General features: G+C 59.7%; 61 protein-coding genes, 1 tRNA gene and 1 pseudogene (1 of these 63 only partly in view). 28 read left to right on the top strand and 35 right to left on the bottom strand.

What is annotated here, in order from left to right; translation table 11 throughout:
- Window positions 1-166: the 5' portion of a 4-hydroxy-tetrahydrodipicolinate synthase gene (gene dapA / locus KGB20_RS16915; RefSeq protein ID WP_057716017.1), read on the bottom strand. 713 nt of this gene lie to the left of the window's left edge; 166 of the gene's 879 nt are visible here — the first part of the coding sequence; its start codon is at window positions 164-166; the stop codon falls past the left edge of the window.
- Window positions 167-493: 327 nt separating this feature from the next.
- Between dapA and KGB20_RS16910 the strand changes: the two genes are divergently transcribed.
- Both KGB20_RS16910 and KGB20_RS16905 read left to right on the top strand, forming a co-directional pair.
- Window positions 494-1,054 carry a glycine cleavage system protein R gene (locus KGB20_RS16910; protein ID WP_007979776.1) on the top strand — a complete coding sequence of 187 codons (561 nt, stop codon included), beginning with the start codon at window positions 494-496 and terminating at the stop codon, window positions 1,052-1,054.
- Window positions 1,055-1,064: 10 nt separating this feature from the next.
- Window positions 1,065-1,538, top strand: a complete 474-nt coding sequence (locus tag KGB20_RS16905) for a peroxiredoxin (RefSeq protein ID WP_154861745.1) — start codon at window positions 1,065-1,067, stop codon at window positions 1,536-1,538.
- Between the two features lie 143 nt (window positions 1,539-1,681).
- Here KGB20_RS16905 and KGB20_RS16900 read toward each other — a convergent pair whose 3' ends face one another.
- Both KGB20_RS16900 and KGB20_RS16895 read right to left on the bottom strand, forming a co-directional pair.
- A complete protein-coding gene (locus KGB20_RS16900; protein ID WP_057716019.1) occupies window positions 1,682-2,752 on the bottom strand; it encodes an AI-2E family transporter in 1,071 nt (356 codons plus the stop codon).
- Between the two features lie 31 nt (window positions 2,753-2,783).
- Window positions 2,784-3,023: a sulfurtransferase TusA family protein gene (locus KGB20_RS16895; protein WP_007979782.1), complete on the bottom strand. Its 240-nt coding sequence runs from the start codon at window positions 3,021-3,023 to the stop codon at window positions 2,784-2,786.
- Window positions 3,024-3,121: 98 nt separating this feature from the next.
- Between KGB20_RS16895 and KGB20_RS16890 the strand changes: the two genes are divergently transcribed.
- Window positions 3,122-4,555, top strand: a complete 1,434-nt coding sequence (locus KGB20_RS16890) for a M48 family metalloprotease (protein WP_150814285.1) — start codon at window positions 3,122-3,124, stop codon at window positions 4,553-4,555.
- Window positions 4,556-4,631: 76 nt separating this feature from the next.
- Here the strand turns inward: KGB20_RS16890 and KGB20_RS16885 are convergent, their stop codons facing one another.
- The 4 genes from KGB20_RS16885 to rpoE form a co-directional block, all read right to left on the bottom strand.
- Complete coding sequence (locus tag KGB20_RS16885; protein ID WP_090453675.1) at window positions 4,632-6,056, bottom strand: DegQ family serine endoprotease; 1,425 nt, start codon at window positions 6,054-6,056, stop codon at window positions 4,632-4,634.
- A 178-nt stretch (window positions 6,057-6,234) separates the two neighbouring features.
- Window positions 6,235-7,194, bottom strand: a complete 960-nt coding sequence (locus tag KGB20_RS16880; RefSeq protein WP_057716022.1) for a MucB/RseB C-terminal domain-containing protein — start codon at window positions 7,192-7,194, stop codon at window positions 6,235-6,237.
- An 8-nt stretch (window positions 7,195-7,202) separates the two neighbouring features.
- The gene (locus KGB20_RS16875) at window positions 7,203-7,790 is read right to left on the bottom strand and encodes a sigma-E factor negative regulatory protein (RefSeq protein WP_057716023.1); all 588 of its coding nucleotides are present in this window, start codon (window positions 7,788-7,790) and stop codon (window positions 7,203-7,205) included.
- A 31-nt stretch (window positions 7,791-7,821) separates the two neighbouring features.
- Window positions 7,822-8,403 carry an RNA polymerase sigma factor RpoE gene (gene rpoE, locus KGB20_RS16870; protein ID WP_003172477.1) on the bottom strand — a complete coding sequence of 194 codons (582 nt, stop codon included), beginning with the start codon at window positions 8,401-8,403 and terminating at the stop codon, window positions 7,822-7,824.
- 552 nt (window positions 8,404-8,955) lie between these two features.
- On the opposite strand from rpoE, the gene nadB reads away from it, so the two are divergent.
- Complete coding sequence (nadB, locus tag KGB20_RS16865) at window positions 8,956-10,572, top strand: L-aspartate oxidase (RefSeq protein ID WP_057716024.1); 1,617 nt, start codon at window positions 8,956-8,958, stop codon at window positions 10,570-10,572.
- Here the strand turns inward: nadB and KGB20_RS16860 are convergent.
- Together KGB20_RS16860 and KGB20_RS16855 are read right to left on the bottom strand one after the other, a co-directional pair.
- Window positions 10,541-10,993 (bottom strand): protein YgfX, encoded by a 453-nt coding sequence (locus KGB20_RS16860; protein ID WP_154947593.1) that lies wholly within the window; start codon window positions 10,991-10,993, stop codon window positions 10,541-10,543. The two genes, nadB and KGB20_RS16860, sit on opposite strands and share 32 nt — an antisense overlap.
- Entirely contained in the window at window positions 10,977-11,231 is a 255-nt protein-coding gene (locus tag KGB20_RS16855; RefSeq protein WP_057716026.1) for a succinate dehydrogenase assembly factor 2, read from the bottom strand. Before KGB20_RS16855 ends, KGB20_RS16860 begins: the two co-directional genes overlap by 17 nt.
- Before the next feature lie 149 nt (window positions 11,232-11,380).
- Between KGB20_RS16855 and KGB20_RS16850 the strand changes: the two genes are divergently transcribed.
- Window positions 11,381-12,322, top strand: coding sequence for a YgfZ/GcvT domain-containing protein (locus KGB20_RS16850; protein ID WP_150814283.1), 942 nt, complete (start codon window positions 11,381-11,383; stop codon window positions 12,320-12,322).
- 34 nt (window positions 12,323-12,356) lie between these two features.
- The gene (locus KGB20_RS16845) at window positions 12,357-13,178 is read left to right on the top strand and encodes an HDOD domain-containing protein (protein WP_057716028.1); all 822 of its coding nucleotides are present in this window, start codon (window positions 12,357-12,359) and stop codon (window positions 13,176-13,178) included.
- Window positions 13,179-13,292: 114 nt separating this feature from the next.
- Here KGB20_RS16845 and KGB20_RS16840 read toward each other — a convergent pair whose 3' ends face one another.
- Window positions 13,293-14,681 carry a sensor histidine kinase gene (locus tag KGB20_RS16840; RefSeq protein ID WP_150814282.1) on the bottom strand — a complete coding sequence of 463 codons (1,389 nt, stop codon included), beginning with the start codon at window positions 14,679-14,681 and terminating at the stop codon, window positions 13,293-13,295.
- Window positions 14,674-15,345 (bottom strand): response regulator, encoded by a 672-nt coding sequence (locus tag KGB20_RS16835; RefSeq protein WP_007979804.1) that lies wholly within the window; start codon window positions 15,343-15,345, stop codon window positions 14,674-14,676. Before KGB20_RS16835 ends, KGB20_RS16840 begins: the two co-directional genes overlap by 8 nt.
- A gap of 237 nt (window positions 15,346-15,582) precedes the next feature.
- On the opposite strand from KGB20_RS16835, the gene KGB20_RS16830 reads away from it, so the two are divergent.
- The 5 genes from KGB20_RS16830 to KGB20_RS16810 are packed head-to-tail and all read left to right on the top strand — an operon-like array spanning window position 15,583 to window position 20,955.
- Entirely contained in the window at window positions 15,583-16,872 is a 1,290-nt protein-coding gene (locus KGB20_RS16830) for an OprD family porin (RefSeq protein ID WP_154947595.1), read from the top strand.
- Window positions 16,873-16,911: 39 nt separating this feature from the next.
- Window positions 16,912-17,889 (top strand): Bug family tripartite tricarboxylate transporter substrate binding protein, encoded by a 978-nt coding sequence (locus KGB20_RS16825; protein ID WP_154947596.1) that lies wholly within the window; start codon window positions 16,912-16,914, stop codon window positions 17,887-17,889.
- Between the two features lie 58 nt (window positions 17,890-17,947).
- Complete coding sequence (locus KGB20_RS16820; protein ID WP_057716032.1) at window positions 17,948-18,406, top strand: tripartite tricarboxylate transporter TctB family protein; 459 nt, start codon at window positions 17,948-17,950, stop codon at window positions 18,404-18,406.
- A gap of 1 nt (window position 18,407) precedes the next feature.
- A complete protein-coding gene (locus KGB20_RS16815) occupies window positions 18,408-19,922 on the top strand; it encodes a tripartite tricarboxylate transporter permease (protein ID WP_150814280.1) in 1,515 nt (504 codons plus the stop codon).
- The gene (locus KGB20_RS16810) at window positions 19,915-20,955 is read left to right on the top strand and encodes an AbrB family transcriptional regulator (protein WP_150814279.1); all 1,041 of its coding nucleotides are present in this window, start codon (window positions 19,915-19,917) and stop codon (window positions 20,953-20,955) included. The genes KGB20_RS16815 and KGB20_RS16810 overlap by 8 nt, the downstream gene beginning before the upstream one ends.
- Window positions 20,956-21,043: 88 nt before the next feature.
- On the opposite strand, the gene ung is transcribed toward KGB20_RS16810, so the two are convergent.
- Entirely contained in the window at window positions 21,044-21,736 is a 693-nt protein-coding gene (gene ung / locus KGB20_RS16805) for a uracil-DNA glycosylase (protein ID WP_154947597.1), read from the bottom strand.
- A gap of 132 nt (window positions 21,737-21,868) precedes the next feature.
- On the opposite strand from ung, the gene KGB20_RS16800 reads away from it, so the two are divergent.
- Entirely contained in the window at window positions 21,869-22,981 is a 1,113-nt protein-coding gene (locus KGB20_RS16800; RefSeq protein ID WP_154947598.1) for an enoyl-CoA hydratase/isomerase family protein, read from the top strand.
- Window positions 22,982-23,140: 159 nt separating this feature from the next.
- On the opposite strand, the gene KGB20_RS16795 is transcribed toward KGB20_RS16800, so the two are convergent.
- Complete coding sequence (locus KGB20_RS16795; protein ID WP_079246795.1) at window positions 23,141-23,593, bottom strand: hypothetical protein; 453 nt, start codon at window positions 23,591-23,593, stop codon at window positions 23,141-23,143.
- A 167-nt stretch (window positions 23,594-23,760) separates the two neighbouring features.
- The gene (locus KGB20_RS16790) at window positions 23,761-24,009 is read right to left on the bottom strand and encodes a hypothetical protein (protein ID WP_150727543.1); all 249 of its coding nucleotides are present in this window, start codon (window positions 24,007-24,009) and stop codon (window positions 23,761-23,763) included.
- Between the two features lie 287 nt (window positions 24,010-24,296).
- On the opposite strand from KGB20_RS16790, the gene KGB20_RS16785 reads away from it, so the two are divergent.
- From KGB20_RS16785 to KGB20_RS16750, 8 genes and pseudogenes are all read left to right on the top strand, one after another.
- Window positions 24,297-25,790, top strand: coding sequence for a sensor domain-containing diguanylate cyclase (locus KGB20_RS16785; protein ID WP_154947600.1), 1,494 nt, complete (start codon window positions 24,297-24,299; stop codon window positions 25,788-25,790).
- Window positions 25,777-25,995, top strand: coding sequence for a cysteine-rich CWC family protein (locus tag KGB20_RS16780; RefSeq protein ID WP_154947601.1), 219 nt, complete (start codon window positions 25,777-25,779; stop codon window positions 25,993-25,995). Before KGB20_RS16785 ends, KGB20_RS16780 begins: the two co-directional genes overlap by 14 nt.
- Window positions 25,996-26,029: 34 nt before the next feature.
- Window positions 26,030-26,722, top strand: coding sequence for a pseudouridine synthase (locus tag KGB20_RS16775; protein ID WP_154947602.1), 693 nt, complete (start codon window positions 26,030-26,032; stop codon window positions 26,720-26,722).
- A 313-nt stretch (window positions 26,723-27,035) separates the two neighbouring features.
- Complete coding sequence (locus tag KGB20_RS16770) at window positions 27,036-27,920, top strand: alpha/beta fold hydrolase (RefSeq protein WP_057716040.1); 885 nt, start codon at window positions 27,036-27,038, stop codon at window positions 27,918-27,920.
- 181 nt (window positions 27,921-28,101) lie between these two features.
- Window positions 28,102-28,175: transfer RNA gene (locus KGB20_RS16765), tRNA-Gly, on the top strand.
- A 321-nt stretch (window positions 28,176-28,496) separates the two neighbouring features.
- Complete coding sequence (locus KGB20_RS16760) at window positions 28,497-30,017, top strand: Fic family protein (protein ID WP_154947603.1); 1,521 nt, start codon at window positions 28,497-28,499, stop codon at window positions 30,015-30,017.
- A gap of 557 nt (window positions 30,018-30,574) precedes the next feature.
- Window positions 30,575-30,844 carry a short-chain dehydrogenase gene (locus KGB20_RS16755; RefSeq protein WP_095966257.1) on the top strand — a complete coding sequence of 90 codons (270 nt, stop codon included), beginning with the start codon at window positions 30,575-30,577 and terminating at the stop codon, window positions 30,842-30,844.
- 77 nt (window positions 30,845-30,921) lie between these two features.
- Window positions 30,922-31,176, top strand: a pseudogene (locus KGB20_RS16750) (type II toxin-antitoxin system HicB family antitoxin); the annotation flags it as partial.
- 370 nt (window positions 31,177-31,546) lie between these two features.
- Here KGB20_RS16750 and tam read toward each other — a convergent pair.
- The 5 genes from tam to KGB20_RS16725 form a co-directional block, all read right to left on the bottom strand.
- Complete coding sequence (tam, locus tag KGB20_RS16745; protein ID WP_154947604.1) at window positions 31,547-32,317, bottom strand: trans-aconitate 2-methyltransferase; 771 nt, start codon at window positions 32,315-32,317, stop codon at window positions 31,547-31,549.
- Window positions 32,318-32,530: 213 nt separating this feature from the next.
- Window positions 32,531-33,034: a DUF4142 domain-containing protein gene (locus KGB20_RS16740; RefSeq protein ID WP_154861758.1), complete on the bottom strand. Its 504-nt coding sequence runs from the start codon at window positions 33,032-33,034 to the stop codon at window positions 32,531-32,533.
- Between the two features lie 72 nt (window positions 33,035-33,106).
- Window positions 33,107-33,265, bottom strand: a complete 159-nt coding sequence (locus tag KGB20_RS16735) for a KGG domain-containing protein (RefSeq protein ID WP_007976786.1) — start codon at window positions 33,263-33,265, stop codon at window positions 33,107-33,109.
- A gap of 118 nt (window positions 33,266-33,383) precedes the next feature.
- On the bottom strand, window positions 33,384-34,730 hold the full coding sequence (locus KGB20_RS16730) for a bifunctional diguanylate cyclase/phosphodiesterase (protein WP_154947605.1): 1,347 nt from the start codon (window positions 34,728-34,730) through the stop codon (window positions 33,384-33,386).
- 79 nt (window positions 34,731-34,809) lie between these two features.
- Complete coding sequence (locus tag KGB20_RS16725) at window positions 34,810-35,448, bottom strand: LysE family translocator (RefSeq protein ID WP_150814266.1); 639 nt, start codon at window positions 35,446-35,448, stop codon at window positions 34,810-34,812.
- 153 nt (window positions 35,449-35,601) lie between these two features.
- Here KGB20_RS16725 and KGB20_RS16720 point away from each other — a divergent pair, with 153 nt between their 5' ends.
- Together KGB20_RS16720 and KGB20_RS16715 are read left to right on the top strand one after the other, a co-directional pair.
- Window positions 35,602-35,841, top strand: a complete 240-nt coding sequence (locus KGB20_RS16720; protein WP_154947606.1) for a CopG family ribbon-helix-helix protein — start codon at window positions 35,602-35,604, stop codon at window positions 35,839-35,841.
- On the top strand, window positions 35,831-36,115 hold the full coding sequence (locus tag KGB20_RS16715; RefSeq protein WP_090453616.1) for a type II toxin-antitoxin system RelE/ParE family toxin: 285 nt from the start codon (window positions 35,831-35,833) through the stop codon (window positions 36,113-36,115). The genes KGB20_RS16720 and KGB20_RS16715 overlap by 11 nt, the downstream gene beginning before the upstream one ends.
- A gap of 19 nt (window positions 36,116-36,134) precedes the next feature.
- Here KGB20_RS16715 and KGB20_RS16710 read toward each other — a convergent pair whose 3' ends face one another.
- The gene (locus tag KGB20_RS16710) at window positions 36,135-37,043 is read right to left on the bottom strand and encodes a LysR family transcriptional regulator (protein ID WP_154861766.1); all 909 of its coding nucleotides are present in this window, start codon (window positions 37,041-37,043) and stop codon (window positions 36,135-36,137) included.
- Window positions 37,044-37,120: 77 nt separating this feature from the next.
- Between KGB20_RS16710 and KGB20_RS16705 the strand changes: the two genes are divergently transcribed.
- Window positions 37,121-37,609: a DMT family transporter gene (locus KGB20_RS16705; protein WP_150814264.1), complete on the top strand. Its 489-nt coding sequence runs from the start codon at window positions 37,121-37,123 to the stop codon at window positions 37,607-37,609.
- 118 nt (window positions 37,610-37,727) lie between these two features.
- Here KGB20_RS16705 and KGB20_RS16700 read toward each other — a convergent pair whose 3' ends face one another.
- From KGB20_RS16700 to KGB20_RS16685, 4 genes are all read right to left on the bottom strand, one after another.
- Window positions 37,728-39,059 (bottom strand): MFS transporter, encoded by a 1,332-nt coding sequence (locus tag KGB20_RS16700; RefSeq protein ID WP_154861768.1) that lies wholly within the window; start codon window positions 39,057-39,059, stop codon window positions 37,728-37,730.
- A gap of 173 nt (window positions 39,060-39,232) precedes the next feature.
- The gene (locus KGB20_RS16695; RefSeq protein ID WP_154861772.1) at window positions 39,233-40,159 is read right to left on the bottom strand and encodes a hydroxymethylglutaryl-CoA lyase; all 927 of its coding nucleotides are present in this window, start codon (window positions 40,157-40,159) and stop codon (window positions 39,233-39,235) included.
- Window positions 40,156-41,349 carry a CaiB/BaiF CoA transferase family protein gene (locus KGB20_RS16690; RefSeq protein WP_154861774.1) on the bottom strand — a complete coding sequence of 398 codons (1,194 nt, stop codon included), beginning with the start codon at window positions 41,347-41,349 and terminating at the stop codon, window positions 40,156-40,158. The genes KGB20_RS16695 and KGB20_RS16690 overlap by 4 nt, the downstream gene beginning before the upstream one ends.
- 225 nt (window positions 41,350-41,574) lie before the next feature.
- Window positions 41,575-42,483 (bottom strand): LysR family transcriptional regulator, encoded by a 909-nt coding sequence (locus tag KGB20_RS16685; protein WP_154946604.1) that lies wholly within the window; start codon window positions 42,481-42,483, stop codon window positions 41,575-41,577.
- 131 nt (window positions 42,484-42,614) lie between these two features.
- Between KGB20_RS16685 and KGB20_RS16680 the strand changes: the two genes are divergently transcribed.
- Window positions 42,615-43,634 carry a DUF4917 family protein gene (locus tag KGB20_RS16680; RefSeq protein ID WP_223473771.1) on the top strand — a complete coding sequence of 340 codons (1,020 nt, stop codon included), beginning with the start codon at window positions 42,615-42,617 and terminating at the stop codon, window positions 43,632-43,634.
- Window positions 43,635-43,751: 117 nt separating this feature from the next.
- Here KGB20_RS16680 and KGB20_RS16675 read toward each other — a convergent pair whose 3' ends face one another.
- Complete coding sequence (locus KGB20_RS16675; RefSeq protein ID WP_057716658.1) at window positions 43,752-44,294, bottom strand: helix-turn-helix domain-containing protein; 543 nt, start codon at window positions 44,292-44,294, stop codon at window positions 43,752-43,754.
- A 159-nt stretch (window positions 44,295-44,453) separates the two neighbouring features.
- Between KGB20_RS16675 and KGB20_RS16670 the strand changes: the two genes are divergently transcribed.
- Window positions 44,454-45,236, top strand: a complete 783-nt coding sequence (locus tag KGB20_RS16670) for an aldolase (RefSeq protein WP_154861779.1) — start codon at window positions 44,454-44,456, stop codon at window positions 45,234-45,236.
- A gap of 26 nt (window positions 45,237-45,262) precedes the next feature.
- On the top strand, window positions 45,263-46,150 hold the full coding sequence (locus KGB20_RS16665) for a dihydrodipicolinate synthase family protein (protein WP_154946606.1): 888 nt from the start codon (window positions 45,263-45,265) through the stop codon (window positions 46,148-46,150).
- 132 nt (window positions 46,151-46,282) lie between these two features.
- On the opposite strand, the gene KGB20_RS16660 is transcribed toward KGB20_RS16665, so the two are convergent.
- From KGB20_RS16660 to KGB20_RS16650, 3 genes are all read right to left on the bottom strand, one after another.
- Complete coding sequence (locus KGB20_RS16660; RefSeq protein WP_150814255.1) at window positions 46,283-46,627, bottom strand: YegP family protein; 345 nt, start codon at window positions 46,625-46,627, stop codon at window positions 46,283-46,285.
- A 172-nt stretch (window positions 46,628-46,799) separates the two neighbouring features.
- Window positions 46,800-47,105, bottom strand: coding sequence for a ribbon-helix-helix domain-containing protein (locus KGB20_RS16655; RefSeq protein WP_150814253.1), 306 nt, complete (start codon window positions 47,103-47,105; stop codon window positions 46,800-46,802).
- A gap of 14 nt (window positions 47,106-47,119) precedes the next feature.
- On the bottom strand, window positions 47,120-47,701 hold the full coding sequence (locus KGB20_RS16650) for a DJ-1/PfpI family protein (protein ID WP_008051822.1): 582 nt from the start codon (window positions 47,699-47,701) through the stop codon (window positions 47,120-47,122).
- Between the two features lie 271 nt (window positions 47,702-47,972).
- Between KGB20_RS16650 and KGB20_RS16645 the strand changes: the two genes are divergently transcribed.
- Window positions 47,973-48,950, top strand: coding sequence for a DMT family transporter (locus tag KGB20_RS16645; RefSeq protein ID WP_102672086.1), 978 nt, complete (start codon window positions 47,973-47,975; stop codon window positions 48,948-48,950).
- Here the strand turns inward: KGB20_RS16645 and KGB20_RS16640 are convergent.
- The 3 genes from KGB20_RS16640 to KGB20_RS16630 form a co-directional block, all read right to left on the bottom strand.
- On the bottom strand, window positions 48,941-50,155 hold the full coding sequence (locus KGB20_RS16640) for a class I SAM-dependent methyltransferase (RefSeq protein ID WP_154946607.1): 1,215 nt from the start codon (window positions 50,153-50,155) through the stop codon (window positions 48,941-48,943). The two genes, KGB20_RS16645 and KGB20_RS16640, sit on opposite strands and share 10 nt — an antisense overlap.
- Before the next feature lie 132 nt (window positions 50,156-50,287).
- Window positions 50,288-50,650, bottom strand: coding sequence for a hypothetical protein (locus KGB20_RS16635; protein ID WP_057716059.1), 363 nt, complete (start codon window positions 50,648-50,650; stop codon window positions 50,288-50,290).
- A gap of 2 nt (window positions 50,651-50,652) precedes the next feature.
- Window positions 50,653-50,931, bottom strand: a complete 279-nt coding sequence (locus KGB20_RS16630; RefSeq protein WP_090453593.1) for an ogr/Delta-like zinc finger family protein — start codon at window positions 50,929-50,931, stop codon at window positions 50,653-50,655.
- A gap of 300 nt (window positions 50,932-51,231) precedes the next feature.
- Between KGB20_RS16630 and KGB20_RS16625 the strand changes: the two genes are divergently transcribed.
- Window positions 51,232-51,660, top strand: coding sequence for a helix-turn-helix domain-containing protein (locus KGB20_RS16625; RefSeq protein ID WP_102672093.1), 429 nt, complete (start codon window positions 51,232-51,234; stop codon window positions 51,658-51,660).
- A gap of 16 nt (window positions 51,661-51,676) precedes the next feature.
- On the opposite strand, the gene KGB20_RS16620 is transcribed toward KGB20_RS16625, so the two are convergent.
- The 4 genes from KGB20_RS16620 to KGB20_RS16605 form a co-directional block, all read right to left on the bottom strand.
- On the bottom strand, window positions 51,677-51,958 hold the full coding sequence (locus tag KGB20_RS16620; protein ID WP_154861783.1) for a phage holin family protein: 282 nt from the start codon (window positions 51,956-51,958) through the stop codon (window positions 51,677-51,679).
- Window positions 51,955-52,314, bottom strand: coding sequence for a putative holin (locus tag KGB20_RS16615; RefSeq protein WP_057716063.1), 360 nt, complete (start codon window positions 52,312-52,314; stop codon window positions 51,955-51,957). Before KGB20_RS16615 ends, KGB20_RS16620 begins: the two co-directional genes overlap by 4 nt.
- The gene (locus tag KGB20_RS16610; RefSeq protein ID WP_057716064.1) at window positions 52,301-52,603 is read right to left on the bottom strand and encodes a helix-turn-helix domain-containing protein; all 303 of its coding nucleotides are present in this window, start codon (window positions 52,601-52,603) and stop codon (window positions 52,301-52,303) included. The genes KGB20_RS16615 and KGB20_RS16610 overlap by 14 nt, the downstream gene beginning before the upstream one ends.
- Window positions 52,604-52,734: 131 nt before the next feature.
- Window positions 52,735-53,352, bottom strand: a complete 618-nt coding sequence (locus tag KGB20_RS16605; RefSeq protein ID WP_057716065.1) for a TPM domain-containing protein — start codon at window positions 53,350-53,352, stop codon at window positions 52,735-52,737.
- Between the last annotated feature and the right edge of the window lie 39 nt (window positions 53,353-53,391).

Below are 53,391 nucleotides of genomic sequence, written 5' to 3'. Positions count from 1 at the left end.
GCTCGTTGACGTCGAGGGTTGCCGACTCGCCGGTGGTGCCGACGGCGACAATGGCATGGGTGCCGTTTTCAAGGTGGAAGTCCACGAGTTTGCTGAGGCTGTCCCAGTCAAGACGCCCCTGTGCATCCATGGGTGTGACCAGTGCCACCATACTGCCCGCAATCATGAAACCGCTCCTGCCGGAAAAAGAGAGCCGTAATGGTACTGGCGCCAAGATGCTTGCACAAGCGAAGTACTGTGCTGCCGCCATTCCCCTTGGCGCCGGTTTTCGCTACCCTTCAGACTTTGATCGGTACAGACAAGCTCGCGCGCCGGGTTTCAGCCTCCATTTACGGCATCACAAGCCCTGATCCAGCGTTGCCGCCTCTCGCTCCCGCCCTGCCGGAGCACGTCGCGACCTGCCGCTTGGGGGTTTCTGAATTCGCATCCGCAGGCTCGCCCCGGCAAAACGCCCTCTGGACGTACCGACCGCTCATCGCTTTAGGAATGCTGCATGTCCACCCCCACAGTTCGCGAACAATTCCTTGTTATCAGTGCCCTCGGCGCCAACCCCATGGAGCTGACCAACGTCCTGTGCCGCGCCAGCCATGAAAACCGCTGCGCCGTTGTCACCTCTCGCCTGACCCGCCATGGCGAATGCAGTGCCCTGGTGCTGGAAATCTCCGGTAGCTGGGATGCCCTGGCACGCCTGGAAGGCAGCCTGCCGGTATTGGCCAAGCGGCATGCGTTCACGGTCAACGTGGTGCGCAGCGCGGCCCTGGAAAACCGCCCTCAGGCCCTGCCGTACGTCGCTTATGTCAGCTCGGCCTACCGCTCGGACATCATCAACGAGCTGTGCCAGTTCTTCATGGACCACAATGTCGAGCTGGAAAACCTGACCTGCGACACTTATCAGGCTCCGCAGACCGGCGGCACCATGCTCAACGCCACGTTTACCGTGACCTTGCCGGCCGGCGTGCAAATCAGCTGGCTGCGCGATCAGTTCCTGGATTTTGCCGACGCGCTGAACCTCGATGCCCTGATCGAACCCTGGCGCCCACAGAACCCAATGTAAGGAAGCTTTCATGGCCGTTGCCATCGACCAACCGGTTGCCGATTTCCAAGCCCCCGCCACCAGCGGGCAAACCGTCAGCCTCGCCGGCCTGAAAGGCAAGCAGGTAGTGATCTACTTCTACCCCAAGGACAGCACACCGGGCTGCACGACCGAGGGGCAGGGCTTTCGTGATCAATACGCTGCGTTCAAGGCCGCCAATACCGAAGTGTTCGGCGTGTCTCGCGACAGCCTCAAATCCCACGAGAACTTCAAGTGCAAACAGGAATTCCCCTTTGAGCTGATCAGCGACAAGGACGAAGCCATCTGCCAACTGTTCGACGTGATCAAGCTGAAAAAGCTCTACGGCAAGGAATACATGGGCGTGGATCGCAGCACGTTCCTGATCGACAAGGATGGCGTACTGCGTCAGGAATGGCGCGGCGTGAAGGTGCCGGGGCATGTTGATGCGGTTCTGGCGGCTGCTCAGGCACTGAACAAGGCCTGATTCTATCGACGCCTGTGAAGGCGCTTTCGCGAGCAAGCCCGCTCCCACATTAGACGGTGTTTTTCTGAACAACTCGGTCAACTGTGGGAGCGAGCTTGCTCGCGAAGGGGCCATCAGCCCCACTGAACGATCAAACCTGCCCCTTAAAGCAGCGGCGCCACCTCCGGCTCCTTGCGCGGCCAGGCATCCAGCACGGCCTTGAACAGCGTCGCCAGGGGAATCGCGAAGAACACCCCCCAGAACCCCCACAACCCGCCAAACAACAGCACTGCGCAGATGATTGCCACCGGGTGCAGGTTGACCGCCTCCGAGAACAACAATGGCACCAGCACGTTGCCATCCAGCGTCTGAATGATCCCGTAGACCGCCATCAAGTATATGAACTGATCGCTCCAGCCCCACTGGAACAGCGCAATCAGAAACACGGGCACGGTCACCACCACGGCGCCGACATAAGGCACCACCACCGAAATCCCAACCAGCAGTGCCAGCAGCGCCGCGTAATTGAGTTCCAGGACAACAAAGGCGATGTAGGTCACGCCACCGCAAATGAAGATTTCGATGACCTTGCCGCGAATGTAATTGGCGATCTGCCGGTTCATTTCATGGGCGACCCGGGTGATCAATGCCCGCTCACGGGGCAGGTAACCGCGCACCCACTGGCCGATCATGGCCCGATCCTTGAGGAAGAAGAACACCAGGATCGGCACCAGCACCAGGTAGATCATGATGTTCACCAGCAATGGCAGGCTCGACAGCGAGAACGTCAGTGCCCACTGACCAAACTTGCCGATTTCGCCCCGTGCCGCTTCGATGGCCTGCAGTACCTGCTCATCGGACACCAGATGCGGATAGCGTTCGGGCAGCAGCAGCAACAGCGACTGCCACTTGGCGAGCATGCCGGGCAACTCGTTGAACAGGGTGATCAGTTGATGCCAGAGCAATGGCACGACAACCACGATAAACACCAGCAACAGCCCCATGAACAACGCAAAGACCAGCCCCACCGCGACCCCGCCCGGCACCCGCAGGCGCTCGAGGGTCACCACCAGCCCCTGCATCAGGTACGCCAGCACCATCCCGGCGAGCACCGGCGCCAGCATACCGCCCAGGGTCAGCACGGCGGTGAACGCCAGAAACAGCAGGACAGCCAGCACCACCGCTTCTTCATCGGAGAAATAGCGCTGAATCCAGTCGCGCAACACTTTGAACATCAATAATCCTTAGGAGTAAACGCAGCCGATTTCAGGCTTTTTTCAACCAATAGCGGTAAACACCCGCCTCATCTTCTTCACGAAGCAGGGTATGACCGGCCAATCGGGCAAAGGTGCGAAAGTCGCGTTGCGAACCCGCATCGGTGGCGATGACCTTGAGCACCGCGCCACTGGCCAGCCGGTTGAGCTCCATCTTGGCCTTGAGCAACGGCAACGGGCAATTCAGGCCGCTGGCATCCAGTTCAACGTCATGCTCTACAGCGTCGGTCATTGCATCACTCCGGGTCAGGTGGTTGTGTTGCCTAGAATATCTGGTCGCAACGCCGGTGTCCGGCTACAGTAAGGTCTTTGTCGACTAAGGCTTTGTGCATGACTTTTTTGCGCCCCACCCTGCTGACGCTCGCTTGCCTGCTCGCCTCACCGGGCTTTGCCGACGACCTGCCGTCACTCGGCGACGCCAGTTCTGCCATTGTCTCACCGCAACAGGAATACCAGCTCGGTCGCGCCTGGCTGGCAATGTTGCGCAGTCAGGTTTCACAGCTCAACGATCCGCAGCTCAAGAATTACGTGGAATCCAGCGTTTACCGACTGGTCGAGACCAGCCAGGTCACTGACCGACGCCTGGAATTCATCCTGATCAACAGCCCGCAGCTCAACGCCTTTGCAGCGCCGGGCGGGATCGTCGGGGTGAACGGAGGTTTGTTCCTCAACGCCCAGACCGAGGGCGAATACGCTTCGGTACTGGCGCACGAATTGGCTCACTTGTCGCAGCGCCACTTTGCCCGGGGCGTCGAAGCGCAGCAACGCATGCAAGTACCGATGATGGCTGCATTGCTGGCGGGTATCGTGCTGGCAGCCGCCGGTGGCGGTGACGCCGGGATCGCGGCCATTGCCGGCACACAGGCCGCAGCCATCCAGGAACAGCGGCGATTCTCCCGCCAGAACGAGCAGGAAGCCGACCGTATCGGCATCCTCAATCTGGAAAAGGCCGGTTACGATCCCCGCTCGATGCCAACCATGTTCGAACGGCTGGGGCGTCAGTACCGCTACGATGCCAAGCCACCGGAATTTCTGCTGACCCACCCGGTCACTGAATCGCGTATCGCCGACACCCGCAACCGCGCCGAACAGTTTCCAAAGGGCGGTATCGAAGACAGCATGCGCTACCAACTGATCCGCGCACGCGTACAGCTGATCTATGAAGAAACCCCGGGGCTTGGTGCCAAGCGCTTCCGCGCCCAGCTCGACGAGAACCCGAAAAACGACGTGGCACGCTACGGCCTGGCGATCGCCCAGATCAAGGGCGGCCATCTGAACGAAGCACGGGAAAACCTCAAGCAGTTGCTGGCCAAGTCACCCAACGAAATCATCTACAACCTGGCTCAGGTCGATCTGGATATCACCAATAATCGCCTGGCGGATGCCCAGTCCCGGGTTGACCGGTTGATGGGCCAATACTCTGGCAACTACCCGCTGAACCAGATCCGCGTCGACCTGCTGCTCAAGCAAAACCGTACTGCGGATGCGGAGAAAGCCCTCGAAAGCCTGCTCAAGTCCCGCCCGGATGATCCGGACGTGTGGTATCAGGTTGCCGAGACGCGCGGCCTGTCGGGCAATATCATCGGCCTGCATCAGGCTCGCGCCGAATACTTTGCGCTGGTCGGTGACTACAAACAGGCCATTCAGCAACTGGACTTCGCCAAACGCAGGGCTGGCAGCAACTTCCCGCTGTCTTCGCGGATCGACGCGCGACAACGCGAGCTGATGGAACAAGAGCGCATGATCAAGGACATGATGGGCTGACGCCCCGGCGACAAAAGGTCCGGACACAAAAAAACCGCCTCTTTCGAGGCGGTTTTTTATGCAACCAACAACCGGGTTATTCGGCCAGCTTGAAGGTGATGAAGCTCGCACGCCCCTGACGCAGTACCCGCATCGACACCGAACGGTTCTTTGGCAGCGCCTTGGCGATGTCCGCGAACTCCTTGGTGGAACCGATGGCCTGGTTGTTCAGATGGGTGATCACATCACCCGGCTGCAAGCCGATCATGGCAGCAGGGCCGTCCTGTACTTCCTTGATCAGCACACCACCCTTGAGGTCGTAGGTTTTCTTCTGCTCGTCAGTCAGCTCGACCACGGAAACACCCAGGCGATTACTGCTGCGCTCAATGCTGGATTTTGGCAGCGCATCCAGCTCCTTGCCTTCTTCCGGAATCGCGCCGACCGTCAATTCGACATTCTTGCGCTTGCCGTCACGAATCACTTCCAGATCGGCCTTGTTGCCAGCCTTCAACGCGCCAACCAGATGCGGCAGGTCGGCCGACATGACGATTGGCTGACCGTTCATGCTCAGGATCACGTCGCCAACTTGCAGGCCGCCCTTGGCAGCCGGACCATCGTCCTGGATCTGGGCGACCAGCGCACCGGCCGGCTTCTCCAGGCCGAACGACTCGGCCAGATCCTTGCTCACTTCCTGAATCACGACGCCCAGCCAGCCACGGCTGACCTTGCCACCGGATTTCAGCTGATTGGAAACATCCATGGCCACGTCGATCGGGATTGCAAACGACACGCCCATGAAGCCACCGGAGCGGGTATAGATCTGCGAGTTGATCCCGACCACCTCACCGTTGAGGTTGAACAGCGGACCGCCGGAGTTACCCGGGTTGATCGGCACGTCGGTCTGGATGAACGGCACATAGTTTTCGTTCGGCAAGCTGCGACCGACGGCGCTGACGATGCCTTGTGTCACCGTGTGGTCAAAGCCGAATGGCGAACCGATCGCGACAACCCATTGGCCAGCCTTCAGGTCCTGGGATTTACCGAGCTTGAGCACTGGCAGATCCTTGCCTTCGATTTTCAGCAGCGCCACGTCGGAACGTGGATCGGTACCGATCAGCTTGGCTTTCATTTCGCTGCGATCGGCCAGGCGGACGAGGATTTCGTCAGCATCGGCGATCACGTGATTATTGGTCAGGATATAGCCATCGGAAGAGATGATGAAACCCGAACCCAGGGAGGTTGCCTCGCGCTGACGGTCACGAGGTGAGCGCGATTGTGGCGGCATGCCCCGTTCGAAGAATTCGCGCAGCATCGGTGGCAAGCCTTCGAGGTCGGGCATTTGCTGGTTGACTTTGCGATCCGGCAGCTTTTGCGTGGTACTGATGTTCACGACCGCAGGCGAAGCCTGTTCGACCAGTTGCGTAAAATCAGGCAATTCGACCGCTTGGGCGGTGACCGCCTGACCGAGCACCAGCACGGTGGCAATAATGGAAAGGTAGGACTTCAAGCGTGGTATCGACATACGGCTCCCGTTACGACGAGCATGGTTAAGCGATATGGAGCAAGGAACACCGGGAACAATACGCCGGTATTTTTGTTCCGGGAACAACAAACAAGGCCAGAGCCGAGGGGCTCTGACCTATAAAAAATTTACGGGATTTTTGCAAACTGAAATGCTCACGAAACATTTCAAATTCAGCTCACTGCTTGGTTGCAGCGGCGTCGGTGCGCATCGAAAGCGCTATCCGTTCAGCAGTACCGACCGGTATCTCGCCAACAACAGTCACCATCATGTCGCCCTGTGCCGTGGCCAAGCGCCGGGAAACCGCAACGGTCGGTCCCAACTGAGTACGGGTGTCGGTGACTGTTGCGCCATTCAACGGCTCGAGGAATACCGAAAAGCGCGTCAGGCCATCGTCATACATCAGGCTATTGACCTGGGTCTTGGTCTGCGGATCCTTGCGAGCGGTGCTGCTGGTCAGCTCGAAGCCGGGCGGCAACCAGTCGGAACGCCAGACCTGGGCAGCCTTGACGGCAGAGGCCTTGTCACTTTCGAGATTGACTGGCTTGCAATCATTACTGGCCTGCAGGTCTTGTTCGGAAGGGACGTCAGCGGTATCCATTTGCGTGAACTGGAAGCGCTCCAACAACCGCCCCTTGTCGTCCAGTAGCAAGGACTTCAGAGGCAGGCCGGTTTCCTTGTCCAGATGCAGTTCAAAACCATAGCGGTGCTGATCACGGGGTGTCAGCGATACGATCACCGCCGAACGCCCGGCGACACGCGACTTGCCGATGACGGCCAGGTCATACCAATTCTTGAGCTTTTGAGGATCGAGTGCACGGGCGGCGGAGTTCGGGGAGTCCCCAAGCCCTGCTATCAGTGTGCCGCTGACGCATTGGGTTTGCCCATCAATGCGAACGACTTCCTGAGCGGAACCGTCGAGCTGGATCAAACGCTCGCGGACCTTTCCATCCTGGACGCGGTGCCAGATGTTATGGGTAGAAAAACTACCGTTACGCTCGTAGACGAAAGTACCCTGAAAGCTTTGCTGTTGCTCTGCCTGGCCCAGGCGGGTCAACCAGTCCTGGGCTTCACCGGCTTGGGCTGGAACGATGAACCAGCCGCTGAGCAGAAGCGAAAGTAGAGGTATGGCGCGCATGATCCTCCTTAACGGTTTTCCAGACTTGCGGCACGAGCGTAAGGCAGAGCGCTCTCAGTGCCTTTCAATGCAGCCTGTTGTGCGTGTTGGCGCAAGTAACCTGGCAGACGCTGATCGTGCCAGCCTGGCTGACCTTGCAGTACGCCGTTGGCCATTGGGCCAGTAGCATCCGAACTCTCATTGTAGCCTGCCAAAACGGCTGGGCCTTTTACTTGTGGAGCAGCCAGTCCGGGTTGAGCGGATTGCTGGGCCAGTTCGACACCGGCGATCTCATCCTGGTTGTACAGACGCACACCGGCCAGCACCGCCAGGGTCACCGAGGCAGCGACCGCCAGACGACCCAGGCTGCGCCATGGACCACGGGAAGCTTTTGCCGGTACGGCTTCGTCAGCCAGGGCAGCAGAAACAGCCGCGGCGATGTCCAGGCGTGGAAGCAGCAGATCCTTGTGCATCACTGCCCGAGCGATCTGATAACGAGCCCAGGTTTCACGGGTTTCTACATCGTCACAGGCATTCAATACCCGACGCAATTCCAATTCGTCCGCTTCGTTATCCATCACTGCGGACAGCGATTCCTGCAGGGCTTCACGACTCATGGCGTTCCTCTCTTGGCTGTCGCCGCTGTCTTTAGTTTTCCTGCAACAACGGCTGCAGGGCTTTGTCGATGGCCTCCCGGGCGCGGAAAATCCGGGAGCGCACGGTGCCTACCGGACATTGCATGACACTCGCAATGTCCTCGTAACTCAGACCATCAAACTCACGTAAAGTTAAAGCCGTACGCAAATCTTCCGGCAGTTGCTGAATGGTTCGATGGACGGTGCCTTCGATCTCATCCCGCAGCAAAGCCCGCTCTGGCGACTCGAGATCCTTGAGGCCATGATCGCCATCGTAGAACTCTGCATCCTCGGAACTGACATCGCTATCCGGCGGCCGACGGCCGCGTGAAACCAGATAGTTTTTCGCCGTGTTGATGGCGATGCGGTAAAGCCACGTATAAAACGCGCTGTCTCCGCGAAAATTTCCTAGTGCACGGTATGCCTTGATAAAGGCTTCTTGTGCCACATCCTGGGCTTCATGGGTGTCGTGCACGAAACGCACGATCAACCCGAGAATTTTGTGCTGGTATTTCAGCACTAGCAGATCGAAAGCACGCTTGTCGCCGCGCTGAACGCGTTCGACCAGTTGCTGATCCTCTTCCTGGGTTAGCATGAACACTCCTCGATGAGCTCGGAGGAGGCTTGCAGAAGTAAACCACCAGACTTGCAAACATAGACTCGGGCTTTTCGCAAAAGTTCTCCCCCTCCAGGCAAGTTTCCTGCGGGCTCTGATTTGGCACGCACGAAAAGCGCAGCACGAGTTGACCCGGCTGCGCGGATAATCTTGTCATCGGATTCTTCAGCAAGGATCGAACTGCAATCCGGCACTGAAGCCGACACTGTCCCTTGTTTCAGGCAACCGTCTATTGATCTTGGCCCTTTGGCAAAAGTTCCAATTATTTATAGCCGTACCAACCCGACATTGTGCAACCGTGAAGGGAAAAAGACTGTTAAATCGGCGATACAGTCATTCTCGCGCCCAACGGGCAGAAAAACATCCGACGAAGCGACCGATGTTTTGCGTCACGGTAGTTTCACAATGCCATGCTAGCTCGGGTATTGTGCCGCTCCCCCCCTCTATATACTAGTGGGCAGTGCGGCTGCATTGACTCGAAAGTCCAGCTGCGCCACCCCCGACCCGGGTCGCTTTGAGCGGAATCCTGAAATGAGCCAACAGTTTCAACACGATGTTCTGGTAATTGGCAGCGGTGCTGCCGGCTTGAGCCTTGCGCTGACCTTGCCCGGTCATTTGCGCATTGCCGTTCTGAGCAAGGGCAACCTCGCCAATGGCTCGACTTTCTGGGCCCAGGGCGGCGTTGCGGCCGTTCTCGATGACACCGATACCGTTGAGTCCCATGTGGATGACACCCTCAATGCCGGCGGCGGCCTGTGTCATGAGGACGCCGTGCGCTTTACCGTCGAGCACAGCAGGGAAGCGATTCAATGGCTGATCGACCAGGGCGTGCCCTTTACCCGCGATGAACAGTCGAGTAACGAAGATGGCGGGTTCGAGTTCCACCTCACCCGCGAGGGCGGTCACAGCCATCGGCGCATCATCCACGCAGCCGATGCCACCGGCGCTGCCATTTTCACCACCCTGCTCGACCAGGCCCGGAAACGACCGAACATCGAACTGCTGGAGCAGCGGGTTGCGGTTGACCTGATTACCGAGAAACGCCTGGGACTCGAAGGTGATCGCTGCCTCGGCGCCTATGTGCTCAATCGCGGCACCGGCGAAGTCGATACCTACGGCGCCCGCTTTGTGATCCTCGCCTCCGGTGGTGCGGCCAAGGTTTACCTCTACACCAGTAACCCTGACGGCGCCTGCGGCGATGGCATCGCCATGGCCTGGCGCTCGGGCTGCCGGGTGGCGAACCTGGAATTCAACCAGTTCCACCCTACTTGCCTGTATCACCCGCAAGCCAAGAGCTTCCTGGTCACCGAAGCCCTGCGAGGCGAAGGTGCCCACCTGAAGCTACCCAACGGCGAGCGCTTCATGCAGCGCTTCGATCCACGGGCCGAATTGGCCCCACGAGACATCGTCGCCCGGGCCATCGACCATGAAATGAAGCGCCTGGGCATCGACTGCGTCTATCTGGACATCAGCCACAAACCCGAAGCCTTCATCAAGACGCACTTCCCGACGGTGTACGAACGCTGCCTGGAATTTTCCATCGACATCACCAAACAACCGATCCCGGTGGTCCCGGCGGCGCACTACACCTGCGGCGGCGTGATGGTCGATCAACAGGGTCGCACCGATGTGCCCGGGCTGTACGCCATCGGCGAAACCAGTTTCACCGGCCTGCACGGCGCCAACCGCATGGCCAGCAACTCGCTGCTGGAATGTTTCGTCTATGCCCGCTCGGCGGCCGCGGACATTCTCGAACAGTTGCCCCGGGTTCCGATGCCAACGCCCCTTCCCGCCTGGGATGCGAGCCAGGTCACCGATTCCGATGAAGACGTGATCATTGCGCACAACTGGGATGAGCTGCGGCGGTTCATGTGGGACTACGTTGGCATCGTGCGCACCAACAAGCGCCTGCAACGGGCGCAACATCGCGTGCAGCTGTTGCTGGATGAAATCGACGAGTTCTACAGCAACTACAAGGTCAGCCGGGACTTGATCGAGCTGCGCAACCTGGCCCAGGTTGCCGAGCTGATGATTCTGTCAGCCATGGAGCGCAAGGAAAGCCGTGGCCTGCATTACACCCTCGACTACCCGGACATGTTGCCGGTCGCGCTGGACACTATTCTGGTGCCGCCCACCTACGTCGGCTGAACTTGAGCCGCACCCGCAGGCGTCGGTGCACATCCGCCGCCTGCGCATCCCGGGGTACGCAAATGGCCCTGACCCGGCGCTCGCCACGCAGACGGAAACGCAGTACCACCACCAACGGCAGCGCCAGGCTGTCCGGCCTCAGTTGTACGGCCTGCCAACCCCTTGCCCGACTCCACAACTGCCAGCCATCGGCATCGCGCCGCAAGCCGCAAAAGGCCTGCGGGTGCGTCAGCAGGATTTGCCGGGGCAACAGCCAGGCTCCGTGAACCACGCACAGCACGACGCCGAGCAAGCTGGCCCAGACCGGAATCGACAGTAAAAACAACGAACCCAACGCGAACAGCTGGGCCAGAAGATAGGCCGCCAGCAACTGCCGTGAGGCATGCCAGCGGCATTCGAACCCATTACTTGGGCTGGACACGATCCAGGATCATGCGAACCATGCGTTGCAGCTCAGGATCTTCCGATTCGCTGCGTTCCATGAACCAGCCGAACATGTCCTGATCTTCACATTCGAGCAACCTGACATAGCAGGCGCGATCAACCTCGTTGAGGTGCCGATAAACCTCTTTCACAAACGGCACCAGCAACACATCAAGCTCAAGCATGCCGCGGCGGCTGTGCCAATAGAGGCGGTTCAGTTCAACATCTTCGACCATGGAGCGCTCCTCAAATAGGCCGCAAGTATACAGGCCCGCGCCCCGTCGAACAGTCGGCTTTGGTCGGCCACCGTCGAGCCTTTGTTAACTACCCATTTCGAAGGCGGCCCCTTATGATGTCCATCAGACTTTTTACCCTGCGATGACCCATGGCCGATTCTGCTTTTTTCTGCACCCTTTCTCATGAAGGTGTTCTCGCGGTCCGCGGCGCGGACGCCAGCAAATTCCTGCAAGGCCAACTGACCTGCAACCTCAACTACCTGAGCGATTCCCGGGCCAGCCTCGGTGCCCGCTGCACGCAAAAAGGCCGGATGCAATCGAGTTTCCGCATCCTGCTCGAGGGTGACGGCGTGGTCCTGGCCATGGCCACCGAATTGCTCGAACCGCAACTGGCGGACCTGAAAAAATACGCGGTATTTTCCAAGTCGAAACTGACCGACGAAAGTGCCGCCTGGGTCCGCTTCGGCGTCGACCATGGCGACGCCGCACTGGTCAGCCTCGGTCTGGACCTGCCGGCAGAAGCCGACAGCGTCGTGCGCAACGATGGACTGATCGCCATCCGCGTCTCGCCTGATCGTGCCGAACTGTGGGTTGCCGCCGGTCAAGCCGATGCGGTCAAAGGCAAGCTTTCGGCTGTGCTGAGCGAAGGCGATCTGAATCAATGGCTGCTGGGCCAGGTCCGCGCCGGAATCGGCCAGGTCATGCCCGGCACCCGCGAGTTGTTCATCCCCCAGATGCTCAACCTGCAAGCGGTCGGTGGCGTGAGTTTCAAGAAAGGTTGCTACACCGGGCAGGAAATCGTCGCGCGGATGCAGTACCTGGGCAAACTCAAGCGCCGCCTGTATCGCCTGCAACTGGCTGCCGGCGAACTGCCTGAGCCGGGTACCCCGCTGTTTTCCCCGACCCACGGCAGCGCCATCGGCGAAGTGGTGCTGGCGGCCCGCGCCGGACAGAACATTGAACTCCTGGCTGTGTTGCAAGCCGAAGCAGCAGAAAGTGGAGACATCCACTTGGGCGCGCTCGAAGGGCCGTCCTTGCAGCTGCTCGACCTGCCTTATGAACTGGACCGCGACCGCGAAATCCAGCAATAACGGCAGTACTTGGCGCGACACCTAGAGAGACTAAATGAGCAAGCTGGCGGAAAAGGTCCAACAGGATTTGGTTGAGGCCATCAATAACGATGACCTGGTTCTGCCAACGTTACCGGAAGTGGCCCTGCAGATTCGCAAGGCCGCGGAAAACCCGGAAGTCAGCGTCAGTACCCTGAGCAAAGTGATCGGCCGTGATACCGCGCTGTCGGCACGCCTGATCAAAGTGGTCAACAGCCCACTGTTGCGCGCGACCCAGGAAGTGACCGATCTGCATACCGCGATCACCCGCCTGGGCATCAACTACAGCTGTAACCTGGCGATCGGCCTGGTCATGGAGCAGATTTTCCATGCCCGCTCCGATGTGGTGGAACAGAAAATGCGCGATGTCTGGCGTAAAAGCCTGGAAATCGCCGGCGTCAGCTACGCCTTGTGCCGCAGTTGCACCCGACTAAAGCCCGATCAGGCGGCCCTTGGCGGCCTGGTGCACCAGATCGGCGTGCTGCCGATCCTGACCTACGCCGAAGATCACTACGAGCTGCTGTCCGACCCGGTCAGCCTCAACCATGTGATCGACCGGATTCATCCGCTAATCGGCGAAAAACTGCTCAGGGTCTGGGAATTTCCCGACATGCTGGTGCAAGTGCCGCGGCTATACCTGAACTTCAAGCGCCAGTCTGCGCAGGTCGACTATGTGGATCTGGTACAGGTGGCCAGCCTGTATTGCCTGCAGGACACCGATCACCCGCTCGCCAGTACCGATGCGTTGAACGTACCGGCCTACAAGGCACTTGGAATCGATTTTGACGACAAGGCGATGTGCGCCGACCTGGAAGAAACGCGCACGATGTTTTACTGATCAAAGACCGCGTTGCCCCCTTCGCGAGCAAGCCCGCTCCCACATTGAACCGAGTCGCCGCTGATCAAATGTGGGAGCGGGCTTGCTCGCGAAGGGGCCTGAACAGACGCGGCATCAATCCCCCGCAACAAAACTCACCCGCACCTTCAACCCCGCCCGCTCGCCATCGTGCAGGCTGATCTGGGCCAGATGCGCGCGGCAGATCTCACCGACAATCGCCAACCCCAATCCGGAACCGGCCACTTGCTGATTGCGGCGATAAAAGCGCTCGAATACCCGATCGCGTTCTTCAAGAGGTATGCCGGGGCCATCATCTTCGACTTCCAGCACGGCGGGCGCCGAGACCCGCAGAATCACGTTGCCACCCGGCGGCGTGTGGGCCAGTGCGTTATCCACCAGATTGCTCAGCAGCTCGTTCAATAACGTCGGCTCGCCCCGCAGCCAGACCGGCTCATCCGCCTCCAGCGCCAGCGCGATACCACGCTTGTGGGCCAACGGCGCCATGGCCATGCCCAGCTCCCGTGCCAACTGACTCAGGTCGAGTAACTGCGCGCCGCCCTCGGCAATCGCCCGTGCGCCATTTTCGACCCGCGCCAGGGAAAGCAACTGATTGGCCAGATGAGTCAATCGATCAGTGCTCTGGGCGGCATTCTCCAGGGTGCTGCGCCAGACATCGGGCTCAGCCGAGCGCTGGCCCAGCTCCAGGCGCGCCTTGAGTGCCGCCAGCGGAGTGCGCAGTTCGTGGGCGGCATCGGCGATGAATTGCGCCTGCTTCTCGAACTGGCCACGCAAGCGCTCGGTAAAGTGATTGAGTGCGCGCACCAGCGGCCACAATTCGCGCTGCACTTCCACCAAAGGCAAGGGGCGCAGATCGTCCGGCTGGCGCTCTTCCACCGCCGTGCGCAAGCGCTCCAGCGGGCGCAACGCAGCACTCACCGCGAACCACACCAGCATCAACGCACCGATTGCCAGCATGCCCAGGCGCAGCAAAGTATCCGCCGCCAGACTGCGGGCCATGCTGACGCGCGCCTCATCGGTTTCCGCCACGCGAATTTCCGCCATGCCGTTCATGTTCGGCTCGCTCACGGGCTTGAGCAGGCTCACCACGCGCACGTTCTGCCCACGGTACTGGGCGTTGTAGAAACGTGCGAGCGCCGGATAGTCATCGGTGCGCGGCGTTCCCGGCGGTGGCGCGGGCAGGTTTTCGTAACCGGAAATCAGCTTCTGATTGATGTCGTTGACCAGGTAGAAAATTCGCCCGGCACTGTCGTAGGCAAAGGTATCGAGGGCCACGTAGGGCACGTCGGCACTCAGGGTGCCGTCGCGCTGGGAGACGCCCGCAGCGATGGTTCGCGCCGACGCCAGCAGGGTCCGGTCATAGGCCGTATCGGCAGCTTCGCGTCCGTTCCAGTAGGCGCTCAAACCACTGGCCAGCATCAACACCACCAGCAGCAGCGCCAGGTTCCACAGCAACCTCCAGCGCAGGCTGCTGGGCTTATGCATCGCGGCTTTCCAGCAAGTAACCGAGGCCGCGGAAGGTCACGATGGCGACCGGCTGACCGTCGAGTTTCTTGCGCAGGCGGTGCACGTAGATTTCGATGGCATCGGGGCTGGCTTCTTCGTCGAGGCCGAACACTTGCGACGCCAGCTGCTCCTTGCTCATCACCCGACCGGGGCGCGCGATCAGGGCTTCGAGCACGGCCTGTTCGCGGGAGGTCAGGGTCAGCAATTCTTCCCCGAGGGTGAAACGCCGGGTTTCCAGGTCGTAGGCCAGCACACCGCAACGCTGAATGCGCTCACCGCCCAGCACGCTGCGGCGCAACAAGGCTTTGACCCGGGCTTCGAGTTCGGTCAGTTCGAACGGCTTGGCCAGGTAGTCGTCGGCGCCGAGGTTGAGGCCGTGGACCCGGTCCTTGACGTCGCTGCGGGCGGTCAGCATCAACACCGGCAGGTTCTTGCCCCGCGCCCGCAAACGCGCCAGCACTTCGAAACCATCCATGCGCGGCAAGCCGACGTCGAGGATCGCCATGGCGTATTCCTCGCTGCCCAGCGCCAGGTCGGCTGCCACGCCATCGTGCAAAACGTCCACGGTCAGCCCGGTGCTCTTGAGCGCCTGGGCGACACTTTCGGCGAGCTGCAAATGGTCTTCGACGAGCAGAACACGCATGGATCTTTACCTCATTCCGGGATGGTCGACGCCATTCTCTGGCGCGAAGTTTACAGCCGCAACCGCCGCTGTGAAGCCCGAAAACCGTGAAAGTCAGCTGAAAGGTTAGCGAAAGGTTAGCCCGTTACAGTCCAGCCACGGACAGTTTCGACTGCCGTCGCTGCAGCCACACAGCGATACGAAAAACGCCTCGAAGCGTTTTCGACAAATAAGAACAATAAACGGAGTAAGTCATCCATGCAGTCCCTGCAGACCCAGGCTATCGCGCCTGCCCGCCTCTCCCGTTTCAGCCACACTGCGCTTGCCAGCGCTGCCGCCCTTGCCGGCTTTTCACCGTTGAGCCAGGCCGCATTCTTCGAAGACAGCTCGGCCACTTTCGAAACCCGCAACATGTACTTCAATCGCGACTTTCGCGACGGCACCAGCGCCCAACAGTCCAAGCGTGACGAGTGGGCCCAGGGGTTCATGCTCAATCTGAAATCAGGCTACACCGACGGCACCGTGGGGTTCGGTGTCGATGCGCTGGGCATGATGGGGGTCAAGCTCGATTCGAGCCCGGACCGTACCGGTACCGGCCTGCTGCCGACCGACGATGGGCGCGCCGTCGACGAATACTCCAAGCTCGGCCTGACCGGCAAAATGAAAATCTCCGCCAGCGAGCTGAAAGTCGGCACCCTGATCCCGGAACTGCCGATCCTCAAGCCCAATGACGGGCGCATCCTGCCGCAGACCTTCGAGGGCGGCATGCTGACCTCCAAAGAGCTCAAGAACCTGACCTTCACCGGCGGGCGTCTGGATAAAGCCAAGGACCGTGACAGCACCGACTTCGAGGACATTGCCCTCAACAACAAGAACGGCCGTTTCGCTGGCACCGTGGCCGGCAAGCACTTTGATTTTGGCGGCCTGGACTACAAGCTCACCGACAAGATCACCGGCAGCTACCACTTCGCGCAACTCGATGAAGTCTACAACCAGCATTTCCTCGGCTTGATCGCTTCGCAGCCATTCGGCCCCGGCACCTTTGCCACCGACCTGCGGTTTGCCATCAGTGATGACCAGGGCGAGGCCCGTGGCGGCAAGATCGACAACAAGTCCCTCAACGGCCTGGTGAGTTACGCCTTGAGTGGCCACAAGTTCAGCGCGGGCTACCAGCACATGTCCGGCGACAGTGCATTCCCGTATGTGGATGGCGCCGACCCGTACCTGGTGAACTTCGTGCAGATCAACGACTTTGCCGGCGCCGAAGAACGCTCCTGGCAAGCCCGTTATGACTTCGACTTCGTCACCCTCGGCGTCCCCGGTCTGACCTTCATGAGCCGTTACGTGAGCGGTGACAACATCAAGCTCAAGAACGGTGACGAAGGCAAAGAGTGGGAACGCAACTCCGAGATTAAATATGTTGTACAAAGCGGCGCGCTCAAGGATGTCGCCGTGCGCCTGCGCAATGCCACCTACCGCTCCAACTACTCTGCTCGCGATGCCGATGAAGTGCGTCTGCTGGTGAGCTATAGCGTTGCCCTTTGGTAATTCAGTGCGTCCATAACAACAACTCCCAAGGAGACTTGAATGAACCTGTCAATGCGTAAAATTGCCCTCGCGGCCAGCGTACTGCTGTTTACCGGCCATGCGCTTGCCGAACCCAAACGCCCGGAATGCATCGCCCCGGCCTCGCCCGGCGGTGGTTTCGACCTGACCTGCAAACTGGCGCAAAGCGCGCTGATCAACGAAAAACTGCTGACCAAACCGATGCGCGTGACCTACATGCCCGGCGGCGTTGGCGCAGTGGCCTACAACGCAGTGGTCGCCCAACGTCCGGCCGATGCCGGCACCCTGGTGGCCTGGTCCAGTGGTTCGCTGCTGAACCTGGCCCAGGGCAAGTTCGGCCGTTTCGATGAAAACAACGTGCGCTGGCTCGCCGCTGTCGGCACCAGCTACGGCGCCATCGCGGTGAAAAGCGATTCGCCCTACAAGACCCTGGACGATCTGGTACAGGCGCTGAAGAAAGATCCGAGCAAAGTGGTGATCGGTTCCGGCGGCACCGTCGGCAGCCAGGACTGGATGCAGACCGCCCTCATCGCCAAGGCCGCCGGGATCAACCCCCGTGACCTGCGTTACGTTGCCCTCGAAGGTGGCGGCGAGATTGCTACCGCCCTGCTTGGCGGCCACATCCAGGTCGGCAGCACCGACATCTCCGACTCCATGCCGCACATCCAGAGCGGCGACATGCGCCTGCTGGCGGTGTTCTCCGACAAGCGCCTGGACGAGCCGGAAATGAAGGACATTCCGACAGCCCGCGAGCAAGGCTACGACATCGTCTGGCCGGTGGTTCGCGGCTTCTACCTCGGGCCAAAAGTCAGCGATGAAGACTATGCCTGGTGGAAGGACTCCTTCGACAAGCTGCTGGCCTCCCCCGAGTTCGCCAAGCTGCGCGACCAGCGTGAACTGTTCCCGTTCGCCATGACCGGCCCGGAACTGGACACCTACGTGAAGAAGCAGGTTGCGGACTACAAAGTGCTGGCCAAAGAGTTCGGCCTGATCCAGTGATCGCCTCTGTCTAGCGGCCGCGGCTCCGTTTGGCGGAGTCGCGGCACAGGAGTTCCCCATGCTCTTACAACGCATTTTTGCTTCGGTGCTGTTGCTGGCCTGCCTCAGCCTGGTGGCGATGGCCTGGCCCTACCAGGCACCTTTTTCCTACGAACCGATCGGCCCGCGAGCCTTCCCCCTGCTGATGCTGGGACTGATGGGCCTGGCGCTGGTGTACATGGTGTATCGCCCTTCGCCGATCAAGCACACCGATGAAGAGCCACCGCTGGATCGCGAAACCCTGACCAAAATTGGTGTTTGCGTACTGTTGCTGCTGGTCTTCGCCGGGCTGTTCGAACCGCTGGGCTTCATTCTCAGCAGCATGCTGGTTGGCATACCGATGGCTCGCCTGTACGGCGGACGCTGGCTGCCGGGCGCGATAATCATCAGTCTGATGAGCGTCGGTCTGTACCTGCTGTTCGACAAAGTCATGGACGTGCCACTGCCTCTGGGCCTGCTCGACGTTCTGGAGAACTGATATGGATACGCTTGGTTATTTGAGTCACGGCTTCGGCGTCGCACTAACCCCTTACAACCTGGTGACCGCCCTCAGCGGCACGCTGATCGGCACCGTCGTCGGCCTGCTGCCGGGGCTGGGGCCGATCAACGGCGTGGCATTGCTGATCCCGATTGCGTTCGCACTGGGCCTGCCGCCGGAGTCGGCATTGATCCTGCTGGCGGCGGTGTATCTGGGTTGCGAATACGGCGGCCGGATCAGTTCGATCCTGCTGAACATTCCCGGCGAAGCCTCCACCGTGATGACGACCCTCGACGGCTACCCGATGGCCCGTCAAGGCCTGGCCGGTGTTGCCCTGTCGCTGTCGGCCTGGAGTTCGTTCATCGGCGCTTTCATTGCCACCTGCGGGATGGTGGTGTTCGCGCCGATGCTGGCGAAATGGGCGATTGCCTTCGGCCCGGCGGAATACTTCGTGCTGATGGTGTTTGCGATTGTCTGTCTCGGCGGCATGGCCGGCGACCGCCCGCTCAAGACCTTCATCGCCGCGCTGATCGGGCTGTTTCTGTCGACGGTCGGCATTGACGCCAACAGCGGTGTGTACCGCTTCACCGGCGATAACATCCACCTCACCGACGGCATTCAATTCGTAGTGCTGGTGCTGGGCCTGTTCTCCATCAGTGAAATCCTGTTGCTGCTGGAAAAAACCCACCGTGGCCAGGAAGCCTTCCAGGCGACCGGGCGCATGCTGTTCAACTTCAAGGAAGCCGCTTCGGTGTTCTGGGTGAACATGCGTTGTGGCGTGCTCGGTTTCATCATGGGCGTACTGCCCGGCGCAGGTGCAACGCTGGCCAGTGCGGTGGCCTACATGACCGAGAAACGCATTGCCGGCCCAAGCGGCAAATTCGGCCAGGGCGACAAACGCGGCCTCGCTGCCCCGGAAACCGCCATCGGTGCCGAAGCCTGCGGTGCGTTGGTGCCGATGCTGACCCTCGGTGTTCCCGGCTCGGGCACCACGGCGGTGATGATCGGTGCGCTGTCGCTGTACAACATCACGCCCGGCCCCCTGCTGTTCCAACAGCAACCGGACATCGTCTGGGGCCTGATAGCGTCATTGTTTATCGCCAACATCATGCTGGTGATCCTCAATATCCCGATGATCCGCATCTTCACCAAAATCCTCGCCGTGCCGAACTGGGCGCTGGTGCCGATGATTGCGATCATCACCGCTATCGGCGTGTACGCGGTGCATGCCACCACCTTCGACCTGTTCCTGATGATCGGTATCGGCATCTTCGGCTACATCCTGCGCAAGCTCGACTTCCCGCTGTCGCCGGTGCTGCTGGGTTTCATCCTTGGCGGCTTGATGGAGCAGAACCTGCGTCGAGCGTTGTCGATCTCCAACGGTTCGCTGGACATCCTCTGGTCGAGCGGTATCACCGTCGGTGTCTGGGGGTTGATCGTGGTCATGTTGCTGGTGCCGATTGTGCGGATCTGGCGTAAACGCTCAGTGGCGCAACGCGTTGTCGCCGATGTCTGATCGGTCCCCCTTCAAACTCTGGTGGGGAACCCCGCTGGTCGGCCTGCTGGGCGGTTATCTCGCCAGCCAGGTCGGCTGGCCTTTGCCGTGGATGGTCGGCTCGTTGCTGGCGATCATCCTCGTGCGCTGCCTGACACCCTGGCAATTGGCCGAAATCCCTGGCGGACGCAAGTGCGGCCAGTGGATCGTCGGTATCGGCATCGGCCTGCACTTCACCCCGGTGGTGATGGAGCAGGTGCTGAGTCATTTCGGTTTGATTTTCTTTGGTGCGTTGGTCACCAGCCTGTCCGCCGTGGTCGGCGTGTGGCTGATGCGCCGTACCGGAGAAGATCGCGCCACGGCGTTCTTTTCCAGCATGCCCGGCGGTTCCGGGGAGATGGTCAACCTCGGCGCCCGCAATGGTGCGGTACTCAGCCGTGTGGCGGCGGGGCAGAGTTTGCGGGTGTTGGTCGTGGTGCTGTGCGTGCCGGCAGCCTTCAAGTATTTGTTGGGCGACGGTGCGCCGATTTCCCACGCTGGCAGCATCGATTGGCGCTGGCTGGCGGTATTGTTTCCCGCTGGCGCGTTGGCGGCCTGGATCTGGGAGCGCCTGCGTCAACCCAACCCCTGGCTGTTCGGGCCGTTGCTGGTCAGTGCGGCCGTCAGCATCGGCTGGGACCTGCACATCGGCTTGCCCGACGGCGGTAGCCAGATTGGCCAATGGTTGATCGGCAGCGGTCTGGGCTGTCACTTCAACCGGCAGTTTTTCCGGCGTGCGCCGTCGTTCATGGGGCGCACCCTGATCGGCACGGTGTTGACCATGCTGATCGCCACGGCGGCGGCATTGGGTTTGAGTGCGCTGACCCATCTGGATCTGCGCTCACTGACCTTGGGCATGATGCCCGGCGGGATTGCCGAGATGAGCCTGACAGCGGAAACCCTGCAACTGTCGGTGCCGCTGGTGACGGCGATGCAGGTGATGCGGCTGTTGTTTGTGTTGTTTCTGGCGGAGCCGTTGTTCAAGTACTGGAACCGGGGTCCGGATTCAGTCTGATAGACCGAGTTGCCTTCATCGCGAGCAAGCTCGCTCCCACAGGGTTCGCGTGATCCTTGCTCGCGATGGGGCCCTCTTGCTCAGCCCATCAAACCGGCGGCAACCGCCACTCGATCGGCGTCTCGCCATTCTGCTCCAGAAACTTGTTGGTCCGGCTGAAGTGCCCGCAACCGAGAAAGCCGCGATAGGCCGACAGCGGTGACGGATGCACCGAGGTCAACACCAGATGCTTGGTCGCATCGATCAGCTTCTGCTTGCTCTGGGCATGGGCGCCCCACAGCATGAACACCAGGTGCGGTTGCTGCTGGCTGACCACTTCAATGACCCGATCGGTGAAAAACTGCCAGCCCTTGTCCTTGTGCGCATTGGCGTTGGCACGCTCGACGGTCATGGTGGTGTTGAGCATCAGCACGCCCTGATCGGCCCAGCTTTGCAAGTAGCCATGGTTGGGAATGTCGATGTTCAGGTCGCGTTTGAGCTCTTTGTAAATGTTCACCAGCGACGGCGGCGCCGGCACGCCCGGTTGCACCGAGAAGCACAAGCCATGGGCCTGGCCCGGGCCGTGATAAGGGTCCTGCCCGAGGATCACTACCTTGACCTTGTCCAGCGGCGTGGAATTGAGCGCGTTGAAAATCATCGGCCCCGGCGGATAGATCTCCTTACCGGCCGCCCGCTCCTGTTGCAGGAAGTTTCGCAACTCTGTCATGTAGGGCTGGTCGAATTCGGCACGCAGTGCCTCCTTCCAGCCCGGTTCGAGTTTGATACGGTCGTCAGCAGTCATGGTTACATCCGGAAAAAACAATGGGGCGAACCCTAGGAAAGCGCATCACGCTTGTCAATTGATCTGACGCAGATCCGGCACTTTCCCACACAGCGATCATACTTAACCCTCAAATTCCCGATCGAGGTCACGATGAATCTGCACTTCGAAGAACTCACCGGCACCGACGGCGCGCGCATCGGCATCGCCAGCCTGGATGCCGAAAAGTCCCTGAACGCCCTGTCCCTGCCGATGATCAACGCCCTGCGCGACCGAATGGGGGCCTGGGCCAAGGATCCGCAGATCGTCTGCGTTCTATTGCGCGGCAACGGTGCCAAGGCCTTTTGCGCCGGCGGCGAAGTGCGCAGCCTGGTGGAAGCCTGTCGCGTCCATCCGGGCGAAGTACCGCCACTGGCCGCGCAGTTCTTTGCGGCGGAATATCGCCTGGATTTCAAACTTCATACCTACCCGAAACCGCTGATCTGCTGGGGCCACGGCTATGTGCTCGGCGGTGGCATGGGACTGTTGCAAGGGGCAGGCATCCGCATCGTCACACCGAGCAGCCGCTTGGCCATGCCGGAGATCAGCATCGGCCTGTACCCGGACGTTGGCGCCAGTTGGTTTCTGTCGCGCCTGCCCGGCAAGCTCGGGTTGTTCCTGGGCCTGACCGGTGCGCACATGAACGGCCGCGATGCCATTGACCTGGACCTGGCCGATCGTTTCCTGCTCGATGAGCAGCAGCCGCAATTGATCGAAGGCCTGTTGCAATTGAACTGGCAGGAACAGACACCCATGCAGCTCAACAGCCTGCTCAAGGCCTTGCAGCAGGAAGCCGTGGCGCAGATGCCCGAAGCCCAGTGGCTGCCGCGCCGCCAGCAGATCGACGAACTGCTGGATGTCAGCGACGTGCGTTGCGCATGGAAGGCCATCAGCGCCTTGCGCGATCACACCGACCTGTTGCTGAGTCGCGCAGCCAGGACCCTGAGCGAAGGCGCTCCGCTGACCGCTCGTCTGGTGTGGGAGCAGATCATTCGTGCCCGACACCTGTCATTGGCCGAAGTCTTCCAGATGGAATACACCCTGAGCCTCAACTGCTGTCGGCATCCGGAATTCAGCGAAGGCGTACGTGCCCGGTTGATCGACAAGGATCAGAAACCGCATTGGCACTGGCCGGACATCAACAACGTGCCGGACGCGGTGGTAGAGGCGCATTTTCACAAGGCGTGGGAAGGTCGGCATCCGCTGGCGGATTTGTCCGAATACTGAAAACTGCACACAACACTGTGGGAGCGGCGGTGCGACGATTCGACTTGCTCGCGAAAGCGTCATCTCAGCAACATTGATGTTGACTGACACTCCGCCTTCGCGAGCAAGTCGAATCGTCGCACCGCCGCTCCCACATTCAGAGTTGTGTTTTGTACAAAGCTATCGGTGGCCGCCCCGCCCGCTGCGATAGCCTCGACCGTTACCGCGATAGTCGTTGTTCCAGTTCCCGCGGTTACGGCCGTCCCAGCCATGGTTCTGATGCGTGCGGTAGTCGCCACGCGACGGCTGATAGTAACGAGGGGCCGACTGGTAATGGCGCGATGGTTGATACATCCGCGGCTGCGAGTAATAGCGCGACGGTTGATAGATCCGTGGCTGTGAGTAATAGCGCGGTGTCGGCTGGTAATACCGCGCTGGCGGCACGTAGTACCGGGGCGGCGGTGTGTAGTAACCGCCACCATTGGAGTAGTAGGAACTCCCCCCGGCGTAATAGGTTGGCGATGGCGAGGTATAGACCTCGGAACTGTAGTAACTGCCTCCTTCATCGTAATAAGGCACGCACCCACCAAGGGACAATCCCAACACAGCTAGCAGAAGAATTCGACAGAGCATGGCGGCCTCCTGGACCGCGGGTAAGCCACACCAGCGACGCTGGCAGGCGACAGACAAATGTTCGGTGACTGTCGAAAGATCAGACACCGAATTCGGAATCTGGTGCGTCCTTGAAACAAGTGGAAACATCTGGCCGATGAAAGGTTTTTCATCCATTCGCGCCCTGATTAACGGTGGCCACCTCGATGTCCACCGCCATGATGTCCGCCGCCGTGGCCACGGTAGTAACCATGCCCACCGTAGTAATAGGAGCGATAACCACCGTAATAACGCGGACCGTAGTAACCGTAGTAATAGGGCGAGTAGTAGCCGGGGTAGTAATAAGGTCCCCCGTAGACGTCGGCAGGACCGGCGTAGTAGTAGCAGCCAGACAATCCAAGACCCAGTACTGCACCTAACAATAATCGACGCAACATGGCGGCCTCCGTAAAGACCTGTAACAGCAGTCGGCACGCTCCGACTTACACCTGTTTTGACTGGCAATCCCCTGCCAAGTGCGACGTTGCACCCACCGTCTGATCAGCGGCGGACAGGTTCCAATGCGGTGCACACGAGCACCATCAAAGTGCCGCCTCATTCACGCTGGCGGCGGGCGTAACCCTTCGTGGAATGTGGGAACGACCATTCGCGGCACACATGGAGCAGTTATTTCCCCGCAGTGCCATTAGAATGCAACCATCGGATGACTGCCAATGGAACTGCCATGCCGCTTCGCTCGCCGCTGTACTCTCAACGTTCGTTGGTGCTCACGCTGGTCGCATTGCTGGGCGCAGGTTTCCTCGCCACCTCCTTCCTCAGTTACTACGCCTCCCGGGCCTCGATCCGCGACAACATCGTCAACACCGAACTGCCGCTGACGTCGGATACGGTCTACTCGGAAATCCAGAAAGACCTTGTCAGGCCGATCCTGATTTCCTCGATGATGGCTCGCGACACCTTCATGCGCGACTGGGTGGTCAATGGTGAAAAGGATTCCGACCAGATGACCCGTTACCTCAACGAGGTCATGACCCACTACGGCGCCTACACCGCGTTTTTCGTCTCCAACACCAGCCTGACCTACTACCACGCCAAGGGTGTGCTCAAGCAGGTCAAGGCCACCGAGCCCCGCGATGCCTGGTACTTCCGTGTGCGGGACATGAAGGATCCGTACGAGATCAACGTCGACCCGGACCTCGCCAACAAGGACAACCTGACCTTCTTCATCAACTACAAGGTCTACGACTACGACAGCCGATTCATCGGCGCGGCCGGGGTTGGCCTGACCGTCGACGCCGTGATCAAGCTGATCGACAAGTACCAGCAGCGTTATCAACGCAGTGTGTATTTCGTCGACAACTTCGGGCGCCTGGTGCTCACCGGCGCCGAAGGGGGGCCGCAGGGCGCGCACATCGGGCAGAAACTCAGTGAACTCGACAGCATGAAAGACCTGGTCAGCCGGCTGCCCAAACCCCACAGCGGCAGCTATGAATACTCCGTGCAGGGCCAGGGGCATTTCCTCAACGTGCGGTTTATCCCGGAGCTGAACTGGTACCTGTTCGTCGACAAACGCGAAGACAGCGCCCTCGGTGAAATCCGCCAGTCGCTGTACCTCAACCTGCTGATCTGCCTGCTGGTCACCTTGATCGTGCTGGCCCTGCTCAACCGGGTGATCAAACGCTATCAGGACAAGATCCAGGCCCAGGCCATCCTCGACAGCCTGACCGAACTGCCCAACCGTCGTGGCTTCGACCTGCTGGCCGCGCAGGCCATGCACGAAGCCCGGCGCGAGCCCAAGCCGCTGACCGCTTTGCTGCTGGACCTGGACCACTTCAAGGCGCTGAACGACACCTACGGCCACCTGGCCGGCGACCAGGTACTGATCGGTTTCGCCCGGGATCTGGAAAGTTGCCTGCGGCACTCCGACATCGTCTGCCGCTGGGGTGGTGAAGAGTTCATCGTGCTGCTCAAGGACACCGACGGTAAGACCGGCCTGATGATTGCCGAGAAAATTCGCCAGCACGTGGAACAACAGCGCTATGCCTACAACAGTAAGGCCTTGCATGTGACCGTCAGCATCGGCCTCACCACCCAGCAGCCCGATGACACCTTGCACAGCCTGCTGTCACGGGCGGATCATGCGATGTATCGGGCCAAGCAAACTGGCCGTAACCGAACCTGCGTGGAAAAACCTCACTTCAGCTATGAACCAGCCTGACTTCTGCCCGGCCTGCGGTGCACCCAACGACTGCACCCTGGCCGACCCGCGAACCGCCGACCGCGCCTGCTGGTGCTACGGCGTCAGCATCGACCCGGCTGTGCTCCAGGCGCTGCCGGTGGAACTGCGCGACGCCTCGTGCCTGTGCCCGCGCTGCGCTGAGGTCGAGGCGCAGTTGCAAGCAGCGTCCGGGTCGATCAAGTAAGATGCGCGCCCCTGTCCTTACCGATCCTTAAGTCATGCGTGTCGACCGTTTCCTCAGCAACCTGCCGTGCTTCAACCGTAAGCAGGTACGCCTGTTGCTGGTGGAAAAACGCGTCAGGGTTGACGGAAAAGTCGTCAGCGACCCGCACAGCGAAGTCCGCGAATTCAGCCGCGTCGAAGTCGACAACGAGCTGCTGCAAGCCGGTAAACCCCTGCGCCATTTCATGTTGCACAAGCCCGCCGGATGCGTCAGCGCCACCCGGGATCCGCAGCACCCGACCGTGCTCGATTTGATCCATGAACCGGACAAGGACGAACTGCACATCGCCGGACGCCTGGACTTCAACACCACCGGCCTGATGCTGATCACCAACGACGGCAGCTGGTCGCGGCGCCTGACCCAACCGCAGACCAAACTGCCCAAGGTCTATTACGTCGAAACCGAGCAGGACATCGGCCCCGAATACGCGATCAAATTCAACGAAGGGCTGTACTTCGCCTTCGAAGACCTCACCACGCAACCCGCCGGGCTAGAGCTGCTCGGGCCAAAATGCGCACGCCTGAGCATCGTCGAGGGCCGCTATCACCAGGTCAAGCGCATGTTCGGCCACTTCGACAACAAGGTGATGCGCCTGCATCGCGAACGCATGGGGTCGCTGGTACTCGACGACACCTTGAAACCGGGCGAATACCGCCCGCTGACCGACAAAGAGATCGGATCGATCTAAGCGCGCGACCGCTCAGCAGAAAGTTGTCGAACAATTTACCAACGGCACTTGCGCAATGATGTGACCCCTGCTTGAATCAGGACGTCGGCCGAAATGTGACCGACGAGTCACCCCATACTTCTAAGAAACTTTTTGCCGGTAGGAACCCAAGGGTTCCGGCCTCATCCGGCAGACTGCCCGCCAATAACAATACCCGTCGACCGGACTGCAATGGATCGACATGGGCCTCTCAAATTCCAGGCGTATGCCTACCTGTCACAAAGCTCGTGCAATCTCATTTGCGCGCATACCCGCTTGCCAGGAGTCTTATGACATGAGGCCAGAAATCGCTGTGCTGGATATACAGGGTCAGTATCGGGTTTACACGGAGTTCTATCGCGCGGACGCCGCAGAGAAGACCATTATCTTGGTCAACGGCTCGATGGCCACGACTGCGTCGTTTGCACAAACCGTGAAAAACCTCCATCCGCAGTTCAACGTCGTCTGCTACGACCAGCCCTACGCGGGCCGGTCAAAAGCCCACAACCTGCATGAAAAAATGCTCACCAAGGAAATCGAAGGACAGATCCTGCTTGAGCTGATCGACCACTTCGCCGCCGAGCACGTGCTGTCGTTTTCCTGGGGCGGTGCCGCGACCATGATGGCATTGTCGCAACGGCCACGGCGCATCGAAAAAGCCGTGATCAGCTCGTTCTCCCCGGTGATCAACGCGCACATGCTCGACTACCTCGAGCGCGGCGTCGAACACCTCGGCAACCTGGATCGCGACCGGGTCGGGCACCTGGTGAACGACACCATCGGCAAACACCTGCCGTCGTTGTTCAAGCGCTTTAACTATCGCCACGTCAGCTCCCTGGCCGAACATGAGTACGGGCAGATGCACTTCCACATCAGCGACGTGCTGCACAGCGATCGCCAGTGCTACCTGCACGCGGCGAAGAAAATCGACGTGCCGGTGCTGTTCCTCAACGGCGAATGGGACGAATACACCGCCGCCGACGACGCCCGGTTGTTCGCCGGCCACGTGCAACACAGCACGTTCAGCACCATTCAGGCCACCGGCCACTTTCTCGACATGGAGCACAAGGCCGCCTGCCGAGACAGCCGCAACGCACTGATGGGCTTCCTGAAACCAGCGCAACTCGAAAGCCGACCGCGTTACCACAACGCCCAGGAACACCATGCATTGGCAGGCTGAAGTAGCGTCATCGCGAGCGAGCCCCGCCCTGCTGCGTTAAACGTATTCTGCAGGCGCGAGGCTTGCCCGCGATCGACCGTCATGCGGTCCGGGCTTTTTTGTCACATCTGCGTTAAACCCGCTCCACGTAAAGAAAAACTTCAAATCCGCAGCCGTATCTGGTACAAAGTCAGCGCTCTGAGCGGGTGTCGTATAATGGCATTACTCCAGCTTCCCAAGCTGATAACGAGGGTTCGATTCCCTTCACCCGCTCCAATCGAATTTTGATCTCACGTCAGGGTTGTTTTGACGGGGGATGCAGAGACAGAAAAAACCGGCCTTGATGGCCGGTTTTTTTGTGTCCGGGATTTGGTGGATTTTGCTTCTTCAGTCATTCCGCCATTTTCCCTGATCGATTAGCAAGTGCCCTTGGGCGATAGCGTCTATCCTGAGACCTGTTAGCGTTTTTTTCGAAAAGCACGGATTTGTTATCAAATTCAATCCGACATTAGTGTTTTTACCGTTTCGAAATTAGCGTTTTCGCATAAGATCAAGGTTCTGTTAGCGTTTTTCTTGTCCCAGTAAAGGATTTCGTCAATGCAAGTCGGTTTCAAGACCCTCGCGACCCGTTACGACATCGCACTGGCACAGCCTCTGCGCGTCGAATCCATGATCGGCACTGTACGTGTCAATCGCGAAACTGACGGCAATGTGGAGAACCGATACCCGACAAGCTATCGGCCCGCAGACGATTTCGCAGGACATTTCGAATTCGGCCTCAAGTACGAAGAGATCCACCTCGAGTTCTTCGCCCGCCTGTTTGCAGCCATAGGCCCGCTGCCTGTCGAAGAGTGGTGTCGACGGGAGCCTTTCGGTCAATACGCCCGCCGCACGGGGTTCCTCTACGAATGGCTGACAGGCGAACGCCTGGATGTGCCTGACGTGACCAATGGCGGCTATGTTGATGTACTTTCGCCCCAAGATTATCTGACTCGTCGCGAAGCTCTGCGAACTCGTCGTTGGCGCATCAACAACAACCTGCCGGGGACGGCTGAGTTCTGCCCCTTGGTTCGTCGTACGGTGCCAGTGCAGGAAGCTCTGCAATTCAATCTGCGCGAAGCATTGGGTGAATTGGATCAGGCCTTTGGTGCCGACATCCTGATGCGTACGGCCAGTTGGCTGACGTTCAAGGAATCGCGCGCGAGTTTTCTCATCGAAAAGGAAGCCGGCCAGGCGGATCGCATCCAGCGGTTTGCCCATGTCATTGCCCAGCACTGCGGTCATATCAAAGACCCGTTGAGCAACGACAGCCTGCATTCCCTGCAAGCTGGCATTCTTGGACATGACGCCATCGGACTGGGCTTGCGGCGCTCTCCCGTATTTGTGGGGCAAGCCACGATGCGCGAGGACATCGTGCATTACATTGCCCCCCATTTCGCAGACCTCGCTCAGCTCTTGGCAGGCCTCAACGAGTTTGAGGTCGCAACCCGTGGCGCTGAGTCAGTGGCACGTGCCGCAGTGTTGGCATTTGGCTTCGTGTACATCCATCCCATGCGCGACGGAAATGGCCGGATTCACCGTTTCCTGATCAACGACACCCTGGTTCGGGACAAGGCTGTGCCCGACGGCGTGATATTGCCGGTCTCTGCCACAATCACAAGCTCGATCGACTTCAGGGCCGGCTACGATCGTACGCTCGAAGTATTCTCGCGACCGTTCATGCGACGTTACGCGACGGCCCATCGGTTCGGCGAACTCGTGACCTACGAAGACGGTACTCGCAGCAACTTCATCTTCGATGAATATGAGGACGCGCGTTTTGCCTGGCGCTATCCCGATCTGACCGAACACGTCCTGTACACCGCACGCGTTGTCGAGCACACGATTAAAAAGGAAATGGCGGATGAAGCCAGAGTACTGGTGATCTTTCAGCGAGCGCAGGAACAGTTGAAAGAGGTATTGGAAATGCCAGACCAGGACGCGAATCGCATCATTCGCTCTATCAAGGAGAATGGCTGGACGGTGTCGGGCAAGCTGAAGAAAGGGTATCCGCAACTTGAAGATGAGCGCGTGGCAGAGCGCGTTGTGGAGGCTGTGCGTTCTGCGTTTGAGGATTGAGAGATGGGAGGTGGATTAAGTAAAAAAAGGCACTTTTAGCCGTTTTTTGTACCCGGAATTTGGTCGAATCATGACCGATCCAGCTCTACGTTGATAAACAAATCCGTCACCTTTTCCCGGGGATGTAGAGACAGAAAAAACCGGCCCAAGTGGCCGGTTTTTTTTTGCGCGGGATTTGGTGATGCGCCTGCCAACGCTAATGTTAAGGCCCCGTTTTTAAAGGCCAAACGGAGATCAACGTTAGAAAAAGCAACGTCCTACACGACACTGGGAAATGTCCGTAGACTTGCGCATTGCTGTGCCTTTGTCATGAGACCTATAGTCCGACCGCGTCCAAATGGCGTATCGGGTTTGGCGACTCGATGACAAAGCATAGGAACCTCCGAGCAATCTCGGAGCGTTTCTGAACGCACTTGGCTACCTGTTTATGGTGGCTGTGCGTGGGAGACCTTTGGGTCTACCGGTTTGCCTTGTCCCGGTTCGCCAACCTGCGTACAGCTACCACCTTTTGTTTGGCGACACTGAGTGGTAGTTCACTTCAATTCAAGGAATCACTCATGAATGAATATATGGCTTTAACCAGTAACGCCGACGACCTCCCCTCCCTCTTCGTCAACACCACCCAACCCCTGCATTCCCTGCTCAGCACCGCCAGTTACAGAATTCGAGCCGTCACTCAGCTCCTTGAAAACCTCGCGATGCGTGGCGACCTGACCTCCGACACCGTGGTCCTCAGCGACTTCGCATTGCTCTGCTGCGTGCCATTGCGCGATGGATGCGATGTGCTTGATGTAATCGCTCGACGCATGGATGCAGAACCCTCCTGACAGTCCACCCGGCGCCTTTCGGGGGCGCCCTTTGGGGTTCATAACCTCACCCGCTGTGTTCACGGAGGACCATGAACATGTTTTACCCGATTGCGATTTTCATGGACGACGACGAACATGCGTGGGGTGTTGAAGTCCCGGATGTGCCAGGTTGTTTTAGCGCCGGTGAAGATCTGGAAGATGCAATAGCCATGGTTCAACAAGCCATTGAGGGGTATTTCGAGATGCTCGCCGAGAACGGTGCACCCTTCCCCTCAGCCAGCAGCGTTACCCTGCACACATCTAATCCAAAGTACGCTGGCTGTACGTGGGCACTGGTGGAAATCGACGTGATCGAGTAACTGATTGGAGCCCCTGATATGACTCAAAACAGTGGGTTGGTGTTCAGCGCTGAATGTGACCCTGCCACCTGGACGCTCATATCTTTTGCGTATAGATCACCGCAAGCGAGTAAAGAAGCCGTAGCGCTGCGTTGAGCCCAGCAACAGTTCCCTTATTCTCCCGGCTCATCCTTCGCCTGGAGATCAACATGCACAATTCAGAGTTGGGAATCATGATCATTTCATTGATCGGGTTGTTCGGCTTTGCCTCCTTTGCCTTTGAGTACTTGAGTGCCCGGCGCTCAAAAAAGAACAAGCCACAGTGATTTTTCAAGATCGAAAAAAGGGGCAGATGACACTCATCAACTGTCCCTGTTTTGCTTCAGCGGGTCGCGACGATAAACAGTCGCGGGAATGGCAACAGCACCGAACCATCGGCCATGGCCGGGTACGCCCGCTCGATAGCAGTCTGATATTGCTTCAGATACTGCGCCCGTTCCGCCTCGTCTAACGGATCGAGAAACGGTCGCAAGCCACTGCCCTTGAACCACTCCACCACCCCAGACGCACCACCCGCGAGCGGATGATGGTAAGTGGTGCGCCATACATCGACGCGGGTGCAACAGGCTTTCAAAATCGAATAGTAGCCACTGGCATCGGCCATTTCGGTCCTCTGCCCGGCGGCACCTGCCAGCTTGCCGACCCATGGGCCATCAGCGGCGACTTCACGCATCAAGCGGTGCGAGTGTTCATTCAGGTTGTCAGGCATCTGGACGGCCAGTCTGCCACCCGGCGCCAGTTTGCTCACCAGCGACGGTAGCAACGTGGCGTGATCAGGTACCCACTGCAACACCGCGTTGGCGAAAATCACATCGAACGGGCCACTGTCATTCCAGGTGTCGATGTCGGCGATGTCGAACTGCACCTGCGGCAAGCGCTTGCGCGCGGCGTCGATCATGTCGCTGGAACTGTCCAGCCCGCGCACCGTGGCATCGGCAAAGCGCTCCACCAGCAACTCGGTGGAGTTGCCGGGCCCACAACCGATATCGATGACCAAGCGCACGTCCCCGGCGGGGACAGCCGCCAGCAGGTCACGGGCGGGACGGGTGCGTTCATCTTCAAAAGCGACGTACTGTTTGGCGGACCAACTCATTGCGTTCTCCTGTCGGTGCGTTGTCCTCGGGACGCTACGATACCGCGGCGAGCACCGCTAAAGGTTTCAGAAAACAACCTTTTCGATCACGTCGAATGTTTGACCTCAATGGCCTGAACCCAACGCATAATCCCAAGCCGCATCCGGACCAGTACTGAACAGAAAAACGGCGCGTGACTGAAGCCCCGCGCCGTTTGTGTTCAAACCTTCAGGTCAACGACTGGCTTGCAACGCCTTGGCCATTTCCAGGTGATTTTGCAATTTAGGCAGGGTTTCTTCGGCGAACGCCTTGATTTGCGGCACGTCGGTGGTCTGCGCCTCTTGTTGCAGCTGTTCGATGGCTTCCTGCGTGGTCTTCACCTGACTGGCGGTATAGGCCTCGTCGTAGGTCGCCCCATCCAGGACTTGTGGCATCAGGGTTTTGGCCTTTTCGACAATCTCTTCCCGGGGGGCGACCGGTATATCCAGTTGTTTGGCGATTTTCGCCAGGTGCTGGTTCGCCTTGGTGCGGTCGTTGATGACGATAATGGTGTAGTCCTTGACCTCTTTGGACTCGGCTTTCTGGTGCGCCAGGCGACTTGCTTCAATATCGGCAATACCTTTTGCCGAGGCCTCGTCGATGAACTCGGCAGTCGACTGGGCAAAGACGCCGCTGGCAAACAGGCCCAGTAACGTGGCAAGACTGGTATTACATAATCGGGTGGCCATCCGGTTCATGGTCGCGCCCTCCTCTTCAAATTCAAACGGGAGCTTTCGCCCCCGCTTCTCAATCAAAACCACCATCATCCATTACTTGGATTTCTGTCCGGGCTTGCGGCCCATGTCGGGTTTCGCAGGCTCTTTGTCGACAGTCGTCGTGGTGGTTTTCCCACCCTTGCGACCGGCTTCAGAGGCCTTCGTTCGATCATTGGCGAAGTTCCCCGAGTTCGAGTTTCTTGAATTAGGCATGATTCTCTTCCTCTTGGTGGTAGTCGCGGCGGGCTGTAGCCCGCATAGAATCTGAATTTGCGCGCCCAAAAAGGTTTAGAAAATTACGTGGATGCCACGACGAACGGTGCGCGGTTTTTCAGACCAGTCGCAGGTGATGCTCGCGTTTGGCGCAGTACATCGCCTCGTCGGCATGCCGGAACAATTGCTTCTCTTCGGTGCCGTGATCGGGGTATCGGGCGACGCCGATGCTGGGCTGGATATTCAGGCTGTGCCCGTCCAGGCGCAGGGGCTGACCCAGGACCTGACGGACTTTCTCGACCACAAGGTCGGTATCGTCCGCCGCGTGAATGCTGTGCAGCAACACCACGAATTCATCGCCGCCGATGCGGGCCACGGTGTCGATTTCCCGCACGCAGCCCTTGAGCCTGTTGGCCACCGCTTGCAACAGCATGTCGCCGACCGCGTGCCCATGGGTGTCGTTGACTTGCTTGAAGCGGTCAAGGTCGACGTACAGCAGCGCCATGCGCCCGCCGCCCTCCCGGGCCACTTGCAGTGACGCCTTGAGCCGTTCGCGCAGCAGCTCGCGGTTGGGTAACTGGGTCAGTTGGTCGTACTGGGCCATGTGTTGCAGGCGGGCGTGCAATTGCTTGCGCTCGATGGCGGTGGCGACCTGGGCGCAGACGTATTGCAGCAGCTCCTTGTCTTGCTCGGTGTAGCGTTCGCCGCCCGGAATGCTTTTGACGATCAGCGCGCCGATGGTGCCGTTTTGCGAATTCAGCGGCACACCCAGCCAACAGGGTGCGTTCTGTTCGGTCTGCAGCATTTCGAAGCCGGCAAGAGGTGGGCACTGGCCCGGAGTCAACAGGATCGGCTGCCCCGTGCAGATCACCTCGACACACAGGCGCCCGGTCATGGTTCCGGGCTGTTCGGGCTGTGGCTCGTGGTCATCGACGTGATAGGGGAAGTTCAGCTGTGCGCAGTGCTGGTCGTACAGCGCCACGGAAAAACTCAATGCCGGCAGCCATTCGCCGATGATCATGTGGATGCGCTTGAACAACGCCAGCAGATCCTCTGCCGCATGGGCCGCTTCGGAAATCGCATACAACGCTGCCTGCCGGGACTCGGCCTGCTTACGCTCGGTGATGTCACGAGCAACGGCGATGCGCAGTTGATCGTCCTCGGACCAGCGTGCCGACCAGAGGATGTGCACCACACTGCCATCCTTGCGCAGGTAGCGGTTTTCGAAGTTGAGCTTGGGCTCACCGCCCATGATTTCCCGGGCCGCGTCGAGGGTGCGCTGGCGATCGCCCGGGTGCACCATGTCGATCATCGCCTCGCCGATCATCTCATCGGCGCTGTAGCCAAAAATGCGTTCGCATGCCGCGCTGACAAAGACGAAGCGGCCCTGCTTATCCACCGCACAGACGGCGTCCAGCAACAGATCGATATAACTCGCCAGCGGCGCGGAATTCCGGTTTTCCATGGTTCAGCGTGGGTGCCCCGATAATGCAGCGCTCTTCAATCATCCCTGCCCCGTCAGCCTTGCATCCCTGTGATTACATTCAAGCCTTTTCCGGCATCAGCCCCGGCAACGCATGGACCAGCGCATTGATGGCGAAACCGATGAACATTACCCCGCACAACCGGGTGATTGCCAGTTCATGACGCTGGTACAAGGTGCGCACTCGCCGTGCACCGACGATGCCGATGAGAATAGCGTAGGCGAGCAACCCGCCGACGAAACTCAGGGCGATCAGTATCGGCAGCATTGACCAGTTGAGCAGTTCCGCGCGACTCGACAGCAATGCCGTGAACGTCGCCACCGCCACCGGATAGGCCTTGGGATTGGTCAGGCCAAACAGGATGCCGTGCCAGAACGGCTGCCGCGCCGGGCCCTGCGGCGCATCACCGCTGCTACGCCGGGCGCGCACCGCACGCCAGCCGAGCCAGAACAGGTACAGGCCGCTGAGCACACCGAGCACGTCAAACGCCGTACTGCCGATCTCCCGCGCACCGACAATCGCGATCAGCGCCGTGCTGCACCAGACCACATCACCGAGCAAATGCCCGCACAGAAACCCCGCCCCGGCCCGTCGCCCATGGGCCGCGCCAATACCGAATACCGCCAGCACACCCGGTCCCGGGGTGATGCCGTAGATAAAACCCGAGGCAAGCACGGCCATTAGCAACGATGGGGTCATGGGGAGTCCTTTTGAACGGCTTGGTGAATGGTGGCCAGTCTATATCAGGTCATTGCCTGTCGACTGAAACATCTCGACAGACGAACGGGCTGGCCCCGCTTCACTGATGACGGTGTAGTATGTTGTATTACAAACCACTACATCGAGACCACCATGTCAGTTATGTCCCTGCGCATACCAGACGAAATCGCCGATACTCTCGCGAGTCTTTCCAAAGCAACGGGCCGCAGCAAATCATTTCTGGCCGTGGATGCGCTGCGTGAGTACCTGGCCCGTGAAGCGTGGCAAATCGAGGAAATTCAGAAAGCCTTGAAAGAAGCCGATGATGGTGACTTCGCGACACAAGAAGAAGTGAACGCAATTGCAGACAAGTGGACGGCGAATGCGCGTTGAGTGGTTGCGTACGGCGTTAAAGAATCTGGATGACGAAGCCGCGTACATTGCCATCGAGAATCCAAAAGCTGCAGCAGATTTTGTCCAGGCAATTCTCGCCAGTGTCGATCACCTTGCCCGATTTCCAGCGACGGGCCGTGAAGGACGCCTACCCGGTACCCGGGAATGGGTCATGCCTGATCGCCCCTATTTGATTCCCTACCGGGTTCGCCAAGGTCGGCTTCAGGTACTACGGATTTTTCATACGCGTCGCCTGCCACCTTCCAATTGGTAAAGGCCATTTGGAAAAGCCTCTAGCGTTCGATCCCCTCCCCAATCCTGCGATTCAACCAGTTCAACGCCTGATCCCCACCCCGCCGTTTATGCCACGCCAACACAAAGGTGAACGACGGAATGTGAAACGGCGGTGGCACGACAACCAATGAAGACTGATCGATATCGCGCAAGCCGCGCGACGCGACGGTGAGGATCAGGTCGGTGCCGCTGATGAGCTCCGGGGCCACGCTCCAGTGCGGCAGGCTGACAGCCACACGACGACGTTCGCGCAATGCAGTCAATGCACGCTCGATTTCCGGGGTGCCGCTGCCGCGCATTTCCAGCAGGACGTGAGGCCGAGCCAGGTAAGTGGGCAGGTCGAGGCCACCATCGGCGGGCAGGCTGTTGCGGTCCACCAGGCAGGCATAGTGCTCTTCGAACAGGGGCGTGCTGCGCAACTCATGGGGCATTTCCGGGAATACACCGGCGGCGACATCAATGTCACCGTTGAGCACCCCTTCGAGCATGCTTTCGCGGCTTCCATGGCTGATTTGCAGGTCGATGCCCGGCGCTTCGCGGCGCAACGTTCGGATCAGTCCCGGCAAGACAATGGCGGCGCCGTAGTCGGACATCGCCAGACGGAAGGTGCGCTGGGTGGTCGCGGGATCGAAGGCGTTCGGCGCCAGCAGCGCTTGCACCTGGGCCAGGGCTGCGGCCAGCGGTACCACGAGTTCCAGCGCTCGCGGAGTCGGCACAAGACCGGCACCGGCGCGCACCAGCAGCGGATCGCCGAGCAGGTCACGCAAGCGCGCCAGCGCATGGCTGACCGCTGGCTGGCTCAAGTGCAGACGCTCGGCCGCCCGGGTCACGTGTTGCTCGCTGAGCAAGGCGTCGAGGATCACCAGCAAGTTGAGGTCGATACGGCGAAGATTATTCATCTGCTGCATGTTCTGGATAACAAAACGGAATTTAAATCTGCGCGACGAATACCCTAGAGTCCAGCAAAACCTGTTGGAGATCGATCATGAGTACGTTGCATTGGGCCGGTCTGATTGGACTGGCGATGATCGCCGGGGCGGTGGTGCCGTTTCAGAGCGCGATCAACGTCAATCTCGGGCGCGGGTTGGGCCATCCGCTGTGGGCGACACTCGCCTCGTTGCTGGTGAGCGTCGTGGTGCTGTTGCCGATCATCGTTGCGATGCGCTTGCCGTTGCCATCACTGGCATTCATCAGCAAGGCGCCGCTCTGGATGTGGGCCGGTGGTGCTTTTGGGGTGATATTCATTTCCCTGGCATTGGTGCTGCTGCCCAAGCTGGGGGCCGCGGGGTTCATGGCATTGGCGCTGGCGGGGCAAGTGGTGGGGTCGTTGTTGCTGGATCACTTCGGCTGGTTCGGGTTGGTGGAGCGGCAGATCAACCTGCCCAAGCTGGTGGGAGTGATGTTGTTGATGGCCGGGGTGGTGTTGATCCAGTTTTTTGATGCGCCGGCCAAAGGGTTGGTGACGGCGGGTTGATGGGATAACCGACGATGCGAAGGTGTTCTCCTGGCCGCCTTCGCGAGCAAGCCCGCTCCCACAGGGAGGTACGCGGTTCCTGTGGGAGCGGGCTTGCTCGCGAAAGCGGTCTATGGCATCAGGCCTTGTCGAGTGTGCGCAACTTCTGCGGCAACCCCCACAACAACAGCGCCACGGCGATCAGCGCACATACACCAATGACATACAGCGCCGGCGTGGTGCTGCCGGTCAGGTCCTTGATTCGGCCGACCATCACCGGGCTGACGATGCCGCCGAACTGGCCCAGGGTGTTGATCACCGCAATCCCGCCGGCCGCGCCCGCGCCGGCACCGGCCAGCAGTTTCGGCGGCAGGGTCCAGAAGCTCGGGATGGAGGCGATGATCCCGGCACCGAGCAGGCCCAACGCGACAATCAGGAAGGTCGTGTGACTGGCGAAGATCCCCGCACAGAAGAACCCGACCGCACCGACCGCCACCAGACCGGCGACAAACTTGCGCCGCTCGCCAGTAGCATCGGACAGCCGTCCGATCACCACCATGCTGATGGCGCCGCAGATGTACGGGATGGCCGTCAGCAAGCCGATCATCACCGGACTCTCGGTACCTGCGCTGCGGATCAGTTGCGGCGCCCAGAAATTCAAGCCGTAGGACGCCACCTGAATCAGGAAATAGATCAGCCCCAAAGTCAGGAAGCCCGGAATCCGCAGCGCGGCGAGCAGCGAACCACCGCTCTTGTGCGGCTCATGCTGAGCGATACGGCTGGCCAGCAAAGTCTTCTCCGAAGGCGTCAGCCAATGGGCGTCTTCGATGCGGTCCTTGAGCAGGGTCAGCACCAGCAAACCGAGGCCGATACACGGCACGCCACCGAGCAGGAACAGCCAGTGCCAGCCACGCATTTGCAGCACACCGTCAAGGTGTTGCAGCACAAGGCCGGAGAACGGCGCACCCACCAGGCCGGCGAACGCCGACGCCAGGAACAGCATCGAGGTGATGCGCCCGCGATAGTGCTGCGGGAACCACAGGGTCAGGTAATACAGCACGCCCGGAGCGAAACCCGCCTCCATCGCGCCGATCACGAAGCGCAGCACGTAGAACTGCCATTCGCTGTTGACGAACACCATGGCCGCCGTGGCCAGGCCCCAGGACATCATGATCCGGGCGATCCAGCGCCGGGCGCCGACCTTGTACAGCATCATGTTGCTGGGCACTTCGAAAATCACATAACCGACCACGAACAACCCGGCACCCAGGCCGTAAGCGGTATCGCTCAGGCTCAGGTCGGCCTGCAGCTGAAACTTGGCGAAGCTGATGTTGATTCGGTCGAAAAAGGCGAACAGGTAGCAGACCATGATCAGCGGCATCAGGCGCCAGGCGACTTTGCTGACCAGGGCTTTTTCTTCGTCGTGGCTAACGGCCGGGCTCGCGCCGGCCTCCAGTGCATTAAGGCTCATTGCGTTTCTCCAGGCGGACTTCCCGTGGGTGTCCGATTGTTTTTGTTGTCTGGTTGAGGTGTTTTTTTTGTGGGAGCGGGCTTGCTCGCGAAAGCGGTCTGACATTCAGCAAAGATGTCGACTGACACTCCGTCTTCGCGAGCAAGCCCGCTCCCACAGGGTTTCGTGTTTGGTCAGGAGGGTATCGGGTGCAAATCACAATTGCGCCCGGCCTTGGCCAGTTGACCGGGCACTTCATGGCCGAGCAGCGCCGGCAGTCCCCGGGACAGTTTCAACAGCAGCGGCAGATCGATGCCGGTATGAATGCCGACTTCATCGCACAGGTTCACCAGATCCTCGGTGCAGATGTTTCCCGATGCCCCCGGTGCGAACGGGCAGCCGCCGAGGCCACCGAGGGCTGCGTCGAAGCGCCGGGCACCAGCCTCGTAAGCGGCCAGCACATTGCACAGGCCAAGACCGCGAGTGTTGTGAAAATGCAGGGTCAGGTCTGATGGGGAGACCCTTTGCAGCACCCGGCGCACCAGCCGGTCGACCTGACGCGGGTTGGCCATGCCCGTGGTATCGGCCAGGGTGATGCCCTGGATGCCGAGTTCCTGATAGGCGTCGACGATTTGCAGTACCCGGTCCTCATCGATCTTGCCTTCAAACGGGCAGCCGAAGGTGGTGGCGATGCTGGCGTTGAGTCGCACCGGGCTGTCGCCGACGAACTGCACAATCTCGCCGAACGCCGCCAATGAATCCTCACAACGCATGCGCATGTTCGCCAGGTTGTGGGTCTGGCTCGCGGACATCACCAGGTTCAGCTCATCGACACTGCACGCCAATGCCCGTTGCGCGCCTTTGAGGTTGGGGATCAGCGCGACATAGATCACCCCCGGTTGCCGGCTAATGCCCTTGAACACCAGTTCACCATCGCGCAGCGCAGGAATGGCCTTGGGCGACACGAACGAACCGGCTTCGATGCGGCTGAACCCGGCCAGCGACAGTTGATCGATCAGAGCGATCTTGTCGTGGGTTTCAACCCAGGTCGGCTCGATTTGCAAACCGTCGCGCGGGGACACTTCCTGCACGATCAGGTGGTCGGAATAATCGCTGATCATTGCACCACTCCTTCGACTTTCAGGCGTTCGATGTCTGTTGCAGTCAGGCCCAACTGCGCGAGGATGCCGTCGGTGTGCTGGCCCAGCCCGGGGCCGGACCAGTTCACGCCGCCGGGCGTCTCGGAGAGTTTTGGCACGATGCCTGGCATCTTCACCGTGGCGCCACCGGGCAACTCGGCATTGAGCAGCATGTCCCGCGCCTGATAGTGCGGATCGGCGACGATGTCGGCCACCGAGTAGATGCGTCCGGCCGGGACTTCGGCGGCCTCCAGCGCGGCCAGCACCTCATCGATGGGCAAACTGCTGGTCCAGTGGGTGATGGCGGCGTCGAGCAGGTTGCTCTTGGCTGCACGCCCGTCGTTGTGGGCGAACTCCGGCGCTTCGGCCAGATCGGCGCGGCCGATGGTTTGCATCAGGCGCTTGTAGATCGGATCGCTGTTGCCGGCGATCACCACGTAGGCGCCGTCGGCCGTCAGGTAGGTGTTGGACGGCGCGATGCCCGGCAAGGCACCACCGCTGCGTTCGCGCACATGACCAAGCATGTCGTATTCCGGCACCAGGCTTTCCATGACGTTAAACACGCTTTCGGCCAGGGACACATCAACGATTTGCCCGCCGCCCTGCCCGGTCTTGACCCTTAGCAGCGACATCAGCGCACCGATCACCGCATGCAGCGAAGCCAGGGAATCGCCAAGGCTCACGCCGACCCGCGCCGGCGGCGAACCGGGTGTGCCGGTGGTGTAGCGGATCCCGCCCATGGCTTCGCCTATGGCACCGAAACCCGGACGATCGCGATACGGGCCGGTCTGGCCGTATCCGGAAATCCGCACCAGCGTCAGATTGGGGTTGAGCGCATGCAACACGTCCCAACCGAGGCCGAGTTTTTCCAAGGCGCCGGGGCGCAGGTTCTCGATCAGCACATCGGCGCTGGTCGCCAGTTGCTTGACCAGTTCGATGCCTTCAGGGGATTTGAGGTTCAGCGCCAAGGACTTCTTGTTGCGTGATTGCAGGTACCACCACAACGAGGTGCCTTCGTGCAGCTTGCGCCATTTGCGCAGGGGATCGCCCTGGCCCATGGCTTCGATCTTGATCACCTCGGCGCCGAACTCGGCCAGCATGCGCGCCGCAAACGGCGCGGCGATCAGCGTGCCGATCTCGATCACTTTGATCGCACTCAAAGGGGCAGTCATCGCGGGGTACCTCTTGTTCTTGGAATATGTGCCAAGGCTAGAGGACAGGTAGCTCGGGAATCCAACCTTCAGTTGGCAACGGGCGTTCGCGAAATGCGAACGCCCTGGAAAATTATCGTGGCCTCAGGTCCGCCTTCGCGAGCAAGCCCGCTCCCACAGGGGAACGCATTCCAATGTGGGAGCGGGCTTGCTCGCGAAGAGGCCGGCCTAGTCAGCGAAGAGTTATCAGGCTGCCCCCCGCAGATGCTCAAACAACATCCGGCTCACCGGCGACAACAAAGCTTCATCGCGCACCACCAGAATCAACGCCCGGTCCGACCATTCGTCCGTCAGCGGCACCGCGTGCAAACCCAGTGCCCGGCCAAACAATTCATAAGCCTTGTGCGGCAAAATGCCGATGCCCATATTGGCCTGGATCATCCGACACATCGCATCAAACCCCGGCACATGAATACGAACCCGCAGTACCTTGCCGGCCTGGCGCGCCGCCGTGTGGGTACGCATGTTGATCGAACTGGCGGCATGCAACCCAACGTAATCACTGTCCAGCGTGTCGGCGAACGCCACGCTGGACCGACTCGCCAATGGATGGTGCGACGGCATCAACACCACCAGTTTGTCCTGGCGATACAGCACGCTGTGCAGGCCCTTGATGTCACTGTCGATGGAACAGATCCCGAGGTCGGCCACGCCGTCGAGCACACCCTGAATCACCCCGGCGCTGGGGCGTTCTTCGAGGTCGGTCTTGACCTGTGGGTGACGCTCGGAAAAATCCCGCAGGTCCTCAGGCAAAAACTGAATGATCGCCGACAGGTTGGCGAGCATCCGCACGTAGCCGCGCACACCGTGGCTGTGCTCGCCCAGTTCAAGTCCCATTTTCTCGACGTTGAACAACATCTGCCGGGCATGGTGCAGCAGGGTTTCACCGGCCGGCGTCAGGGACATGCCCTTGGCCTGGCGCACGAACAGGCTGATGCCCAACGCCTCCTCCAGCTCCATCAAACGCTTGCTCGCCGCCGAGACGGCAATCGCTTCGCGCGCCGCTGCACGGGTCAACGTGCCCTCTTCGTGCACGGCGACGAACAGTTGCAGGGTGATCAGGTCGAGACGGCGGATCAGGCTTTTTTGCAGCATCGGGTACTCGGCGAAGTCGGCTCAGGCGAAGTCGCAGCATAGCGTTCTTCGCCCACGTCGTGCCGTGGTCCAGGCACCGGTCGTGATAAAGTCGCGGCCCACAGACCTTTTGCCGTGAGACGAAGACCGCAATGACCGATTTCCAGGATGTCGATGCTCAACTTGAAGACTGGAACGCCTTGCGCAGCACCACTTCGTTCAGTGGCTTGCTGGTGGGCAACGGTGCCAGTCGCGCGGTGTGGGACGATTTCGGCTACGAGTCGCTGTTCGAAAACGCCCGCACCGTTGAAGAAAAACCCCTGAGCCCGTCCGAGTTGAGCGTGTTCGATGCGATGCAGACCCGCAGTTTCGAGCAGGTACTGAGCGCCTTGAAAACCACCAGCCGGGTCAACAAGGCCCTGGCTGTCAGCTCCGCCGCCCCGCGCAATCGCTACTACGCGATCAAGGAAGCGCTGATCAACACCGTGCACGCAGTGCATATCCCGTGGCGGCTGGTAGTGCCTTCGACGCTGGCGACGATCAATCAGGAGCTGGCCAGCTACCGCACGGTGTTCACCACCAATTACGACCTGCTCAACTACTGGGCGGTGCAACACCAACCTGAGGCGATCAGCGATCTGTTCCAGGGCGCCGAGCCCGGTTTCGACCTGAGCGACACGGCCACCGATAAAACCCGTTTGCTGTACCTGCACGGCGGTCTGCATCTGGTGCGCAACCAGGACGGTACGGCGCGCAAGCTGATGTCGACCGAGGGCACGTTGCTGGGCAATTTCGCCATCAACAACACGATCAAGACCCTCGACGACGTGCCGCTGTTCGTCAATGAAGGCCCGAGTGCGGACAAGCTCAAGACCATTCGCAGTTCGGATTACCTGTCGTTCTGCTACGAGCAATTACTCGGTCACGGCCAGGCGCTGTGCATCTTCGGCCATGCGCTGGGGGAGCAGGACAGCCACATCATCAATGCCTTGCGCCTGGCGAAACCGCAGGTGGTGGCGATCTCGATTTACCCGCGCAGCAAGGCGTTCATCCAGCACCAGAAGCGGCATTACGCGAAGGTGTTTGAGGGGACGGGTATGGAGTTGAGGTTTTTTGATTCGAAGAGCCACGCGTTGGGTGGCACGAAGTTATCGGTTCCAGTCGAAGTTTAGTACTGGCCGACCTGGCGCTTTCGCGAGCAAGCCCGCTCCCACAGGTGACAGGGTTTCTACAGGAGAAATGCAGTCAAATGTGGGAGCGGGCTTGCTCGCGAAGCTTTTGCAGTCAACTCATTCTTCAGTGCTGTGCACCACCACCAGCAACTGCGCCTGCACCTCGCCCACCGAACGAATCCGGTGCGGCTTTTGCGCATTGAAATGCAACGCATCGCCACGATCGAGCAGCACGCGCTCGTTCATGAAGTCCACCTCCACCCGCCCTTCGTGGACGAATAAAAACTCCTCGCCCAAATGCTCCTTGAAGGTCTTGTCGGTGAACTCGGCCGGCGGGTAGATGATGAACGGCAGCAGGCTGCGTTCGCTGACCTGATGGGCCAGCACCGCGTAACCCGAATTGTTGTCACTGACGCCCAAGGGTTGCCGTTCGTGGCTGCGCACCAGGCTGTAGCTGTCGAGGCTGACGTTGTCTTCAGAGAACAGTTCCTCGACCTTCACATTCAGCGCCCTGGCCAGTTTCAGGGCCGCAGCAATCGACGGCGTGTTCAACCCACGCTCGACTTTCGACAGGTAACTCTTGGTCATGCCGGATTGTTCGGCCAGGGTTTCCAACGTCACGCCAAGTTTTTTTCTGAGTAATTTCAAACGGATAGACATGTAGAGCGATTTATCCATCAAGGAGGCAACGATTTGTCCTTGCCAATGACACAATGTGTCATATAGCCTCTTTAGTGTCATTTGCACTCACCGACGACTTTGCGAGGAACCGGTGAACGGCAAACCCGACGTCCATTGAATCACCCAAAGGACACCGATATGGCCAAGACATTAGCACTGCCCAAAGAGCAACTGGTCAAGCACGCGCTGAACCAAATGCAAAATACCCTGGCGGATAATACGTGGACCGCCCGGCAAAAGCTGGCCCTGACCTGCCGCATCCTGTTCGAGCATGGTCACGATTCCGGCCTTGCCGGACAAATCACCGCCCGTGGTCCGCAACCCGGCACTTACTACACTCAACAACTGGGCCTGGGTTTCGACGAAATCACTGCGAGCAACCTGCTGCTGGTCAACGAGGACCTGGAGGTGCTCGAAGGCCACGGCATGCCCAACCCGGCCAATCGTTTTCACAGTTGGGTGTACCGCGCCCGAGCGGATGTGAACTGCATCATTCACACCCATCCGACCCACGTTGCAGCCTTGTCGATGCTGGAAGTGCCGTTGCAGATTTCCCACATGGACCTCTGCCCGCTCTATGACGACTGCGCGTTTCTCGAAGGCTGGCCGGGCGTGCCGGTGGGCAACGAGGAAGGCGAGCTGATTGCCGGGGCACTGGGCGACAAACGGGCGATCCTGCTTTCGCACCATGGCCAATTGTCCACCGGCGATACCATCGAGGAAGCCTGTGTCATCGCGCAACTGATCGAACGCGCCGCAAAACTGCAACTGCTGGCGATGAGCGCCGGGACCATCAAGCCGATCATTCCCGAACTGGGCCGTGAAGCCCACGACTGGATTGCCCGGCCCAAGCGGCATGCCGCCGCTTTCAACTACTACGCCCGGCAGATCCTGCGCCAACACGCCGATTGCCTGAACTGAACCCATCGATCGAACGGAGAGACACCATGTCCACCGCAAACATTCACGGCATCATCGGCTACACCATCACCCCTTTCACCCCCCACGGCGAGGGCGTTGACCTGGATGCCCTCGGGCGCTCCATCGACCGACTGATCGAGGGTGGCGTACACGCCATCGCACCGCTGGGCAGCACCGGTGAAGGTGCCTACTTGAGCGATGCAGAGTGGGATCAGGTCAGCGAGTTCAGCATCAGGCACGTGGCCAGGCGCGTGCCGACCGTCGTCAGCGTGTCCGACCTGACCACCGCTAAAGCGGTGCGTCGCGCGCGTTTCGCCGAAGCTCAAGGCGCCGATGTGGTGATGGTGCTGCCCACGTCCTACTGGAAACTCAGCGAAGCGGAAATCCTCGCCCATTACCGCGCCATCGGCGACAGCATCGGCGTGCCGATCATGCTCTACAACAACCCGGCCACCAGCGGCACCGACATGTCGGTGGACCTGATCCTGCGCATCGTCAACGCCGTGGAAAACGTGACCATGGTCAAGGAGAGCACCGGCGACATCCAGCGCATGCATCAACTGCAACGTCTCGGCGAAGGCCAGGTGCCGTTCTACAACGGCTGCAATCCGTTGGCCCTGGAGGCCTTCGCCGCCGGCGCAAAAGGCTGGTGCACCGCTGCGCCGAACCTGATCCCGCAGCTCAACCTGGATTTGTACGAAGCAGTGCTGGCCAACGATTTGCGCAAGGCACGCGAACTGTTCTATCGCCAGTTGCCGCTGCTGGACTTCATCCTCAAGGGTGGCTTGCCGGCAACGATCAAGGCGGGTTTGCGGGCGACGGGCCTGGAGGTGGGGGATCCGCGGCTGCCGGTGTTTGCGTTGAGTGAGGCAGGTTGTGGTCAGTTGCAAGGGCTGCTGAACGCCTTGCGCTGACTTCCTGCCATACACAAAACCACAATGTGGGAGCGGGCTTGCTCGCGAAGACGGTGGAACATTCAATAGACAGGTTGAATGTGACGGCCTCTTCGCGGGCAAGCCCGCTCCCACAGGGGATGAGTGTTGATCTCAAAGCACCGGCAACGTCTTGTCCTTGACCACCTTGGACGAACCGTTGGCCTTCACGCTGGCGATGCCTTTCTCCATGGCGGCATCGGAGGAATAGGCCTCGCTGCTGCCGATGATCTCGTGGTTGCCCGCCTTCAGGTTGAAATACGGGTGGCCATCCTTGGTGATTTTCTTCTCGTAACGCTCATCCAGCGGGCTGTTGGCCTGGACCGAGGCAATGCCTTTGTCGGCGGCGGCGTGGGTGGTGTACAGCTCGCTGGTCAGAATGGTCTCGGCGTTGGCCGCCTTGAGGACAAACCTGAACTGACCATTGCTGCTTTTGCTCACTTCATACCATCCGGACATGCTCTTTCTCCTTGGCGATTGAAAGGTTGCGCGCTTCACAGTAAAGACCAGCCTCGGGTTTCTGTCGCCTGCTCTGGCCCCTTCGCGAGCAAGCCCGCTCCCACAGTAGATTTGTGTACACCCAACCATTGTGGGAGCGGGCTTGCTCGCGAAGCGGTCGACGCAATGTCGGCTATTTCACCGCAGCCCGCACCACCGACAACTCCGGCACCTGAGTCCGACGCTGACTCAGATACCGCGTACAACTCACCCGCAGGAACGAAGCGAAATTGACCACTTCGCCGCGATAGTCCATCACCTCTTCATACAGCTTGGCGATCAACTGGTTGGTGGTCATGCCGTCGACCTCGGCGATTTCGCTGAGGATGTCCCAGAACTGATTCTCCAGCCGCAAGGTGGTGACCACCCCGCAGATGCGCAGCGAGCGGGAGCGCGATTCGTAGAGTATCGGGTCGGCTTTGACGTACAGCTCGCACATGGGCATGCCCCTCTTTACAGCGTGATTTTAGTACCCAGCAACCCCAGGAAACCGGCCAGCCAGTTCGGATGCGCAGGCCAGGCCGGAGCCGTGGCCAGATTGCCCTGGACATGGCCGTCCGTCACCGGAATATCGATATACGTACCGCCCGCCAGCCGCACTTCCGGAGCGCAGGCCGGGTAAGCGCTGCATTCACGACCTTCGAGAACACCTGCTGCCGCCAGCAACTGCGCGCCATGGCACACGGCAGCGATCGGCTTGCCAGCCTTGTCGAACGCACGCACCAGTTCCAGGACTTTTTCGTTCAGGCGCAGGTACTCCGGCGCACGGCCGCCCGGAATCAGCACCGCGTCATAATCGGCGGCGTTGACCTTGGCGAAATCGAAGTTCAGGGCAAACAGGTGACCGGGTTTTTCACTGTAGGTCTGGTCGCCTTCAAAGTCATGGATCGCCGTGCGCACGGTCTGGCCGGCAGCCTTGTCCGGGCAAACGGCGTGCACCGTGTGGCCGACCATCAGCAACGCCTGGAACGGCACCATCACTTCATAGTCTTCGACGTAATCACCGACCAGCATCAGAATTTTTTTCGCAGCCATGGGGAGGACTCCTCTGGAAGTGGGCGTGCAGGAGTATTCAAGGTAGTCCTTATCCGTGGGGGTGGGTAATAACCTGCTACTACGGCGTTATCGTTCTTCGCGAGCAAGCCCGCTCCCACATTGGAATGCGTTTCCCCTGTGGGAGCGGGCTTGCTCGCGAAGAGGCCCGCAAACTGTACGGATAAGTCTGTGCCTAGCTGTAACAGCGGAAAACCCAAGGTTTATGGCTATATGGAGCCTTACCCCATCACACCATATTCTGGTTGCCATCATGTCTTCGCGCGAAAACACCGGCATGGCCCTGGGCCTGCTCGGCGTTGTGATCTTCAGCCTCACCCTGCCCTTCACGCGGATCGTCGTGCAGGAACTCCACCCGCTGCTCAATGGCCTGGGCCGGGCACTGTTTGCAGCGGTTCCGGCGGCGTTGCTGTTGCTGTGGCACCGGGAAAAATGGCCGACCTGGAAGCAGGTCAAAGGCCTGACGCTGGTGATGGCCGGGGTGATCCTCGGTTTCCCGGTATTGTCGGCCTGGGCCATGCAAACCTTGCCGGCGTCCCACGGTGCGCTGGTCAACGGTTTGCAGCCGCTGTGCGTGGCGCTGTACGCCGCGTGGTTGTCCCATGAGCGGCCTTCGAAAGCCTTCTGGGCCTGCGCCGCATTGGGCAGTGCGCTAGTGCTCGGTTATGCACTGATCAGCGGTGCCGGCAGCATTCAGGCCGGTGACTTGCTGATGCTCGGCGCCATTGCAGTGGGCGGATTGGGTTACGCCGAGGGAGGCCGGCTGGCCAGGGAGATGGGCGGCTGGCAGGTGATCTGCTGGGCGCTGGTGCTGTCGACGCCGCTGCTGATCGGCCCGGTGGTGTATCTGGCACTGCAACATCAGGGCGAGATTTCCGCCAAGACCTGGTGGGCCTTCGGATATGTCTCGCTGTTTTCGCAGTTCATCGGTTTCTTTGCCTGGTACGCCGGACTGGCCATGGGTGGCATTGCCCGGGTCAGCCAGATCCAGTTGCTGCAGATCTTCTTCACCATCGCCTTCTCGGCGCTGTTCTTCGGTGAACATGTGGAGCCGATTACCTGGCTGTTTGCCGGCGGGGTGATCGTGACGGTGATGCTCGGGCGCAAGACAGCGATCAAACCCAATCCTGTGGGAGCGAGCTTGCTCGCGATGGGGACATCACATTCAACATCTCTATCGACTGTAAATCCGCCATCGCGAGCAAGCTCGCTCCCACAGGATCAGAGGTAACCGTCGGAGCGCAGCAGGGTTTCCAGGCAATGCTCGCTGATGTGATAGAAATCCTTCAGCTCCTGAATCTTCGCCAGCAACTGAGCCGGGTCCACTGGTTCTGCGCGTTTGACCGCCAGGATCATCTTGTTCTTGTTGGTGTGGTCCAGAGAGATGAACTCGAACACCTTGGTCTCATAGCCGCAGGCCTCAAGGAACAACGCGCGCAAACTGTCGGTGACCATCTCGGCCTGCTGGCCCAGGTGCAAGCCGTATTGCAGCATCGGCTTGAGCAGCGCCGGGCTCTGGATTTGCAGGCGGATCTGTTTGTGGCAGCACGGCGAGCACATGATGATCGCCGCGCCGGAACGGATGCCGGTGTGGATCGCATAGTCGGTGGCGATATCGCAGGCATGCAGGGCGATCATCACGTCCAGCTCGCTCGGCGCCACGCTGCGCACGTCACCGCACTTGAACACCAGGCCGGGGTGTTCAAGCCTGGCGGCGGCGGTGTTGCACAGGGTGACCATGTCTTCACGCAGCTCGACGCCGGTCACCTCGCCTTCGGCCTTCAAGGTGTTGCGCAGGTAATCGTGGATGGCGAAGGTCAGGTAGCCCTTGCCCGACCCGAAGTCCGCCACACGCACCGGCTTGTCCAGCGCCAGGGGGGACGACGTCAGCGCATGGCTGAACACTTCGATGAACTTGTTGATCTGCTTCCACTTGCGCGACATCGCCGGGATCAGCTCGTGCTTGCTGTTGGTCACACCGAGGTCGGCGAGAAACGGCCGACTCAGGTCAAGAAAACGGTTTTTCTCACGGTTGTGCTCGGCCGATGGCACTTCGCGCAATTGCTGAGGTTGGCTCTTGAACAGCGATGACTTGCCTTTTTTGCTGTATTCGAGCTGGGCTTCGTCGGTCAACGACAACAAATGCGCATTTTTGAACGACGCCGGTAGCAGCCCGGCAATGCTCGCCACGCCTTCGACCAGCGGCAGGTTCTTGGTGATATCGCGGGTCTTGTAGCGGTAGACAAAAGACAGGCAAGGCTGCGCCTTGACCGTCACCGGCTTGATGATGATCCGCTGCAGGTCCGTTTCATCACCCACGTACTTGGCCAGCACCAGTTTGATGAATGCGTTGTGCTCGAGGCTCGACTGCAGCAGGTCGATGAACTGGGCGTGATGATCCGGCGCGAGGCTGGCGGGAGTGGCGGTAACGGACATGGAAAAACGGCCTCGGCAATACGAATCTGGAGATGCCGGGTATTTTAGGGGGGACGAGGGTTTTGGGCACGGGGTAATTTTGCGCCAGGTCCCGTTCCCGCCGATCGGGACCTGAATTCAACCGTCGCTACCTCATGGCTCCACCAGTCGAAGTTTGCGATTGGTCGGCGAGTTGATGACGAACTTGACGATCAACCCTACCGGCACCGCCCACGTCAGACCGTTGACCGGATCAGTGACCACGGCGACAGTTTCGGAACTTGCAGCCAGATCCAGACGTCGGCGATCGTTGCTGGATTTGAGTAACCCATATGCATGGCTGACCAGCCGCTCCGCCTGGTGCATCGGCATATCCAGACTCTGCAAATGCCTCACCGCACGGCAGAACAGCACTTGATCATCAATCACACCCTCGCCTTCATGACGGGTCAGAAACGCCTGCGCTATGGCCAATAGCTCCTCATTCAAATGGGCCTGTTCATCAACCTCCTTCATGCTCAAGACTCCTGTTGCGCTTGCGCCGCCGGAGCACTCTCGGCGACAGGCCGTGCGGCGCGGCGCAAGTCAGGTCCGGCGCACGGCAGGTGCACGGCCGGATTGGGCATGCCACTGGGGGAAAGCTCATGGGTCATTTCGAACTCGGCCCGTACCGACCAGCCACAGGCCTCCGACGTACATTGCAGGTATGCCACCCGCAGGAAGATATGCCGCCCTTCGCTGGTACGTATGCGCATCCGGCTCAAGCAGTGCGGGCACACCATCTTGTAAGTACTCATACATGCTTCCCTTGGGCCATCCGGTGGTAATCGAATTGATCAAACGCAATACTGTTTGAAACACAATTGGTGAAAGACAGGTGCTGCAAATAACGTCCGCCAGACAAAAGGAAGTGCAACGGGTGGACACGTAATAGATACGAGCCAAGCTCGTAGGAAATCACCCTGATACCATTAGGAAGTTTCGACATCGTATTCTTCTGATTCATAGTTGACGATTGATTACTTACAAGAAAAAAAGTACTCATTACGCATACGTTAAGCACTCAAAAAGCATATGTCAAAAGGAAGAGGCTCAAATTGCGTAGCAAAAAATCACAAGCTGTTTTGGCCCGCCTGAAGCAAATCACGGGTACAAAAACTGACGCATCCCTGTCTTCTGCGCTACAGATCAGCCCCCAAACACTCAGCAGCTGGAAAGGCCGCGACAGCACGCCATACTCATTATGCGTAGATATTGCACAGACTCGCGGCATCTCCCTTGACTGGTTGCTGCTGGGCGAGGGCCCCATGCTGCGGCAGCCCCATGTCAACGCTCCTGCAAATGTTGCGGAAACTGCAACAACGCAGGAAAGCACCATCCTTTCGCTGTGGCGATTGCTTGATGAGGATGACCGCTGTGCAATACAAAACGCATTGGAGGAAAAGCGACGCCTGCGGGATCTGGAAACACAACTTTCGGAAATGGCCACTATCCTGGCCTCACTTGGACACTCAAACAAAACCTGATTTGAAGTCCGACGTTTCAATGCTTGAAGGCATGCCACAAAACAATAATGTTGCCACTACTGCGAACAATCATTACGCATGAAAAAACACTCACCGCTGCATGCCATGGGCTAACCGGCAGGAATGTCAGCAATACATCGATGCCGGCAAGGCAGAACACTGCGCCAAGCAAGCTGATCAATATCCTGTCGCACCAGTGGTAACGTTGTTCGTCGCGCTGGTAACACGCCAGCCTGAACGCACTGACCAGGTGAGCCACGCCCGTCCCCCACACCAGAGCCGCCATCTCAAAGGTCATTGCCCTCGCCCTCTGAGATGACGAAGGATGTCACCGAGGCCGGCGCCATCGATCCACTGCATGAGCTTGATGCTGATGGGAATGACCAGCAACGCGCACAGAAAGGCCGTCACACCGGCTGTCAGAAAAGGCGCCAGTGGCTGGGCGACCGGGACAAACAGGTAACCGACACCCGCCGACAACAGCCAGGAACCGATGCGTTGCCAGGCCTTGAAGTTGCCGCGAGTGGTCGTGACCAACCACGCGCCAAGCGTCGCGCCGAACAGGGCTTCTCCATCGATAGCCGGCAACGTCGCAATACCCAACCCCACCATGAGCCCGCTGATACTGTTATAGGTCGAATCAGTCAGGCTCATGGGTATCTCGCGACTGCAATGGCTCAACAGTGATGGCTCCCGACTTCAGCGCCTTGAACACGGCAGCGTTGCGAGATCTGACGGCGAACTTGCGGCGGATATTGGAAAAGTGGAAGTTGATGGTGGATTCCGAGCAACTCTGAATCCTGGCGATCTCCCAGGACGTCTTGCCTTTAAGGCACCACTCCAGGGCTTGTGTCTCTTTCGTTGTCAGTTGCACCAGCGGAGTAAGCATTGCGCTACCGGGTGCATCCTCCACCAAGGTCTCCAGCGTTTGTTGCGTTTTCATAAGAACTCCCTCTACACAGAACGCCCATCGCAGGGCGTGCACCATGAGAGAGATGTTGAAGACAAGCTCCCCGCCGGACAACGTTCGGGAACTGTGTCGCGGCGCATTACAAAAGCAGATGAAGCCCTGGCTTAACCCAGCACCACCAGACGATTCGGCAGCTCGTTGCGCACATGGGTCACCGGCACATGTACCTTGAGCAACTCGCCACAGGCCTCGACGCAACTGACAAAGCCCTGCAGCGTCTGCCCCTGTTTCACCTGCTGGGTGAACGTCGCGACGATCGCATCCCAGTTCTTGTTGTCCAGGCGACTGGAAATCCCTTCATCCACCAGGATCTCCACGTAACGCTCGGCCTCGGAAACGAAAATCAGCATGCCGGTGCTGCCCTCGGTGTGGTGCAGGTTCTGCTCCAGGAACTGCCGGCGCGCCAGGTTCGAGGCGCGCCAGTGGCGCACCGAGCGCGGGATCAGATGGGTGGTTACTTTCGGCAGGCGGAACACCAGGCAAAGCACGATGAAGATGGCCCATTGCACCATCAGCAGGCTGTGCATGGTCAGCCAGCCGGTGAGGTAATGCACGATGCCTGGCACCAGTAGCGCCAGCAGGCTGGCCCACAGCAAGGGGATGTACGCATAGTCGTCGGCGCGGGCTGCGAGTACTGTCACCAGTTCTGCGTCTGTCTCGCGCTCGACCCGGGCAATGGCCTCGGCCACCTTGCGTTGTTCGTGTTCAGTCAGTAATGCCATGTCGTGAAGCTGCCTCTTATACACATCTCCGAGCCCACG

This window comes from Pseudomonas sp. BF-R-30 (assembly GCF_019956175.1).
GTDB classification, from domain to species: Bacteria; Pseudomonadota; Gammaproteobacteria; order Pseudomonadales; family Pseudomonadaceae; genus Aquipseudomonas; species Aquipseudomonas jessenii.
The sequence above is the reverse complement of the archived record's forward strand: the minus strand, read 5'-3'. Positions and strand labels throughout refer to the sequence as shown.

What these genes read in the sequence shown, in the direction of transcription:
- KGB20_RS16910 (WP_007979776.1), top strand. Translation starts at nt 494, where the DNA reads ATGTCCACCCCCACAGTTCGCGAACAATTCCTTGTTATCAGTGCCCTC.
- KGB20_RS16905 (WP_154861745.1), top strand. Translation starts at nt 1,065, where the DNA reads ATGGCCGTTGCCATCGACCAACCGGTTGCCGATTTCCAAGCCCCCGCC.
- KGB20_RS16900 (WP_057716019.1), bottom strand. Translation starts at nt 2,752, where the DNA reads ATGTTCAAAGTGTTGCGCGACTGGATTCAGCGCTATTTCTCCGATGAA.
- KGB20_RS16895 (WP_007979782.1), bottom strand. Translation starts at nt 3,023, where the DNA reads ATGACCGACGCTGTAGAGCATGACGTTGAACTGGATGCCAGCGGCCTG.
- KGB20_RS16890 (WP_150814285.1), top strand. Translation starts at nt 3,122, where the DNA reads ATGACTTTTTTGCGCCCCACCCTGCTGACGCTCGCTTGCCTGCTCGCC.
- KGB20_RS16885 (WP_090453675.1), bottom strand. Translation starts at nt 6,056, where the DNA reads ATGTCGATACCACGCTTGAAGTCCTACCTTTCCATTATTGCCACCGTG.
- KGB20_RS16880 (WP_057716022.1), bottom strand. Translation starts at nt 7,194, where the DNA reads ATGCGCGCCATACCTCTACTTTCGCTTCTGCTCAGCGGCTGGTTCATC.
- KGB20_RS16875 (WP_057716023.1), bottom strand. Translation starts at nt 7,790, where the DNA reads ATGAGTCGTGAAGCCCTGCAGGAATCGCTGTCCGCAGTGATGGATAAC.
- rpoE (WP_003172477.1), bottom strand. Translation starts at nt 8,403, where the DNA reads ATGCTAACCCAGGAAGAGGATCAGCAACTGGTCGAACGCGTTCAGCGC.
- nadB (WP_057716024.1), top strand. Translation starts at nt 8,956, where the DNA reads ATGAGCCAACAGTTTCAACACGATGTTCTGGTAATTGGCAGCGGTGCT.
- KGB20_RS16855 (WP_057716026.1), bottom strand. Translation starts at nt 11,231, where the DNA reads ATGGTCGAAGATGTTGAACTGAACCGCCTCTATTGGCACAGCCGCCGC.
- KGB20_RS16850 (WP_150814283.1), top strand. Translation starts at nt 11,381, where the DNA reads ATGGCCGATTCTGCTTTTTTCTGCACCCTTTCTCATGAAGGTGTTCTC.
- KGB20_RS16845 (WP_057716028.1), top strand. Translation starts at nt 12,357, where the DNA reads ATGAGCAAGCTGGCGGAAAAGGTCCAACAGGATTTGGTTGAGGCCATC.
- KGB20_RS16840 (WP_150814282.1), bottom strand. Translation starts at nt 14,681, where the DNA reads ATGCATAAGCCCAGCAGCCTGCGCTGGAGGTTGCTGTGGAACCTGGCG.
- KGB20_RS16835 (WP_007979804.1), bottom strand. Translation starts at nt 15,345, where the DNA reads ATGCGTGTTCTGCTCGTCGAAGACCATTTGCAGCTCGCCGAAAGTGTC.
- KGB20_RS16830 (WP_154947595.1), top strand. Translation starts at nt 15,583, where the DNA reads ATGCAGTCCCTGCAGACCCAGGCTATCGCGCCTGCCCGCCTCTCCCGT.
- KGB20_RS16825 (WP_154947596.1), top strand. Translation starts at nt 16,912, where the DNA reads ATGAACCTGTCAATGCGTAAAATTGCCCTCGCGGCCAGCGTACTGCTG.
- KGB20_RS16820 (WP_057716032.1), top strand. Translation starts at nt 17,948, where the DNA reads ATGCTCTTACAACGCATTTTTGCTTCGGTGCTGTTGCTGGCCTGCCTC.
- KGB20_RS16815 (WP_150814280.1), top strand. Translation starts at nt 18,408, where the DNA reads ATGGATACGCTTGGTTATTTGAGTCACGGCTTCGGCGTCGCACTAACC.
- KGB20_RS16810 (WP_150814279.1), top strand. Translation starts at nt 19,915, where the DNA reads ATGTCTGATCGGTCCCCCTTCAAACTCTGGTGGGGAACCCCGCTGGTC.
- ung (WP_154947597.1), bottom strand. Translation starts at nt 21,736, where the DNA reads ATGACTGCTGACGACCGTATCAAACTCGAACCGGGCTGGAAGGAGGCA.
- KGB20_RS16800 (WP_154947598.1), top strand. Translation starts at nt 21,869, where the DNA reads ATGAATCTGCACTTCGAAGAACTCACCGGCACCGACGGCGCGCGCATC.
- KGB20_RS16795 (WP_079246795.1), bottom strand. Translation starts at nt 23,593, where the DNA reads ATGCTCTGTCGAATTCTTCTGCTAGCTGTGTTGGGATTGTCCCTTGGT.
- KGB20_RS16790 (WP_150727543.1), bottom strand. Translation starts at nt 24,009, where the DNA reads ATGTTGCGTCGATTATTGTTAGGTGCAGTACTGGGTCTTGGATTGTCT.
- KGB20_RS16785 (WP_154947600.1), top strand. Translation starts at nt 24,297, where the DNA reads ATGCCGCTTCGCTCGCCGCTGTACTCTCAACGTTCGTTGGTGCTCACG.
- KGB20_RS16780 (WP_154947601.1), top strand. Translation starts at nt 25,777, where the DNA reads ATGAACCAGCCTGACTTCTGCCCGGCCTGCGGTGCACCCAACGACTGC.
- KGB20_RS16775 (WP_154947602.1), top strand. Translation starts at nt 26,030, where the DNA reads ATGCGTGTCGACCGTTTCCTCAGCAACCTGCCGTGCTTCAACCGTAAG.
- KGB20_RS16770 (WP_057716040.1), top strand. Translation starts at nt 27,036, where the DNA reads ATGAGGCCAGAAATCGCTGTGCTGGATATACAGGGTCAGTATCGGGTT.
- KGB20_RS16760 (WP_154947603.1), top strand. Translation starts at nt 28,497, where the DNA reads ATGCAAGTCGGTTTCAAGACCCTCGCGACCCGTTACGACATCGCACTG.
- KGB20_RS16755 (WP_095966257.1), top strand. Translation starts at nt 30,575, where the DNA reads ATGAATGAATATATGGCTTTAACCAGTAACGCCGACGACCTCCCCTCC.
- tam (WP_154947604.1), bottom strand. Translation starts at nt 32,317, where the DNA reads ATGAGTTGGTCCGCCAAACAGTACGTCGCTTTTGAAGATGAACGCACC.
- KGB20_RS16740 (WP_154861758.1), bottom strand. Translation starts at nt 33,034, where the DNA reads ATGAACCGGATGGCCACCCGATTATGTAATACCAGTCTTGCCACGTTA.
- KGB20_RS16735 (WP_007976786.1), bottom strand. Translation starts at nt 33,265, where the DNA reads ATGCCTAATTCAAGAAACTCGAACTCGGGGAACTTCGCCAATGATCGA.
- KGB20_RS16730 (WP_154947605.1), bottom strand. Translation starts at nt 34,730, where the DNA reads ATGGAAAACCGGAATTCCGCGCCGCTGGCGAGTTATATCGATCTGTTG.
- KGB20_RS16725 (WP_150814266.1), bottom strand. Translation starts at nt 35,448, where the DNA reads ATGACCCCATCGTTGCTAATGGCCGTGCTTGCCTCGGGTTTTATCTAC.
- KGB20_RS16720 (WP_154947606.1), top strand. Translation starts at nt 35,602, where the DNA reads ATGTCAGTTATGTCCCTGCGCATACCAGACGAAATCGCCGATACTCTC.
- KGB20_RS16715 (WP_090453616.1), top strand. Translation starts at nt 35,831, where the DNA reads ATGCGCGTTGAGTGGTTGCGTACGGCGTTAAAGAATCTGGATGACGAA.
- KGB20_RS16710 (WP_154861766.1), bottom strand. Translation starts at nt 37,043, where the DNA reads ATGCAGCAGATGAATAATCTTCGCCGTATCGACCTCAACTTGCTGGTG.
- KGB20_RS16705 (WP_150814264.1), top strand. Translation starts at nt 37,121, where the DNA reads ATGAGTACGTTGCATTGGGCCGGTCTGATTGGACTGGCGATGATCGCC.
- KGB20_RS16700 (WP_154861768.1), bottom strand. Translation starts at nt 39,059, where the DNA reads ATGAGCCTTAATGCACTGGAGGCCGGCGCGAGCCCGGCCGTTAGCCAC.
- KGB20_RS16695 (WP_154861772.1), bottom strand. Translation starts at nt 40,159, where the DNA reads ATGATCAGCGATTATTCCGACCACCTGATCGTGCAGGAAGTGTCCCCG.
- KGB20_RS16690 (WP_154861774.1), bottom strand. Translation starts at nt 41,349, where the DNA reads ATGACTGCCCCTTTGAGTGCGATCAAAGTGATCGAGATCGGCACGCTG.
- KGB20_RS16685 (WP_154946604.1), bottom strand. Translation starts at nt 42,483, where the DNA reads ATGCTGCAAAAAAGCCTGATCCGCCGTCTCGACCTGATCACCCTGCAA.
- KGB20_RS16680 (WP_223473771.1), top strand. Translation starts at nt 42,615, where the DNA reads ATGACCGATTTCCAGGATGTCGATGCTCAACTTGAAGACTGGAACGCC.
- KGB20_RS16675 (WP_057716658.1), bottom strand. Translation starts at nt 44,294, where the DNA reads ATGTCTATCCGTTTGAAATTACTCAGAAAAAAACTTGGCGTGACGTTG.
- KGB20_RS16670 (WP_154861779.1), top strand. Translation starts at nt 44,454, where the DNA reads ATGGCCAAGACATTAGCACTGCCCAAAGAGCAACTGGTCAAGCACGCG.
- KGB20_RS16665 (WP_154946606.1), top strand. Translation starts at nt 45,263, where the DNA reads ATGTCCACCGCAAACATTCACGGCATCATCGGCTACACCATCACCCCT.
- KGB20_RS16660 (WP_150814255.1), bottom strand. Translation starts at nt 46,627, where the DNA reads ATGTCCGGATGGTATGAAGTGAGCAAAAGCAGCAATGGTCAGTTCAGG.
- KGB20_RS16655 (WP_150814253.1), bottom strand. Translation starts at nt 47,105, where the DNA reads ATGTGCGAGCTGTACGTCAAAGCCGACCCGATACTCTACGAATCGCGC.
- KGB20_RS16650 (WP_008051822.1), bottom strand. Translation starts at nt 47,701, where the DNA reads ATGGCTGCGAAAAAAATTCTGATGCTGGTCGGTGATTACGTCGAAGAC.
- KGB20_RS16645 (WP_102672086.1), top strand. Translation starts at nt 47,973, where the DNA reads ATGTCTTCGCGCGAAAACACCGGCATGGCCCTGGGCCTGCTCGGCGTT.
- KGB20_RS16640 (WP_154946607.1), bottom strand. Translation starts at nt 50,155, where the DNA reads ATGTCCGTTACCGCCACTCCCGCCAGCCTCGCGCCGGATCATCACGCC.
- KGB20_RS16635 (WP_057716059.1), bottom strand. Translation starts at nt 50,650, where the DNA reads ATGAAGGAGGTTGATGAACAGGCCCATTTGAATGAGGAGCTATTGGCC.
- KGB20_RS16630 (WP_090453593.1), bottom strand. Translation starts at nt 50,931, where the DNA reads ATGAGTACTTACAAGATGGTGTGCCCGCACTGCTTGAGCCGGATGCGC.
- KGB20_RS16620 (WP_154861783.1), bottom strand. Translation starts at nt 51,958, where the DNA reads ATGACCTTTGAGATGGCGGCTCTGGTGTGGGGGACGGGCGTGGCTCAC.
- KGB20_RS16615 (WP_057716063.1), bottom strand. Translation starts at nt 52,314, where the DNA reads ATGAGCCTGACTGATTCGACCTATAACAGTATCAGCGGGCTCATGGTG.
- KGB20_RS16610 (WP_057716064.1), bottom strand. Translation starts at nt 52,603, where the DNA reads ATGAAAACGCAACAAACGCTGGAGACCTTGGTGGAGGATGCACCCGGT.
- KGB20_RS16605 (WP_057716065.1), bottom strand. Translation starts at nt 53,352, where the DNA reads ATGGCATTACTGACTGAACACGAACAACGCAAGGTGGCCGAGGCCATT.